Raw genomic sequence first — 42,982 nt, 5'->3', positions numbered from 1 at the left:
TGGACCTGCTCCGGCCGATCTACCGGCAGACCGCCGCGTACGGCCACTTCGGCCGGGACCTACCCGAGTTGACCTGGGAGAACACCGACCGCGCCGCCGACCTCAAGTCAGCCGCAGGAGCCTGACCCCCACCAGGCACACCGACCGGCGACCCGCTGACGGGTCGCCGGTCGCGCGTGTCTGCGTGGACGTGCCCCTGGCACACCTGGACCGGCCCTTCGACTACCTGGTCCCCGCCGAACTGGCCGCGACGGCGGTGCCCGGGACCCGGGTGAAGGTCCGCTTCGCCGGTCAACTCGTCGACGGCTGGCTGCTGGAACGGACCGAGCGGTCCGGGCACGCCGGCCGGCTGGCGTACCTGGAGAAGCTCGTCTCGCCGGAACCGGTGCTGGCGCCCGAGATCGCCCGGCTGGCCCGGGCGGTCGCCGACCGGTACGCCGGCAGCCTCGCCGACGTGCTCCGCCTCGCGGTGCCGCCCCGGCACGCCCGGGTCGAGAAGGAGACCCCCGAGGAGCCCACGCCCGCCGACGTGTCGGCCGACGAGCCCCGGCCCGCGCGCATCCCGCCCGGGACGACCGGCGTGCCGGATCCGCCCGCCGATACGGACGGCTGGGGCGCGTACCCGGCCGGGCCGGGTCTCCTGCGGGCGCTCGCCGACGGTCGGGCCCCCCGCGCGGTCTGGTCCGCGCTGCCGGGGGAGGACTGGCCCGCCCGCGTCGCCGAGGCGGCGGCGGCCACCGTACGCGGTGGACGGGGCGTGGTCGCGGTGGTCGCCGACGCCCGAGACCTGGACCGGCTCGACGCGGCGCTGACCGGGGTGCTCGGCCCGGACCGGCACGTCCGGCTCTCCGCCGCCCTCGGTCCGGCCCGCCGTTACCGGGCCTTCCTCGCCGCCCGCCGGGGTCGGGTGCCGGTGGTCATCGGCACCCGCGCGGCGATGTTCGCCCCGGTGGAGCGACTCGGTCTGGTGGCGATCTGGGACGACGGCGACGACCTGCACGCCGAGCCCCGGTCACCGTACCCGCACGCCCGTGAGGTGCTGCTCACCCGCGCCCAGCTCGGCGGGGCCGCCGCCCTGGTCGGCGGGCACGCCCGGACCGCCGAGGCGCAACTGCTGGTGGAGACCGGCTGGGCGCGGGAGGTGGTCCCGGAGCGGGCCACGGTACGGGCGCGTACCCCGGCCGTCGCGCCGACCGGCGACGACCCGCAACTGGCCCGCGACCCGGGCGCCGCCACCGCCCGGCTGCCCAGCCTGGCCTGGACCACCGCCCGGGACGCGTTGCGCGCCGACGCGCCGGTGCTGGTCCAGGTGCCCCGCCGTGGCTACCTGCCCTCGGTCTCCTGCGCCGACTGCCGGGCCCCGGCCCGGTGCCCGCACTGCGCGGGGCCGCTCGCGCTGCCCTCGGCCCGGGGGACGCCGGTCTGCCGCTGGTGCGGCCGGGTCAGCGCCGCGTACGCCTGCCCGGAGTGCGGCGGCCGACGACTGCGGGCCGCGGTGGTCGGTGCCCGGCGGACCGCCGAGGAACTGGGGCGGGCCTTTCCCGGGGTGCCGGTGCGCACCTCCGGGCGGGAGGAGGTGCTCACCCGGGTACCCGGCGGCGCGGGCCTCGTGGTGGCCACCCCCGGCGCCGAGCCGGTCGCCGACGGTGGCTTCGGCGCGGTGCTGCTGCTGGACTCCTGGGCCCTGCTCACCCGGGCCGACCTGCGGGCCGGCGAGGAGGCGCTGCGGCGGTGGCTGACCGCGGCGGCGCTGGCCCGGCCGGCGACCGCCGGCGGTCGGGTGGTGGTGGTCGCCGACGGCGGGCTCGCCCCGGTGCAGGCGCTGCTGCGCTGGGACCCGGCCTGGTTCGCCGCCCGGGAGCTGGCCGAGCGACGGGAGCTGGGGTTCCCGCCGGCGGTGCGGATGGCGAGCGTCACCGGTACGGCCCCGGCCGTGGCCGAGCTGCTCGCCGAGGCGCGCCTACCCGAGCAGGCCGAGGTGCTCGGTCCGGTCCCGGCCGACGACGACCGGGAACGGATGCTGATCCGGGTGCCCCGGTCGCGGGCCGCCGCGCTCGCGGAGGCGCTGCACGTCGCGGCCGGGGTCCGCGCCGCCCGCAAGGCCGCCGACCCGGTCCGGGTACAGGTGGACCCGCTGGAGCTGTTCTGACCTCCTCCGGTGTGGGGTGTTCGCCGGGAAAGTCCTGGCGGGGCCGTGGTAGCATCGCCCCTCATTGCCTGCGCCGGTGCGGCGCGACGGTGGCCGGAGCGCGGCGGGGCGACGCCGCATCGATGATGTCAACCAGCCGGTGATCAGAGGTGGATCAGTCGTGACCGTCCGTCAATCGATCGTCTTCAACGGTGATCTCGGCAGCGGCAAGAGCACCGTCTCCGTCGAGATCGCCGAGCGGCTCGGCATGCGGCGGGTCAGCGTCGGCGACCTCTACCGGCAGATGGCCCAGGAGCGGCAGATGACCGCGCTCCAGCTCAACCTGCACGCCGAGCTGGACCAGGCCGTCGACGGCTACGTCGACCAGCTCCAGCGGGACATCGCCGCGTCCGGTGAGCCACTGGTGATGGACTCCCGGCTGGCCTGGCACTTCTTCACCGACGCGCTCAAGGTGCACATGATCACCGAGCCGGGGGAGGCGGCCCGACGCGTGCTGCTGCGCCCGTCCGGCCCGGCGGAGAGCTACACCTCCCTGGAGGAGGCGAAGGCCAAGCTCAAGGAGCGCAGCGACAGCGAACGGAACCGGTTCATCGTCCGGTACGGCGTGGACAAGGCCAAGCTGCGCAACTACGACCTGGTCTGCGACACCACCCGGGCCGCCCCGGCCGAGGTGATCACGCACATCGTCGACGCGTACGAGGGACGCCTCGCCGCCGACGTGCTCCGGGACGCCCCGCCGCTGCTGCTGCTCGACCCGGCCCGGGTCTACCCCACCGAGGACGTGCAGAACCTGCGCGGGCTCTGGGAGGGCGACTTCGTCGGCGCGGTCGGCACCGCCGGCGACCGGGCGCTGGAGCCGCTGAGCATCGGGTACTCCGGGGAGTACTTCTTCGTCGTGGACGGCCACCGGCGGCTCAGCGCCGCGCTCCAGAACGGCTTCACGCTGGTGCCCGGCCGGCTGGTCGCCGAGGCCGACGAGCCCGTCGTCGGTGGTCTCACCGCGGCCGAGTACTTCACCCGGCAGTGCCGGGCCGGCACGGTGCACGACTGGGAGGCCGCCCACACGATCGAGCTTCCGCTGCCGGAGCACGCCCTGCGGGCCCCTGACGCGGTGCTGGCCGGCGACCCGGTCGCGGGAGCCTGACCTCCGACTTTCGGCCGACACTCACGGCGCGTCATGTTGCCGGCACCCTCGGTGATCGGGGCATGATGGGGTCCCGGACGCCGTCGATGGAGGTTCGCCGTGGACGTTGCCGAGGCGATGACGCTCCTGCTGTCACCGCAGGGACGCCTCGACCCCTATCCGGCGTACGAGCGGCTCCGTGCCCACGGCCCGGTCGTCGAGGCGTGGCCGGGACTGCACGTGGCCACCGGGTACGCCGTGATCGACGAGGTGGTCCGTGATCCCCGGTACGTGGTGAGTTACGAGCCACTGCCGCAGACCACGGTGGCCGGCTGGGCGGAGAGCCCGGCGGTCGCCTCGATCGCCCGGTCGATGTTGCGGGCCAATCCGCCCGACCACGGCCGGATGCGGCAGATCGTCGCCGGGGCGTTCACCCCGCGCCGGGTCGCCGCCCTGCGGGAGGTGGTCACCGCCCAGGCGACGGCGTTGGTCGCGGCGATGGCGGAGCGGGGCCGCGACGGCACGACCGTCGACGTGCTGGACACGTTCGCCTACCCGCTGCCGATCGGGGTGATCTGTGCCCTGCTCGGCGTGCCCGAGGCGGACCGGGACGCGTTCCGGAAGTGGACCGCCGACCTCACCGTCGTCCTGGAACCGGAGATCTCCGAGTTCGAGCTGGCCGTGGCCGACCGGGGCGCGCGGGCGCTGCGCGACTACTTCCGGGACCTGGTGCAGGCCCGTCGCCGCATCCCGGCCGACGACCTGACCACCGCCCTGGTCCAGGCGCACGACGCCGACGCCGGCCGGCTGGACACCGAGGAACTCCTGGCCAACCTGGTGGTCCTCCTGGTCGCCGGGTTCGAGACCACCACCAACCTGCTCGGTAACGGGCTGGTGGTGCTGCTGCGGCACCCGGCGCACGCCGCCGCGCTGCGCGACGACCCCGACCTCGCCGGGGCGTACGTGGAGGAACTGCTCCGGATCGACTCCCCGGTGCAGGTGACCAGCCGGATCAGCAGCGTCCCGGTCGCGCCGGGCGGGGTGCCGGTGCCGGCCGGCGGTGAGGTCCTGCTGCTGCTCGGCGCGGGCAACCGGGATCCGGAGCGGTTCGCCGACCCGACCCGCTTCGATCCGACCCGGCCCCAGAACCAGCCGCTCTCCTTCGGCGGGGGTCCGCACTACTGCCTCGGCGCGGCGCTGGCCCGACTGGAGGCGCGGATCGCGTTCCCACTGCTGCTGCGGGGGCTGCCCGACCTGGCGTTGGCCGGCGAGCCCCGGCACCGGGCCCGGCTGACCCTGCGCGGTCACGCCACGCTGCCGGTGACCACCGGCCCCCACCAGGCCACCGGCGCCGAACCCCGACGCACGGTGGTGACCACCGGCGCCGAACGCCGGTGGATCACGCGGGTGTCGGCGGGGGAACGTGGTACGCCGACCGGGGCCGGCCCGGGGACTCCGTAGACTGGTACGGCACGAGTTCCGTCCCGTCGACGAAGGAGCCACCCCGCGTGACCGTCCAGCCCATCCGTCTGTTCGGGGATCCGGTGCTGCGCACGCCGGCCGATCCGGTGGTCGACTTCGACGTCGAGCTGCGCAAGCTCGTCGCCGACCTGACCGACACGATGCGGGAGCAGAACGGCGCCGGTCTGGCCGCCCCGCAGCTCGGCGTGGGCCTGCGCGTGTTCACCTTCGAGGTCGACGACGTGCTGGGGCACCTGGTCAACCCGGTGCTCGAGTTCCCCGACGAGGAGGAACAGGACGGCCCGGAGGGCTGCCTGTCCATCCCCGGCCTCTACTTCGACACGAAGCGCCGGCAGAACGTGATCGCCAAGGGCTTCAACGCGTACGGCGACCCGATGCAGATCGTCGGCACCGGCCTGATGTCGCGGTGCGTGCAGCACGAGACCGACCATCTCGACGGGGTCCTCTTCATCGACCGGCTGGACGCCCCCGGCCGCAAGGAGGCGATGAAGGCGATCCGTCAGGCCGAGTGGTACGACGCCGCCGCGCCGCCGGTGGTCAAGGTCAACCCGCACGGCGTCGCCAGCCCCTTCGGTCTGGGGCGGTGACCGTGCGTCTGGTCTTCGCCGGCACACCGGCCGTCGCCGTCCCCGCTCTGGAGGCGGTCGCCGCCTCCGGGCACGAACTGGTCGCCGTGGTCACCCGCCCGGACGCCCCGGCCGGACGCGGACGCGGCCTGTCCCGCTCCCCGGTCGGCGCGTGGGCGGACGCGCACGGCGTCGAGGTGCTCACCCCGGCCCGCCCGCGTGAGCCGGAGTTCCTCGACCGGCTGCGTGCGCTCGCCCCGGACTGCGTCCCGGTGGTCGCGTACGGCGCGCTGGTCCCCCCGGTCGCGCTGGAGATCCCCACCCACGGCTGGATCAACCTGCACTTCTCGCTGCTGCCCGCCTGGCGGGGGGCCGCCCCCGTACAGCACGCCGTCCTGCACGGCGACGAGCTGACCGGGGCGAGCGTCTTCCAACTGGAGGAGGGGCTCGACACCGGTCCGGTCTACGGCACCCTCACCGACCGGATCGCGCCGCAGGACACCTCCGGTGACCTGCTGGAGCGGCTCGCCGTCTCCGGCGCGGGTCTGCTGGTGGCGGTGCTGGACGCGATCGCCGACGGCACCGCCCGGGCCGCCGCGCAACCGGCCGACGGGGTGTCCCTGGCGCCGAAGCTGACCGTCGAGGACGCCCAGGTCCGCTGGACCGAGCCGGCGTTCGCCGTGGACCGGCGGATCCGTGCCTGCACCCCGGCCCCCGGCGCGTGGACGACCTTCCGGGGCGACCGGGTCAAGCTCGGTCCGGTGCGGCTGGCGGCCGACGCTCCGGAGCTGAAGCCCGGCGAGCTGCTCGTGGAGCGTCGGCGGGTGCTGGCCGGCACGGCCACCACCGCGGTGGCGCTCGGCGAGGTCCGCGCCGCCGGCAAGAAGCCGATGCCGGCCACCGACTGGGCGCGGGGCGTCCGGGTCGACACCGGCGAGCAGTTCGCGTGACCGGGCCGGGGGAGCGGCAGCACCCACGTCCGGTCCGGTCCGGTCCGGGCACCGAGCCGGCGCGCGGCGACCGCCGACGTGACCCACGGGACGGTCGGGCCGGTGCCCGGCCGGGCGGCGACCGGCGCACGGGCCGCACCGACGTGGTGGACCGGCCACGCCGGGCCGCGTACGACGCGCTCGCGGCGGTGCACCGCGACGACGCGTACGCCAACCTGGTGTTGCCGGCGATCCTGCGGGACGCGGGACTGCACGGCCGGGACGCGGCCTTCGCCACCGAGCTGACCTACGGCACCCTGCGCGCGGTGGGCACCCTGGACGCCATCCTCACCGACGCCGCCGGCCGGGACGTGGAGCGCATCGACCCGCCGGTGCGCGACGCGCTGCGGCTCGGCGCGTACCAGCTCCTGCACACCCGGGTGCCGGCCCACGCGGCGGTCTCCGCCACGGTGGACCTGGTGAAGACGGTCGGCTACGGCGCGAGCGGGTTCGCCAACGCGGTGCTCCGCGAGGTCGCCGGCCGGGACGCCGACGCCTGGATCGACCGGATCGCCCCGTCGATGGCGGACGACCCGGTCGGGCACCTGGCCCTGGCCCACAGCCACCCGCAGTGGATCGTCCGGGCGTTCCGCGAGGCGCTCGGCGGTGACCTGGGCGAGACGACCCGACTGCTGATCGAGGACAACCAGCCCCCGCCGGTGCACCTGTGCGCCCGGCCGGGGCTGGCCGACCCGGCGGAGCTGGCCGACGAGGTCCGTGGTGCGCCGGGGGCCTTCTCGCCGTACGCGGTGTACCTCTCCGGTGGCGCGCCGGGTGACCTGCCGGCGCTGGCGCAGGGCCGGGCACATGTACAGGACGAGGGCTCGCAGCTCGTGGCGGCGGCGCTGGCCGCCGCGCCGCTGGACGGGCCGGACGGCCGCTGGCTGGATCTCTGCGCCGGCCCCGGCGGCAAGACCGGCCTGCTCGGCGCGCTCGCGGCGCAGCGTGAGGCCCGGGTCACCGCGGTCGAGGTGGCCGAACACCGGGCCCGCCTGGTCGAGCGGGCCACCCGGGGGCTGCCGGTGAACGTGCTGCACACCGACGGGCGGACGGTCGGCTCCGACCCGAAGCTGCCGGAGGAGCACTTCGATCGGGTGCTGGTGGACGCGCCGTGCACCGGCCTCGGCTCGCTGCGTCGCCGGCCGGAGTCGCGCTGGCGTCGCCAGCCGTCGGACCTGCCGCCACTGACCCGGCTCCAGCGGGAACTGCTCACCGCCGGCCTGCGTGCGACCCGCCCCGGCGGGCTGGTCGCCTACGTCACCTGCTCGCCGCACGTGGTGGAGACGCACGTGACGGTCACCGAGGCGGCCCGCCGCTGCGGGGCGCCGGTGGACTTCGTCGACGCCCGCCCGCTGCTGCCGGCGGGGATGCCGGGTCTCGGGGCCGGGCCGACGGTGCAGCTCTGGCCGCACCGGCACGGCACGGACGCGATGTTCCTCGCGGTGCTGCGGCGAGGGTGACCGGAGGGTGGGTGCCGCGTACCACCGGGCGCGGCGCCCACGTCACCGGACGGGCAGCGCCCGGGTGCCGCCGCCCCTGACCGAACGGGTCAGGTCGTGCCTGTCGGACCAGAGGAAGCACTGCACGCCACGGTTGCCGTCCTTCCAGTCCTCCACTGAGGGGTAGTAGTAGAGCCATCCGGTCCGGTTTTCCATGTCGCCGTCGTCGGGCACCTTGACGTATGCGGCGATCAGTGCGAGGCACCGCTCACCGAGCCGTTTCCGCTCGGTGACCATCGCGGTGTGGCTGGTGCTGGTGTCCTGGTACGTGCCGACGAACTCCGCGTTGTGCCTCGTGGTGCAGCCGACCGGATCCATGGTGGTGACCCGACCGCGGGTGAGGGCGCCGACGAAGCAGCGGTGGCGAGGGGCGCTGGACCGGTCAGGCTCCCCTTCAGGCTGGCGGTGCGGGGCTTCGCGGCCGTGTTGTTCAGCCCGTAGATCTCACTGACGTCGCAGCGGAACCAGCGGGCACCGCCGCGCCAGCCGTATCCGGAGGGGAGCACCACGGACAACCGGATCCGTCCGGAGTGCCAGTCCGCGCCGAGCGCCCGGTTCGCCGCCTTCTCGCACTCGGTGTAGGCGACCTGCCGGGCCGGGGAACCGGCCGGTGGGGGTGTGGACCGGTCGGTGTGCTCGGCGGGCAGCGTGCCGACGTGCACCGTCTCCGCGCTGTGCCACTGGTCGCAGGGCACCGGCCCGTACGAGCTGAGGTAGCCGACCGACACCCGTGCCGGATGGCAGACGCCGGACGCGGGTACGAAGGGTGCCGGCGCGGCGACGGCCGGCCAGTCGTCGGTGAGGTCACCGTCACTACCAGCCGGACCACCGCAACCCGTCAGGGCCAGCCCCGCCACCAGCCCCAGGGCAGCCGCCCGCAGCCACCGTCGCACCGATCCGTCCTCCCGGTCGTCGCCCTGCCCGTCCGGGCGCTGTCGGCGCAGGAGACTACGGCACCATGATCGACGTCGGCATCGGCCAATGCGGTGGACGACTCGGGACCGGTGACCGGGCGGCACGGCGACGCCGCGCCGGGGCGATGCCCCGCCGGGTCAGGCGTAGCGGATGGGCAGCGCCTTGGTGCCGCCGCCCTTGACCGAGCGCTTCAGACTGCGGTCACTGAGCCACAGGAAGCACTGGACTCCACGGTTGCCGTCCTTCCACTCCTCCGCCGAGGGGTGGTAGTAGATCGTCCCGGTCCGGTACTTGAGGTTGCCGTCGTCGGGCACCTTCGCGTACGAGGCGACCATGGCCTGGCACCGCCGGTGGACGCGGGTACTGCCCTTGACCAGTTCGTCGTGGTCACCGACGGTGTCCTTGTAGATGCCCACGAACTCGGCGTCGTGCCGGGTCGTGCAGGACACCTCGGCCATGTCGTCGACCTTGTCGTTGGCCAGCTTGACGTTGAAGCAGCGGTGGGCGAGGGGAGCGGTACCGGCCAGGGCGTCCTTCAGGGTGCCCGTCCGGCGCTTGACCTCCGGGCTGTCGAGGCGGTTGACCTCGGCGAGGTCGCAGCGGAACCACCGCGCGCCGCCCTTCCAGCCGTACTCGGACGGGAGGATCGTGTACAGGGTCACCCGCCCGGAGCGCCAGTCCGCGCCGAGCGCCCGGTTCGCCGCCTTCTCGCACTCGGCGTACGCGGCCAGCCGGGCCGGCGAGCCGGCCGCCGGGACCGTGGCGCCGTTGGTGTGCTCGGCGGGCAACGCGCCCACGTGCACCGTCTCCGTCTCGTGCGACTGGTCGCAGGGCACCGGGCCGTACGAGCTGAGGTAGCCGACCTCCGTCTCGTCCGGGTGGCAGGTGTCGGCGGCCGGTTGGAAGATCTTCGGCGTGGCGAGACCGGCCCAGTCGTCGACCAGGTCGCCGTCGGTGCCCTCGGGAACGCCGCAGCCGGCCAGTGCCAGCGCGGCCACCCCACCCAGAGCGCACGCCCTCAACCACCGTCGCATGACCCGACCTCCCCGTGCCGTGGTGTCGACACCGCCCCGTGCGCGGGGCGGGCCACGGCGCAGGAGCATACGGCACCGACACCCGCCGCGCGGGCACCGACCGTCCTGGTGGGACCGTTGGCGGTCCGCCCCGGGTGTCTGGTGGCGAGCGGTACCACCCGGTGCGGCACGGTGGTCGATGGAGCCCCCACCACCGTCGCGTCGTCCGGTCCGCCGTGGCGGCCCTCGGATTCGCTTCGCTGTCCGGGGCGGGCCACGGCGCGGGAGCCTACGGCACGACTGTCGGGGGCGTTCGTACACTGGGCCGGTGACCGTACCGCCCCCGATCGTCGCGCCCAGCATCCTCGCCGCCGATTTCGCCCGCCTCGCCGACGAGGTGCGCGCCGTGGAAGACGCCGCGGACTGGCTGCACGTGGACGTGATGGACAACCACTTCGTGCCCAACCTGACCATCGGGCTGCCCGTGGTGCAGAGCCTGCGGGCGGTGACCACGCTGCCGTTCGACGTGCACCTCATGATCGAGGATCCGCGCCGGTGGGCTCCCGGGTACGCCGACGCCGGGGCGTACAACGTCACGTTCCACGCCGAGGCCTGCGACAACCCGGTGGCGCTCGCGCGGGACCTGCGCTCGGCCGGGGCCAAGGCGGGCCTGGCGATCGACCGGGACACCCCGATCGAGCCGTACCTGGAGATCCTGCCCAGCTTCGACACCCTGCTGATCATGACGATCAAGGCCGGGTTCGGCGGGCAGCGGTTCATCCCGAACCTGCTGGACAAGGTCCGCGCCGCCCGCCGGCACGTCGCCGCCGGCCACCTGGAACTGCGCATCGAGGTGGACGGGGGGATCGCCGCGGACACCATCGCGCAGGCCGCCGAGGCCGGCGCGGACGCCTTCGTCGCCGGCACGGCCGTCTACGGCGCCGACGACCCGGCCGAGGCGGTACGTCACCTGCGTGCCCTGGCGGAACGCGCGGCGGCCGGGGTCTGAGAAGGTGGAGCCCGCCGGTGAGGGTCCCGACGTCATCCTCGTCGTCGACGACGACGAGGACATCGCCCGGTTCGTCGAGTTCAACCTCCGGCTGCACGGCTTCGAGGTGATCCACGCGGCCGACGGGCAGGAGGCGCTCGAGGTGATCGAGCGGCAGCGGCCGGACCTGGCCGTGGTCGACCTGATGATGCCCCGGATCGACGGCCTGGAACTGACCCGTCGGCTGCGCGCGAACCCGCTGACGTCCGCCCTGCCGGTGATCATGCTGACCGCCAAGGGGATGACCGTCGACAAGGTGCACGGGCTCAGCGCCGGGGCGGACGACTACCTGGTCAAGCCCTTCGACACCGCCGAGCTGGTGGCCCGGGTCAGCTCCACCCTGCGCCGCAACAAGGAGTTCCGCGAGGTCTCCCCGCTGACCGGGCTGCCGGGCAACAGCCGGATCCGCCGGGAGATCAGCGACCGGGTCCGCAGCGGCACCGACTACGCCGTCGGCTACATCGACATCGACCGGTTCAAGAGCGTCAACGACCGGTACGGCTTCGTCCGGGGCGACGACTTCATCTCCGCGCTGGCCCGCAGCCTGCACCGGGCGGTGGTGTCGATCGGGCTCCCGCCGGCCTTCCTCGGGCACGTCGGCGGCGACGACTTCGTCATCGTCTGCACCCCCGAGCAGGTGCGCCCGCTCACCTCCCGCGCGGTGGTCGACTTCGAGAACGCCGCCGACAAGCTCTATGACCCCTCGGACGCCGAACGCGGCTACGTCGAGCTGAAGGACCGGCGCGGCAACATCCGCCGGGCCGCCCTGGTCACGCTCTCCATCGGGGTCTCCCTCTCCGACAGCCGGAAGCGCTTCACCGACCCCCTGGAGGCCATCGCGGTGGCCTCCGAGATGAAGACGGTGGCCAAGAGCCAACCCGGCTCGTACGTGGCCGTGGACCGGCGGCGGGGAATTCCCGGAGCGTAGGGGTGCGCCACCCCGCGAAGCTGTGAGGTAGCTCGCCGGGGTGGCGGACCCCCCGGGTCGGCGTGTAAGACTTCCCTCGTACCCACCACGCGCTGGCGGGACTCGGTGTAATTCCGAACCGGCGGTGATCCACGGCCCGAGCCGTGGTCAGCCCGCGACCCGGTCGGCCTCGGCCGCCCGGTGGACCTGGTGAGAATCCGGGGCCGACGGTTGGGGGCGGGAAGGTCCGCGCCCAGACAGTCCGGATGGGAGACAGCGCGCGGGACGGACCGGCCCGGGGGTCGACGTTCGCTGTCGGCTGCCCTCCGGGCCTGCCGGGTCGGCTCCGCCGTTCCCGGCTCCGCCGCCGCATGCCCGCCTTCCGCCCCGCCCGCGCACGGACCGCGCGAGAGAGCAGGGGCAGGCGATGGCCGGCGTCTCCACCGACGAGGCGATGCGACGCGCGATCGCGCTGGCTGCCCGGGGCCTGGGCACCACCAGTCCCAACCCGGTGGTCGGATGCGTGCTGCTCGACCCGGACGGTGAGATCGTCGGGGAGGGCTTCCACGCCTACGCCGGAGGGCCGCACGCCGAGATCGTCGCGCTGGCGCAGGCCGGCAACCGGGCGAAGGGCGGCACCGCCGTGGTCACCCTGGAACCCTGCGACCACACCGGTCGCACCGGCCCCTGCACCCACGCCCTGATCCAGGCCGGCATCGGGCGGGTGGTGGTCGCCGTGCCGGACCCCAACCCGGTCGCCTCCGGTGGCGCGGGCACGCTGCGCGCCGCCGGTGTCGAGGTCGAGCTGGGGGTACGCGCCGACGAGGCCGAGGCCGGCAACATCGCGTGGCTCACCTCGATGCGCCGGGGCCGGCCGTACGTGATCTGGAAGTACGCCGCCACGCTCGACGGCCGGTCGGCGGCCGAGGACGGCACCAGCATGTGGATCACCTCCGAGGCGGCCCGGATGGACGTGCACGCGCTGCGCGGCACGGTGGACGCGATCGTCGTCGGGGTCGGCACCGTGCTCGCCGACGACCCCCGGCTGACCGTGCGCAACCTGCGCGACGGCACGCTCGCGATCCGGCAGCCGCTGCGCGTCGTGGTGGACAGCGCCGGTCGTACCCCGGGTGGCGCCCGGGTCCGCGACGCCGCCGCCGACACCTGGATCGCCACCGCCGCCGAGGTCGGCACGGCCCCGGACGGCCGGGTCGACCTGCCGGCGCTGCTCGCCGCGCTGCACCGGCGCGGGATCCGGGCGGTGCTGCTGGAAGGCGGGCCGCGCCTCGCCGGTGGCTTCCTCGCCGCCGGTCTGGTCGACCGGGTCGTCGGCTACCTCGCGCCCCGGCTGCTCGGAGCCGGGCCGACCGCCCTGCTCGACGCCGGCGTCCACACCATCGGCGAGGCCGTCGACCTGGAGATCGTCGACGTCACGCAGGTCGGACCCGACCTGCGTATCACCGCGCTGCCCCGGAAGAGGGAGAGCTGACATGTTCACCGGCATCGTCGAGGAACTGGGCGAGGTCGTCCGGGTGACCCCGACCGGGGACGACTCGGCGCTGGTCGCCGTACGCGGCCCGCTGGTCGTCTCGGACGCCCGGCACGGCGACTCGATCGCGGTCAACGGTGTGTGCCTGACCGTGGTCGAGGTCGACGGGGAGGCCTTCACCGCCGACGTGATGGGGGAGACCCTGCGTCGTTCCGCGCTGGGCGCGCTGCGCCCCGGGGACCGGGTCAACCTGGAACGGGCCGCCGCCGTGGGCGGCCGGCTCGGCGGGCACGTCGTGCAGGGGCACGTCGACGGGGTCGGCGAGCTGCTCGACCGGGAACCGGCCGAGAAGTGGGAGACGGTCCGCTTCCGCCTCCCCGCCAACCTGTCCCGCTACGTGGTGGAGAAGGGCTCGATCACCGTCGACGGGGTGTCGCTGACCGTCGCCGCGGTCGGCGACGACTGGTTCTCCGTCGGGCTGATCCCGACCACCCTCGCGCTGACCACCCTCGGCGTGCGGCGCCCCGGCGACCCGGTCAACCTGGAGGTCGACGTGCTCGCCAAGTACGTCGAGCGGTTGCTCGGCGACCGGATCCCCGGCGGAGCCCGCTGATGGACCCGCTGGCGTGGCTGCTCACCGCCCAGATCGACGTCGCCGGTTCCCCGGTGCTGGTCCGCGAGATCGTCGGCAACGGCTTCGGGCTGGCGTCGGCCCTGCTCGGGCTGCGCCGGCTGGTCTGGGCCTGGCCGGTCGGCATGGTCGGCAACGCGCTGCTGCTGACCGTCTTCCTCGGCGGGGTCTTCGCCACCCCGCAGGCCCACGACCTGTACGGGCAGGCCGGGCGACAGGTGTTCTTCTTCGCGGTCAGCTGCTACGGCTGGTGGCGCTGGTCGCGGAACCGCCGGCTCGGCACCGCGCCGGACCGGGCGGCGGTCGCCCCCCGCTGGGCCACCGGCCGGGAACGGCTGGGCATGCTCGCGGTCGCCGTGCTCGGCACCGCCGGGGCGTACCCGGTGCTGGCCGCGCTCGGCTCCTGGGGGCCGCTGCCGGACGCCTGGATCCTGGTCGGGAGCCTGCTCGCCACGTACGGCATGGCCCGGGGCTGGGTGGAGTTCTGGCTGGTCTGGATCGCGGTGGACGCGGTCGGCGTGCCCCTGCTGCTGCGCGGCGGCTTCTACCCCTCCGCCGCGATGTACCTGTTCTACGGACTCTTCTGCGCCTGGGGCTTCGCCAGCTGGTGGCGTACCTCGGCGAGGACCGCGCGGGCGGCCCGCACCCCTGTTCCGCACAGCTACCTGGAGGCGGCGGCATGACCACGTTCGGAACCATCGAGCAGGCGGTGGCGGACATCGCCGCCGGCCGGCCGGTCGTCGTGGTGGACGACGCCGACCGGGAGAACGAGGGTGACCTGATCTTCGCGGCCGAGAAGGCCACCCCGGAACTGGTCGCGTTCATGGTGCGGCACACGTCCGGCTACATCTGCGTGCCGCTGACCGAGAGCGAGTGCGACCGGCTGGACCTGCCGCCGATGCACCACACCAACCAGGACCGGCGGGGCACCGCCTACACGGTGACCGTGGACGCCCGGGAGGGGGTCAGCACCGGCATCTCCGCGGCCGACCGCGCGCACACCATCCGCCTGCTCGCCGACGCCGCGACCAGCCCGGCCGACCTGGCCCGCCCCGGGCACGTGGTGCCGCTGCGGGCCCGGGAGGGCGGGGTGCTGCGCCGGTCCGGGCACACCGAGGCCGCCGTCGACCTGACCCGGCTGGCCGGGCTGCGTCCGGCCGGGGTGCTCTGCGAGCTGGTCAACGACGACGGCACCATGATGCGCGTGCCGGACCTGGAGCGGTTCTGCGCGGAGCACTCCCTCACGCTGGTCACGATCGCCGACCTGATCGCCTACCGGCGGCGGACGGAGAAGCAGGTCGAGCGCGTCGCCGAGGCCCGGATGCCCACCGCGCACGGGGTGTTCCGGGCGCTGGGCTACCGCAGCGAGCACGACGCCGCCGAGCACGTCGCCCTGGTCATGGGCGACATCGGCGACGGCCGGGACGTGCTGGTGCGGGTGCACTCGGAGTGCCTGACCGGGGACGTCTTCGGCTCGCTGCGCTGCGACTGCGGACCGCAGCTCGACGCCGCCCTGGCCCGGGTCGCCGCGGAGGGGCGGGGCGTGGTGCTCTACGTCCGGGGGCACGAGGGGCGCGGCATCGGCCTGCTGCACAAGCTCCAGGCGTACCAGCTCCAGGACTCGGGGCGGGACACCGTCGACGCGAACCTCGACCTGGGGCTGCCGGCCGACGCCCGCGACTACGGCACCGGCGCGCAGGTCCTCTACGACCTCGGGGTGCGCTCGATGCGGCTGCTCACCAACAACCCGGCCAAGCGGGCCGGACTGGAGGGCTACGGCCTGACCATCTCCGGTCGGGAGGGACTCCCCATCCGCCCGCACCCGGAGAACGTGCGCTACCTGCGCACCAAGCGGGACCGGATGGGGCACCTCCTCGACGAGCTGGACGAGGTCACCGAGACGCCGCTGCGCCGGGTGGCCGCGGCCGACGAGATCGGAGCGTGAGATGGCGGGATTCGGCGAACCCGGGGCGAGCGCGGTGGACGCGGCCGGCCTGACCGTGGGCGTGGTGGCGGCCCGCTGGCACGGCGACCTCACCGACCACATGTGCGACCGGGCGGTGGCGGCGGCGCAGGCGTGCGGGGCCCGCGCGGTGGTCGCCCGGGTGGCCGGTTCGGTCGAGCTGCCGGTGGTGGCGCAGGCGCTGGCCCGCCGCTGTGACGTGGTGGTCGCCCTCGGCGTCGTGGTGCGCGGGGCCACCGCCCACTTCGACTACGTCTGCCGGTCGGTCACCGACGGGCTGACCCGGGTCGCCCTGGACGAGGGGAAGCCGGTCGCCCACGGTGTGCTCACCGTCGACACCATCGAGCAGGCCCGCGACCGGGCCGGCCTGCCCGGCTCGGCGGAGGACAAGGGCTGGGCGTCCACCGTCGCGGCCCTCGACGCGGCCCTGGCCATCCGGGGACTGGACGCCGCCAACGGTCACCGGCTCGGCTTCGGCGGCTGACGCCCGACCGGGGCGGGCCGGCGGTGACTCCGGTTCCGGGCGACGCGGACGCGGGACGCCCGGGACCCGGGCCACCCGGCCGCCCGACCCGGCTGGAAGAATCGCCTCCCGTGAAGACGTTCGAGGAGTTGTTCGCCGAGCTGCAGGCCAAGGCCGCCGCCGGCACCCCGGGGTCGGGCACGGTCGCCGCGCTCGAACGGGGTGTCCACTTCATCGGCAAGAAGGTCGTCGAGGAGGCGGCCGAGTCGTGGATGGCCGCCGAGCACGAGGGGCCGGAGCGGACCGCCGAGGAGATCTCCCAGCTGCTCTACCAGGTCCAGGTCCTGATGATCGCCAGCGGCCTCGACCTGAAGGACGTCTACCGACATCTGTGAGTGCCCGTCCGACCGGTTGCGACGATCGAGAAAAGGAGCACTCCGTCATGCTGCGTGTCGCCGTTCCCAACAAGGGCACCCTGGCCGAGCCGGCCGCCCAGATGCTGCGCGAGGCGGGCTACCGCCAGCGTACCGACGCCAAGGACCTGGTCTGCCGGGACGAGGGCAACGACGTCGAATTCTTCTACCTGCGTCCGAAGGACATCGCCACCTACGTCGGGTCCGGCGACCTCGACCTGGGCATCACCGGCCGCGATCTGCTGATCGACTCCGGCGCGCCGGCCGAGGAGGTGGTCGACCTGAACTTCGGTCGGGCCACCTTCCGGTTCGCCGCCCGTGGCGAGGACGTCGACTCGGTGCAGAAGCTGGGCGGGCACCGCATCGCCACCGCCTACCCGGGCCTGGTCGAGCGGTACCTCGCCGACCTGGGCGTGCGGGCCGACGTGATCCGCCTCGACGGGGCGGTGGAGAACGCCGTCCGCCTGGGGGTGGCGGACGTGGTCGCCGACGTCGTCTCCACCGGGGCCACCCTGCGCCAGGCCGGCCTGGTGGTCTTCGGCGAGCCGCTGCTGCGGTCCTCGGCGGTGCTGGTGCGCCGGACCGAGGCCCCCGGCTGCGCCCAGGCCGACCAGTTGCTGCACCGGCTGCACGGGGTGCTGGTCGCCCGCCGGTACGTCATGCTCGCCTACGACGTGCCGGCGAACCTGCTGGAGCGGGCCAGCGCGCTCACCCCGGGCATCGAGTCGCCGACCATCTCCCCGCTGCACCGGGAGGGCTGGGTCGCCGTGCAGGCCATGGTGGCCCGGGACGAGGTGCACCGGATCATGGACGAGCTCTACGAGGTGGGCGCGCGGGCCATCCTGGTCACCAACATCCACGCCTGCCGGCTGTGAGACCGCTGCCGTCGACGGCCGCCCTCGCCCTGGTGGCGCTGGGCGGGTTGGCCTCGGCGGCCCAGGGCGTGATCAACGCGGAGTTCGGGACGCGGGCCGGTGACCCGGTGCTCGGCGCGGTCGTCAACAACCTGGTCGGCGGCGGGCTCGTGCTGGTCGCCCTGCTGGCCCTGCCGTCGATGCGGGCCGGGCTGCGTGCCCTGCGGACCGCCCGGCTGCCCTGGTGGTCGTACCTGGGCGGGCTGGGTGGCGCGGTGATCGTGCTGGTCGCCGCGTACGTCGTACCGGTGCTCGGGGTGGCCGCCTTCACCATCGCCCAGGTCGCCGGCGGCAGCCTCGGCGGGCTCGCCGCCGACCGGGCCGGTCTCGCCCCGGTGGGACGGCTGCCGCTGACCGGCCCCCGGATCACCGGCGCGCTGCTCGGCCTGGCGGCGGTCACGCTGGCCCAGCTCGGCCGCCCGGTGGGGGAGTTGGCGGTCGGCCCGCTCCTGCTGGCCGTGGCCGGCGGCCTGGCCGTCGCCCTCCAGTCGGCGTTGAACGGGCGGGTCTCCGCGGCCGTCGGCACCGGCGCCGGCACCGCGGTCAACTTCGTGGTGAGCACGGCGGCGATCTTCGCCGCCGCGGCGGTCGCGGGCACCCTCGCGCGTCCGCCGGCGAGCTGGCCCGGCGACTGGTACCTCTGGACCGGCGGCCTGCTCGGGGTGACCATCGTGGTCACCCTGCTGGTCGGGGTCCGGTCGGTCGGGGTGCTGCGCACCGGTCTGGTGCTGGTCGGCGGGCAGCTCGGTGGCTCCCTGCTGCTCGACGCGCTGCTGCCCGGCGGGGCGGGGCTGCGACCGGCGGTGCTGGCCGGCGCGCTGCTCACCCTGGTCGCCGCCGTGGTGGCCGGCCGTGGTGGCCGGCGGCGCGGGACGCGGGCGGTGGCACCGGTGCCCCGGAGCGGCGGGGCGACCACCGCGGACCGTCCCCCGGTGCCGGACCGGCGGTCCTGACTCCGGACGCCGCGCATGGCGACGCGGAGGGATCCGGGGCCGGATGGCAGACTGGTGGGGTGAGCGATTCCGACCTGGTACGCCTGCGTCCCCGCCGGATCCGGGTGGTCTGCTGGTCCTCCGCCGTCGCGTTGGTGGTGGTCTTCAGCCTGGTGGCCACCTCGCTGCACGGGCCGACCGGCAACGGTTACGGCTCCTTCCAGCGCGGGGACCAACTGGCCATGATCGGCCTGGGCGTGCTCGGCGCGCTTGCTGCCCTGCTCTTCACCCGCCCACGGGTCGAGGCCGACGCGCGCGGCGTCCGGGTGCGCAACATCATCGGCTCGTACGAGCTGCCCTGGGACGTCGTCCGCAACGTGCGGTTCGACCGGGGGGCGCCCTGGGCGAGCCTGGAGCTGTACGACGACGACCTGATGCCGATGGTGGCCCTCCAGGCGGCCGACAAGGAGCTGGCGGTGGACGGGGTCCGCGCGTTGCGCCGGCTGCACCGGGCCCACCAGGCCACCCTGACCCAGAGCTGAACCCCGACCGGGCGGGTCGATTTGGGCGGTGCCCGGCCGGGGTGTAATGTGGCTCTGTCGACCAGGCTGCCCGTGTGCAACCGTGAGCAGCCCTGAAGTGGAGCGCCTGCTCCCACCCGAGTCGCCCGTGACGGCGGCCGGGTCCGGTCACCGGTTCCGGGCACGTCCCGGCGCCGGATGCGCGATCATGTGATCGTGCCGACCGGTCGAGCGGGCCCTGGCATGCGCCGGGGCCTTCTGCTTTCCGGGTCGGTTCCCACCCGGGGAACCGCGGGGTCGGCCACGCAGGAGAACGGACTCGAGGAGGCCCCATCAGCGTCGAACCACGCGTGAACGAGCAGATCCGGGCACGTGAGGTCCGACTGGTCGGCCCTGAGGGTGAGCAGGTGGGCATCGTCCCGCTGGAGCGCGCCCTTCAGCTGGCCGCGGACGTCGACCTGGACCTGGTCGAGGTTGCGCCCATGGCGCGCCCGCCGGTGTGCAAGCTCATGGACTTCGGCAAGTTCAAGTACGAGAGCGCACTCAAGGCGCGCGAAGCGCGGCGTAACCAGCAGCAGACCGTCATCAAGGAGATGAAGCTCCGGCCCAAGATCGACCCGCACGACTACGAGACCAAGAAGGGTCACGTGGTGCGGTTCCTCAAGGCCGGCGACAAGGTCAAGGTGACGATCATGTTCCGTGGTCGCGAGCAGAGCCGTCCGGAGCTGGGTTACCGGCTCCTGCGCCGGCTCGAGTCGGAGATCTCGGAACTGGGGTACGTCGAGGCCGCTCCGAAGCAGGACGGTCGAAACATGATCATGGTTCTCGCTCCGCACCGTGCCACCAAGGCCGCCGCCACGGCAGCCCGGTCCGGCGCACCGCGGGAGCGGGAGGCAGGTGCCGCCGAGGCACCACCGGCCGAGGCGGCCGGGCCCGCCGGCACGACCGGCGAGTAACAGGGGAGAGACGCATGCCGAAGATGAAGAGCCACACGGGTATGGGTAAGCGGGTCAAGGTGACCGGCAAGGGCAAGATCGTTGCCCAGCAGGCCGGGCTGCGCCACAACCTGGAGAAGAAGCCCTCCACCCAGACCCGTCGGCTGACCGGCACGGTCGAGCTGGCCAAGGCTGACGTCAAGCGAATCAAGAAGCTGCTCGGCCGCTGACGCGCGCCACGCGACCACTGAGTAAGGAGTAGTTGAATGGCACGCGTCAAGCGGGCTGTGAACGCCCAGAAGAAGCGTCGTACCCTGCTGGAGACCGCGAGTGGCTACCGCGGCCAGCGCTCCCGCCTGTACCGCAAGGCCAAGGAGCAGGTGCTGCACTCGATGCAGTACGCCTACCGGGACCGTCGCGACCGCAAGGGCGACTTCCGGCAGCTCTGGATCCAGCGGATCAACGCCGGCGCCCGGGCCAACGGGATGACCTACAACCGGCTGATCCAGGGCCTCCGGCTCGCCGGCGTCGAGGTCGACCGCAAGATCCTGGCCGACCTGGCCGTCAACGACGCGACGGCGTTCGCCGCCATCGTCGAGGTCGCCCGCGCCGCCGTGACGGCCGAGGGCACCGGTGGCGCGGCGGCCCAGGCCGCCTGATCCACCGCATCCGGTCATCGAGGCGTCTCCCATGCCGTCACCAGCGCACGGGAGGCGCCTCGACGCCGTCCCGGGTCCGTTCACCCCGCGTACCCCCAGGGTCGTCGCCGCCCGCCGGCTGCACCGCCGACGCGACCGGGACGCCACCGGCCGCTTCCTCGCCGAGGGACCGCAGGCCGTCCGGGAGGCCCTGACCCGTCCCGGTCTGGTGGTCGAACTCTTCGGCCTCCCGGCCGCCCTCGACCGGCACTGCGACCTCGCGGCCCGCGCCGCCGCCGCCGACGTGCCGGTCTCCGAGGTCACCGACGAGGCGCTCGCCGCGCTCGCCGAGACCGTAGCCCCGCAGGGGCTGGTCGCGGTCTGCCGGCACCTCGACGTCCCCCTGGACCGGGCGCTCGCCGCCGCCCCCCGCCTCGTCGCGGTGCTCGCCGGCATCCGTGATCCGGGCAACGCCGGCACCGTGCTGCGCACCGCCGACGCCGCCGGCGCCCAGGTGGTGGTCTTCGCCGGGGACACCGTCGACCCGTACAACGGCAAGTGCGTGCGGGCCTCCGCCGGCAGTCTCTTCCACGTCGACGTGGTCCGCGCCGCCGACCCCGGCGAGGTGGTCGCCGCGTCCCGCGCCGCCGGGCTCACCGTCCTGGCCACCACCGGGTACGGCGACAGCGACCTCGACGACCTCGCCGACACCGACCGGCTGGCCGCCCCCACCGCCTGGCTCTTCGGCGCCGAGGCGCACGGCCTCTCCGCCGAGCTGACCGACGCCGCCGACGCCCGGGTGCGGGTGCCGCTGCACGGGCGGGCGGAGAGCCTGAACCTGGCTGCGGCCGCCGCCGTCTGCCTGTACGCTTCAGCCAGAGCACAGCGGTCCCCCGCGCGGGGACCCTCCCCGAAGGAGAGCGTCCGCCCGTGAACGCGTCTCGGCGTTCCTTTAGCCAGCCCGCCGGTTCCGGCGGGCGGCGGGCCTGACCTGCTCCGCGCGTCCCTCCCACCGGCGGGCTGCGGCACAGCCGCGCGTCCGTAGACTCGCCTGGCCGTCCCGTGAGGGCGGCGCCGCCGTGAGGGAGTGCCCGTACGCCATGACCTATCGCAACGATCCGTACGACCCGAAGCAGGTCGCCCTGCTCGACCCGGCCGCCCTGGCCTCGGCCGTGGCCGACGCCGAGAAGGCGTTCGCCGACGCCGCCGACCCGGACGCGCTGACCGCGCTGCGCCCCGCGCACCTGGGTGACCGGTCCCCGGTCTCCCTCGCGCGCCGGGAGATCGGCGCGCTGCCGCCGGCCGCGAAGTCCGACGCCGGCAAGCGGGTCAACGAGGCCCGCCGCGGCATCGAGACGGCCTACGCCGCCCGGCTGGAGATCCTGGAGCGGGAGCGGGCCGCGCGGGTGCTCGTCGAGGAGCGGGTGGACGTCACCCTGCCGTACGACCGGCGGCCCCGGGGCGCGCGTCACCCGATCAGCACCCTGATGGAGCAGATCAGCGACCTGTTCATCGGGATGGGCTACGAGGTGGCCGAGGGCCCCGAGGTCGAGCTGGAGTGGACCAACTTCGACGCGCTCAACATCGGCCCCGACCACCCGGCCCGGGGGTTGATGGACACCTTCCACGTCGCGCCCACCGGCGGCGCGGCGGGTTCCGGGCAGGTGCTGCGTACGCACACCTCGCCGGTGCAGGCCCGGTCCATGCTCACCCGCAAGCCCCCGATCTACGTGGTGGTGCCCGGCCGGGTGTACCGCACCGACGAACTCGACGCCACCCACTCGCCGGTCTTCCACCAGGTCGAGGGGCTCGTGGTCGACCGGGGCATCACCATGGCCCACCTGCGCGGCACCCTCGACCACTTCGCCCGGGCGATGTTCGGCGAGGGCGCGAAGACCCGTTTCCGGCCGCACTACTTCCCGTTCACCGAGCCGTCCGCCGAGTTCGACGTCTGGTTCCCGGAGCACCGGGACGGACCGCGCTGGGTGGAGTGGGGCGGCTGCGGCATGGTCAACCCACGGGTCCTGCGGGCCTGTGGCATCGACCCGGAGGTCTACTCCGGATTCGCGTTCGGCATGGGCATCGACCGGACCGTCATGTTCCGGCACGGGGTCAGCGATCTGCGGGACATGGCCGAGGGCGACGTGCGGTTCACCCGCGCGTTCGGCACCGGGGCGTGACGGGAATGCGGGAACGAGACACGGAGACGGTGGTCTAGAGGCATGCGAGTTTCAGTCAGTTGGCTGCGGGAGTACGTCGACCTGCCCGCCGACCTCGACCCGGCCGACCTGGAGCGGGCCCTGGTCGACCTCGGCATCGAGGTCGAGTCCCTGGTGGACCTGCGGGCCACCGTCACCGGGCCGCTGGTCGTCGGTGAGGTCCGCGAGATCGAGGAGCTCACCGGTTTCAAGAAGCCGATCCGGTTCTGCCGGGTGGACGTGGGCGACGCCAACGGCACCGGCGAGTTGCAGGAGATCGTCTGCGGGGCGCGCAACTTCGCGCCCGGCGACCGGGTCGTGGTGATCCTCCCCGGCGGGGTGCTGCCCGGGAACTTCGCCATCGGCGCCCGCAAGACGTACGGGCGCAACTCCCACGGCATGATCTGCTCGGCGAAGGAACTCGGCCTCGGTGACGACCACTCGGGCATCATCGTGCTCGGCGGCGACGACCCGGCCAAGCCCGGTGACGACGCGCGCCCGGTGGTCGGGCTCGACGACGTGGTGGTCGAGGTGGAGATCACCCCCGACCGGGGCTACCAGATGTCGGTCCGGGGCATCGCCCGTGAGCTGGCGCACGCCTTCGGGGCGTCGTTCCGCGACCCGGGTCTGGTGCCCGCGCCCGGCGGGACGTCGCGTCCGGCGTACCCGGTGGAGGTGCGTGACCCGGTGGGCTGCGACCGGTTCGTCGCCCGGATGGTGCGGGGCGTCGACCCGACCGCCCGGACCCCGGAGTGGATGAGCCGCCGACTCACCGTCGCCGGCATCCGGAGCATCTCGCTGCCGGTCGACATCACCAACTACGTGATGATCGAGATGGGCCAGCCGATGCACGCCTTCGACGCCGACCGGCTGGTCGGTGGTCTGGTGGTGCGCCGGGCCGAGGCGGGGGAGAAGCTCACCACCCTGGACGGGTCCACCCGCAGCCTGGCCGCCGAGGACATGGTCATCTGCGACGAGACCGGTCCGATCTCCCTCGCCGCGGTGATGGGGGGCGAGACCAGCGAGGTGGTCGCCGGCACCACCACCGTGCTCTTCGAGGCGGCGCACTGGGACGCGGTGATGGTCGGGCGCACCGCCCGCCGGCACAAGCTGTTCAGCGAGGCGGCGAAGCGGTGGGAACGCGGCGTCGACCCGGCCCTGCCACTGGTCGCCATCGAGCGGGCGGTGCGGCTGCTCGCCGAGTACGGCGGTGGCGTCGCCGACGCGGAGATCCTCGACATCGACCACGTCCGGCCGTCCGCTCCGGTGAGTCTGCCGGCCGACCTGCCGGGTCGGCGGGTCGGCGTGGACTACCCGCCGGCCCGGGTGGTCGCCCTGCTGGAGCAGGTCGGCTGCACGGTGAGCCAGGGCGTCGACCGGCTCACCGAGGACCCGGGCGCGGTCGGGGTGGCCACCGGTGGCCAGGCGGTGCTGACCGTCGTCCCGCCGTCCTGGCGACCGGACCTGACCGACCCGGCCGACCTGGTCGAGGAGGTGGTCCGCCTCGACGGGTACGACCGGGTCCCGTCGGTGCTGCCGACCGCGCCGCCCGGCCGGGGGCTCACCGTGACCCAGCGGCGGCACCGGGCCGTCGCCCGGGCGCTGGCCGAGCAGGGGTACGTCGAGGTCCTCGCGCACCCGTTCGTCGCTCCCGGCCTCGCCGACCAGCTCGGCCTGCCCGCCGACGACCCACGTCGGGTCGCGGTACGGCTGGCGAACCCGCTGTCCGAGGAGGAGCCGCTGCTGCGTACCACGCTGCTCGGCCCGCTGCTGGGCATCCTGAAGCGCAACATCGGCCGGGGGCACCGCGACCTCGCCCTCTACGAGACCGGCCTGGTGTTCCACCCGCGTCCGGACGCCGGGCCGGCCCCGACGATGGGGGTCGAGCAGCGGCCCTCCGACGCCGACTTCGCCGCGGCCGACGCGACCCTGCCGGCCCAGCCCCGGCACGTGGCCGTCGTGCTGGCCGGGGACGTCGAACCGACCGGATGGTGGGGGGCCGGCCGCCCGGCGAGCTGGGCGGACGCCGTCGAGGCCGGCCGTACGGTGCTCGCCGCCGCCGGGGTCGACGAGCACCGGATCGTCGTCCGGGCCGCCGAGCACGCCCCCTGGCACCCGGGGCGCTGCGCGCAGCTGCTGGTCGACGACACCGTCGTCGGGTACGCCGGTGAACTGCACCCGTCGGTGCTGGCCACGCTGGAGCTGCCCCGGCGGACCGCCGCGATGGAACTGGACCTGGACGCGGTGCCGGCGGCCGGGATCGTCCCGGCGCCGTCCGTCTCCGGGTTCCCGCCCGCGCTGATCGACGTGGCGCTGGTGGTCGACGACACCGTCCCGGCCGCCGAGGTGCGCCGGGCCCTCGTCGACGGGGCCGGCGAGCTGCTGGAGTCGGTCCGGCTCTTCGACGTGTACGCCTCCGCGCAGCTCGGCGAGGGACGCAAGTCCCTGGCGTACAAGCTCACCTTCCGTGCCCCGGACCGCACCCTGACCGTCGAGGAGGCGGTGGCCGCCCGCGATGCGGCGGTCGCCACCGCGGCGTCCCGCTTCGGCGCGACCCTGCGCGGCGCCTGAGGTGACAGCAGGGGTCCCCTGTTACCGCTTTTTGCGGAGCAGGGGGCCCCTCCAGGCACCCGAGCGGGCCGGGCGAGGGTTCTGCTGACGCCCGCCTCCCACCTGCGCCTTATCAAGTTCATGCAGTGCGCTGTATGAATTTGCATCGTGCCGGGTCGGTCGCTACGATCTCCGTATAGTCATGCGGAGGTGGGTATGGGTATCCGAATCGCGGTCGCGGGAGCGAGCGGCTACGCCGGCGGCGAGCTGCTGCGCCTGGTCGCCGGGCACCCGGAGTTCGACCTGGTCGCCGCCACCGCGCACTCCCAGGCGGGCCAGCCGGTCAGCGCCGTGCACCCGCAGCTCGCCGGGCTGGACCTGACGCTCGCCGCCACCGATCCGGCCGCCCTGGCCGACGCGGACCTGGTCTTCCTGGCCCTGCCGCACGGTCAGTCGGCGGCCTTGGCCGCCAGCCTGCCCCCGGGGGTGAAGGTGGTCGACCTCGGGGCCGACCACCGGCTCGCCGACGCCGCCGCCTGGCAGCGGTACTACGGCGGCCCGCACGCCGGGACGTGGACCTACGGCCTGCCGGAACTGCCCGGCCAGCGTGCGGTGATCGCCGCCGCCGACCGGGTCGCCGCCACCGGCTGCTACGCGGTGGCCACCACCCTCGCGCTCGCGCCGCTGGTGGCCGCCGGCGCGGTCGCACCCGCCGACGTGGTGGTGGTCGCCGCCTCCGGCACCTCCGGCGCCGGCCGGGTCGCCAAGGCGCACCTGTTGGGCAGCGAGGTGATGGGCGACCTCTCGCCCTACAAGGTCGGCGCGCACCAGCACGTACCCGAGATCAAGCAGGCCACCGGCGCGACCGGCCTGAGCTTCACCCCGGTCCTCGCGCCGATGCCGCGCGGCATCCTCGCCACCGTCACCGCCGTGCCGGCCGGTGCCGACGTCGACCCGCGCGCGGTGCTCGCCGAGGCGTACGCGGACGCGCCCTTCGTGCACGTGCTGCCCGAGGGGAGCTGGCCGCACACCGCCGCCACGCTCGGTGCGAACTCCTGCCACCTCCAGGCCACCCGCGACGTCGACACCGGCCGGGTGATCGTGGTCAGCGCGATCGACAACCTCGGCAAGGGCGCCGCCGGCCAGGCGGTCCAGTGCGCCAACCTGATGCTCGGCCTGCCCGAGACCACCGGCCTCTCCACCTGGGGGATCGCCCCGTGAGCGTGAGGAGTGCAGCGCAGCGGAGCCCCGCAGTCGCGAACGAAAGGAAGGCACGGTGACCGTGAGGAGTGCAGCGCAGCGGAGCCCCGCAGTCGCGAACGAAAGGAAGGCACGGTGACCGTCACCGCCCCCCGGGGTTTCCGGGCGTCCGGCGTCGCCGCCGGACTGAAGAGCGGCGGCGCCTCCGACGTCGCCCTGGTCGTCAACGACGGCCCCGACGCCACCGTGGCCGGGGTCTTCACCGCCAACCGGGTCAAGGCCGCCCCCGTGCTCTGGACCCAGCAGGTCGTCCGGGGCGGCGTGGTCCGCGCGGTGGTGCTCAACTCCGGCGGCGCGAACGCCTGCACCGGCCCGGCCGGCTTTCAGGACACCCACGCCACCGCCGAGCACACCGCCGCCGCACTGACCTCGGCCAGCCCCCGGCTGCGCCTCGGTGCGGGCGACGTGGCGGTCTGCTCCACCGGGCTGATCGGCGAGCGGCTGCCCATGCCGAAGCTGCTGCCCGGCGTCCGGGCCGCGATCCGGGGACTCTCCCGCGAGGGCGGGGCCGACGCCGCCGAGGCGATCATGACCACCGACACCCGACCGAAGACCACGGTCACCCGGGGCACCGGCTGGACCGTCGGCGGGATGGCCAAGGGCGCGGGCATGCTCGCCCCGGCCATGGCGACCATGCTCTGCGTGCTCACCACCGACGCGGTCGCCGGCCCCGCCGCGCTCGACGCCGCGCTGCGTGCCGCCTGCCGGGTCACCTTCGACCGGATCGACTCCGACGGTTGCATGTCCACCAACGACACGGTGCTCCTGCTGGCCAGCGGCGCCTCCGGCATCGAACCGACCGGGGCGGAGCTGACCGACGCGGTCACCGCCGCCTGTCACGACCTGGCCCAGCAGCTCCTCGCCGACGCCGAGGGCGCGACCAAGCAGATCGCCATCGAGGTCGTCGGCGCGGCCGACGAGGACGACGCGGTCGAGGTGGGCCGCGCGGTGGCCCGCAACAACCTGGTCAAGACCGCACTGTTCGGCAACGACCCGAACTGGGGACGCATCCTCGCCGCCGTCGGCACCACCACCGCCGCCTTCGATCCGGACGGCATCGACGTCGCCGTCAACGGCGTCTGGGTGTGCCGGGGCGGGGCCGCCGCCGAGGACCGCGCGAAGGTCGACCTGACCGGCCGCGACGTCACCATCCGGATCGACCTGCACACCGGATCCGACCGGGCCACCGTCTGGACCAACGACCTCTCCCACGCGTACGTCCACGAGAACTCGGCCTACTCCTCATGAGCCTCACCACCGACCTCGCCCACGCCCAGGCCAAGGCCGCCACGCTGATCGAGGCGCTGCCCTGGCTGGCCCGCTTCGCCGGGGCCACCGTGGTGGTCAAGTACGGCGGCAACGCCATGGTCGACCCGGCGCTGAAGCGGGCCTTCGCCACCGACATGGTCTTCCTGCGGCACGCCGGCCTGAAGCCGGTGGTGGTGCACGGCGGCGGACCGCAGATCTCCGCGATGCTCGGCCGGCTCGGCATCACCAGCGAGTTCCGGGGCGGCCTGCGGGTCACCACCCCGGAGGCGATGGACGTCGTCCGGATGGTCCTGGTCGGGCAGGTCGGCCGGGAAATCGTCGGTCTGATCAACGCGCACGGCCCGTTCGCGGTGGGTCTCTCCGGCGAGGACGCCCGGCTCTTCACCGCCGTACGCCGCCCGGCGTGGGTGGACGGGGAACCGGTCGACGTCGGCCTGGTCGGGGACGTGGCGTCGGTCGACGTCTCCGCGGTGACCGACCTGATCGCCGCCGGCCGGATCCCGGTCATCTCGACCGTCGCCCCGGACGTCGACGGGGTGCTGCACAACCTGAACGCCGACACCGCCGCCGCCGCGCTCGCCGTCGCGTTGCGGGCCCGCAAGCTGGTCGTCCTGACCGACGTGCCCGGCCTCTACACGGACTGGCCGGACACCACCAGCCTGGTCAGCGAGATCACCGTCGACGACCTGGCGGAGCTGCTGCCCCGGCTGGAGTCCGGCATGGCGCCGAAGATGGAGGCCTGCCTGCGGGCGGTGCGCGGTGGCGTCCCCGCCGCGCACGTGGTGGACGGCCGGGTCGCCCACTCCACGCTGCTGGAGGTGTTCACCTCCGAGGGCTTCGGAACGATGGTCGTGAGCGGGGCGGGCGGAGCCCCCGGGTCCGCGCTCGGGCACCAGGAAGGAACAACCACGCCATGAGCACGCTCGTCGAACGCTGGACCCAGACCATGATGGACAACTACGGCACCCCACCGCTGGCGCTGGTCGCCGGCAGCGGCGCCGTCGTGGTCGACGAGGCGGGCCGGGAGTACGTCGACCTGGTCGGCGGGATCGCGGTCAACGCGCTCGGACACGCCCACCCGGCGGTGGTGGCGGCGGTGTCCAAGCAGGTCGCCACGCTGGGCCACGTCTCCAACCTGTTCGTCGCCGAACCACCGGTGGCCCTGGCCGAACTGCTGCTCGCCCTCGCCGGTCGGCCCGGCCGGGTCTTCTTCGCCAATTCCGGCGCGGAGGCCAACGAGGCCGCGTTCAAGCTCTCCCGGCTCACCGGCCGCACCCACGTGGTCGCCACCGAGGGCGGCTTCCACGGTCGCACCATGGGCGCGCTGGCGCTCACCGGCCAACCGGCCAAGGCCGACCCGTTCCGCCCGCTGCCCGGCGACGTCACCCACGTCCCGTACGGCGACCCGGCGGCCCTGGCGGCGGCGGTAACCGACGCCACCGCGATGGTGATCCTGGAGCCGGTCCAGGGGGAGAACGGCGTGGTCGTGCCGCCCGCCGGTTACCTCGCCGAGGCCCGGCGGATCACCGCCCGGCACGGCGCGCTGCTGGTGCTCGACGAGGTGCAGACCGGCATCGGTCGGACCGGCCACTGGTTCGCCCACCAGGCCGAGGGGATCGAACCCGACCTGGTCACCCTGGCCAAGGGGCTCGGCGGCGGGTTGCCCCTCGGCGCCTGCCTGGCCTTCGGCCGGGCCGCCGAACTGCTCGGCCCCGGCTCCCACGGCACCACGTTCGGCGGCAACCCGGTCAGCTGCGCCGCCGCGCTCGCGGTGGTCTCCACCATCGCCAGCGAGGGGCTGCTCGACCACGTGAAGCGGGTCGGCGAGCGGCTCCGCCGGGGCGTCGAGGCGCTCGGCCATCCCCTGGTCACCGAGGTACGCGGCGCGGGCCTGCTGCTCGGCGTGGTGCTCGCGGCACCGGTGTCGAAGCCGGTCACCGAGGCGCTGCGGGCCGCCGGGTTCCTGGTCAACCCGGTGCAACCGGACGTGGTCCGGTTGGCCCCTCCGCTCATCCTCACCGCAGACCAGGCGGACGCCTTCCTCGCCGCCCTCCCCGCAGCCCTCGACGCGGCGGCGGTCCCGGCCGCCGCGTCGAGCCCCGCCCCCGCCCCGACCACCTCCCCGGAGACGCTCACATGACCCGGCACCTGTTGCGGGACGACGACCTGACCCCCGCCGAGCAGTCGGCCGTGCTGGACCTGGCCGCCCGGATGAAGGCCGACCGGTTCGGGTTCCGCCCGCTGGCCGGGCCGCGCTCGGTGGCGGTGCTCTTCGACAAGCAGAGCCTGCGTACCCGGTTCTCCTTCGACGTCGGCATCGCCGAGCTGGGCGGCCATCCGCTGGTGGTGGACACCCAGGTCACCCACTTCGGCCGGGGCGAGACCCTCGGCGACGCGGGCCGGGTGCTCTCCCGGTACGTGGCCGCGATCGTGCTGCGTACCCACGGCGACGACCGGATCGCCGAGGTCGCCGACGGGGCCACCGTGCCGGTGGTCAACGCGCTCACCGACGGCTTCCACCCCTGCCAGCTCCTGGCCGACCTGCTGACCGTGCGGGAGCGGTGCGGCGGCACCGCCGGGCGGACCCTGGCGTACGTGGGGGACGCGGCGAACAACGTCGCGCAGTCGTACCTGCTGGCCGGCGCGACCGCCGGGATGCACGTCCGGGTCGCCGGGCCGGACGGGTTCGCCCCGGATCCGGCGGTGCTGGCCCGGGCCGCCGAGATCGCCGCCGGCACCGGCGGTTCGGTACGGGCGCTCACCGACCCGGTCGCCGCGGTCCGGGACGCCGACGTGGTCGCCACCGACACCTGGACCTCGATGGGGCAGGAGGAGGACGGGCTGGACCGGATCACCCCGTTCCTGCCGTACCAGGTCAACAAGGAACTGCTCGGGCACGCCGCGCCGGACGCGGTCGTGCTGCACTGCCTGCCGGCGCACCGGGGCGAGGAGATCACCGACGAGGTGCTCGACGGCCCGCAGAGCGCGGTCTTCGACCAGGCGGAGAATCGCCTGCACGCCCAGAAGGCGCTGCTGACGTTTCTCCTGGAGGCATCCCCGTCATGACCGCCCCGCTGACCCGTACCGCCCGGCACGCCCGCATCGTCGAGCTGATCCGCGACACGGCCGTCCACTCGCAGACCGAACTGGCCGACCGGCTCGCCGCCGACGGCGTCCAGGTCACCCAGGCCACCCTCTCCCGGGACCTGAAGGAACTGGGCGCGGTGACCGTGCGCGGCGGTGACGGCCGGGGCGTCTACCTGATCCCCGAGGACGGCCACCGGCCGCTGCGCGACGCCGAGAACGCGCCGGCCCGGCTGGTCCGGCTGCTGCGCGAACTGCTCAACGGGGTGGACGCCAGCGGCAACATCGCCGTCCTGCGCACCCCGCCGGGCGCGGCGCACTACCTGGCCAGCGCGTTGGACCGAGCGGGCCTGCCCGAGGTCGTCGGCACCATCGCCGGCGACGACACCATCCTCGTCGTGGCCCGCGAGGGCGTCGGCGGGGCCGCGCTGGGCGAGAAGCTCAGCGCCTGGTCCCGCCGGGAAGAGAACGTTGAAGGGAGCACCACATCATGACCGAGCGGGTCGTCCTGGCGTACTCCGGAGGGCTGGACACCTCCGTCGCCATTCCCTACCTGGCCGAGCAGACCGGCGCCGAGGTGATCGCGGTCGCGGTCGACGTCGGACAGGGCGGCGAGGACCTCGACGCCATCCGGCAGCGGGCCCTGGACTGCGGCGCGGTGGAGTCCGAGGTGGTCGACGCGCGCGACGAGTTCGCCGCCGAGTACTGCCTGCCCGCGATGCGGGCCAACGCCCTCTACATGGACCGCTACCCGCTGGTGTCGGCGCTGAGCCGGCCGCTGATCGTCAAGCACCTGGTCGCGGCGGCCCGCCAGCACGGCGGCACGATCGTCTCGCACGGCTGCACCGGCAAGGGCAACGACCAGGTCCGCTTCGAGGTCGGCCTGGCCGCGCTCGCCCCCGACCTGAAGATCATCGCCCCGGCCCGGGACTTCGCCTGGACCCGGGACAAGGCGATCGCCTTCGCCGAGGAGAAGGGGCTGCCGATCGACGTGTCGGCGAAGTCGCCGTACTCGATCGACCAGAACCTCTGGGGTCGGGCGGTGGAGACCGGCTTCCTGGAGGACATCTGGAACGGTCCGATCGAGGACCTCTACTCGTACACCGCCGACCCGGCCGAGCCGCGCGACGCCGACGAGGTGGTCATCACCTTCGACGCGGGCGTACCGGTGGCGATCGACGGTGAGACGGTCACCCCGTACCAGGCGATCAGCGAGCTGAACCGGCGGGCCGGCGCGCAGGGGGTCGGCCGGCTGGACATGGTCGAGGACCGGCTGGTCGGCATCAAGAGCCGCGAGGTGTACGAGGCTCCCGGCGCGATCGCCCTGATCGCCGCCCACCAGGAGCTGGAGGCGGTCACCGTCGAGCGGGACCTGGCCCGGTTCAAGCGCGGCGTCGACCAGCGCTGGGGCGAGCTGGTCTACGACGGCCTCTGGTTCTCGCCGCTCAAGCGGGCGCTGGACGCCTTCATCGACGACGCTCAGCAGCAGGTCTCCGGCGAGGTGCGGCTGACCCTGCACGGTGGTCGGGCCACCGTCACCGGCCGGCGTTCCGAGGCCAGCCTCTACGACTTCGGCCTGGCGACCTACGACACCGGGGACACCTTCGACCAGTCGCTGGCCAAGGGCTTCGTGCAGCTCTGGGGCCTGCCGAGCAAGATGGCCGCGGCCCGGGACGCCCGGCTGGGCGGCTGACGACAGTGGCCACCACAATGGGCGGGGTGGACGACAAGAGTCTGACCGAGAACAGCGCCGCGACCAATCGGACGAGCCTCTGGGGCGGCCGGTTCGCCGGTGGCCCGTCGGAGGCACTGGCCCGGCTGTCGGTGAGCGTGCAGTTCGACTGGCGCCTGGCCCCGTACGACATCGCCGGCTCCCGGGCGCACGCCCGGGTCCTGGCCGGCGCCGGCCTGCTCGACCCGGACGAGCTGGGCCGGATCCTCGCCGCCCTGGACGACCTGGAGGCCGCCTGCGCCTCCGGGGCGTTCCGCCCCACCGTCGACGACGAGGACGTGCACACCGCCCTGGAGCGGGGCCTGCTGGAACGCCTGGGCACCCTGGGCGGCAAGCTGCGCGCCGGGCGGTCCCGCAACGACCAGGTCGCCACCGACCTGCGCCTCTACCTGCGCGACCACGCCCGGGGGGTGGCCGCGCGGCTGGTCGAGCTGGCCGAGGCCCTGGTGGAGCAGGCCGGGCGGCACGTGGACACCGCCGCGCCGGGGATGACCCACCTCCAGCACGCCCAGCCGGTCACGTTCGGCCACTGGCTGCTGGCCCACGTGCACCCGCTGCTGCGGGACCTGGAGCGGCTGCGCGACTGGGACCACCGGACGGCGGTGAGCCCGCTCGGCGCGGGCGCGCTCGCCGGTTCCGGCCTGCCGCTGGACCCGGTGGCCGTCTCCAAGGAGCTGGGTTTCCGCACCTCGTTCGCGAACTCGATGGACGCGGTCGCCGACCGGGACTTCGTGGCCGAGTTCCTCTTCGTCACCGCGATGGTCGGGGTGCACCTGTCCCGCCTCGGCGAGGAGGTGGTGCTCTGGACGTCGCACGAGTTCGGCTGGGTCGAGCTGGACGACGCCTTCGCCACCGGGTCGTCGATCATGCCGCAGAAGAAGAACGCGGACGTCGCCGAGCTGGCCCGGGGCAAGTCGGGTCGGCTGGTCGGCGGGCTGATGAGCGTGCTGACCATGCTCAAGGGCCTGCCGATGACCTACGACCGGGACATGCAGGAGGACAAGGAGCCGGCCTTCGACGCGGTCGACACCCTGGAGCTGCTGCTGCCCGCCCTGGCCGGGATGGTCTCCACCATGACGGTGCGGGTGGACCGGCTGGTCGCCGCCGCCCCGGTGGGCTTCTCGCTGGCCACCGAGGTCGCCGACTGGCTGGTCCGGCGCAACGTGCCGTTCCGCGAGGCACACGAGATCACCGGCCGGCTCGTCGCGCTCTGCGTGGCCCGGGACTGTGCCCTCGACGAGGTCTCCGACGCCGACCTGGCGGCGGTCAGCGAACACCTCGACCCCTCCGTGCGGGACGTGCTCTCCGTCCGCTCGGCCCTGGCGGCCCGGACCACGCCCGGCTCGACCGGTCCGGGCCCGGTCGCCGACCAGCTCGCCGCCGCCGCCGACCAGCTCGTCGGCTGGCGGGAGTGGGCCGCGGAGACGGTCGTCCCGCGCTGAGCGCGGCCGTCGCGGCGCGTGGTGATCCCACGCGCCGCGACGCCGTGGGCGGGCGGTCAGGACGCCGCCGGACGCTCGCGTCTCGGCAGCCTGGCCACGATCGCGTCGTACGACGCGTCGACCACCTCGCGCAGTTCGTCGTCGTCGATCGCGCCGTCGAGGCGCAGCGTGTTCCACCCGGACCGGCCGATGTAGGCGGCGGGACGGGCGTCGTCCGGGTACCGGTGCAGCCACTCGTCGGCGACGTCCCGGTCCGGACCGCACTTCACCCCGACGGTCGCGGCGTCCGGGCGGCCGAGAAAGGCGAAGATCCGGCTGCCGACCTTGACCACCACGTCGTCCTCCCAGGGGCGGTCCTCCCAGGCGCCCGGCTTCGCCAGGCAGTACGCCAGCATCGCGTCGCGGGTCATCGCGTCACTCCCTTCCGACCCGTCCCTCGTCGGCACGGGCGTGCGGTCATGCGTACCACCCGGGGCCGACGGGTCGGGGCCGACCGCACCGGGCCGGCGCACGGCGGTCAGTCGGCGGCGGGCGCGGTCCGGCCGGAGACCCGCTCGAAGCGCTGCCGGGCGGCCTGCGCGCTGCCCAGGCCGAGTCCGAAGGCGATCTCCTGCCAGGTCATCCCCCGGTCACGGGCCAGCGAGAGCAGTCCGGCCTCCAGGGTGTCGACGTCGGCGCGGACCCGGGGCACGAGGGTCAGCGCGGCCATCAGGTCGGCGTGGTCGACCGGTTCCTCGCCGGGTGTCGGCTCGGCCGCGCCGACGGCCAGCGCGAGCACCAGACTGACCGCCTCGTAGGGCTCGGGCACGTACGCGTTGCCGTGCCGCCGTCGCCGCTCGTCGGTGTCGGCGTGCCGCTCGGTGATCCGGAACAGCGCGGTGTGGTCGCGGCGGGCGCGTTCGGCGCCGGGGTGCGGGGGAGTGAACGCGGAGGGCGTGTCGGTCATGCCACCATCCCAGCAGTGCATCAGTTCGTTGTCAACGAACTGTTTAAAATCATGGAGCTTGACCTGTACCAGGCCCGGCCGAAAACTGGTGCGGGACAACGCGGGGCGGAAGTGCCGGCGGGCCGTGGTCAGTCTCCACCGACCGGCCGACGGACCACCCGGTAACGTCTTCCCGCCGTACCGGAGGTGGAGGAGCCGTGCACGCGTTCGACGTCCTCGGCGACCCGGTCCGCCGCCGGATCCTGGAGCTGCTCGCCGACGGCGAGCGCCCGGCGGGCGAGGTCGGCGCGGTCGTCCAGGCGGAGTTCGGCATCTCCCAGCCGGCGGTCTCCCAGCACCTGCGCGTGCTGCGGGAGAACGGCTTCGCCACCGTCCGCGTCCAGGGTGCCCGCCGGCTCTACGCGGTCGACCCGACCCCGTTGGTCGAGGTCGACCGGTGGCTGGCGCGTTACCGGCGGTTCTGGGAGCAGCGGCTGGACGCCCTCGGCACCGAGCTGGCCCGGGGCCGGCGCGAGCGCAGGTCGGCCCCGCCCGCTTGCGAGGGCGGGGCCGGGGGCCCGGTCGGCACCGGCGGTTGAGGGCAGCGCCGGGATCAGGTCGGCGGCGGTGGAGAGGACCGTGGGCATGAGGACGTGCTGGCTCGCCAACCCTGAGCGGCCCCGCACCCGTCGGGCCCGGCTTGCCGATCGCCGTCCGGCGGCGTTTCCTGGTCCGGTGGACTACTCGTGGCTGCACGCCCCCGCCGCCGAGGTACCCGGGACCGCGCGGGCACTGCTCGGCTGGGAGCTCTCGGCCGGCGGCGTCCGACTCCGGCTGACCGAGGTCGAGGCGTACGCCGGGACGGGGGAGGACCCGGCGTCCCACGCCCACCGGGGCCCCACCCCCCGGACGAGGGTCATGTTCGGTCCGGCCGGCCGCGCCTACACGTACTTCGTGTTCGGCGTGCACTGGTGCCTGAACGTCGTCTGCGGCGCCGACGGGGAGGCGGCGGCGGTCCTGCTGCGGGCGGGCGAGGTGGTCGACGGGCTGGACCTGGCCCGTGAACGCCGGGGCGAGGTTCCCGACCGGGACCTCGCGCGGGGACCGGCCCGACTCGTGGTCGCCCTCGGGGTCACCGCCGAGGCGAACGGCACGTCGATGGTCGACGGGAACGGGCCGCTGCGGCTGACCCCACCCACCCGTCCGGTCGCGCCGGCGGCGGTCTCCGCCGGCCCACGGGTCGGCGTGGCCGCCGCCCACGACGTCCCGTGGCGCTACTGGGTCACCGGCGACCCGACGGTCAGCGCCTACCGCCGGCACGTCCGCCGGCGGGGCGGGTCGCCCCGGCAGTCCCCCGTGGGCTGACCCACCGCTCGGCTCAGCCCGTGTGGGCGTGCGGCCGGGCGACCAGCACCGGGCAGCGCGCGTGCTGCACCAGCGCCTGGCTGACCGAGCCGAGCAGCAGCCCGGCGAAGCCGCCCCGACCCCGGGAACCGACCACCACCAGCGCCGCGTCCGCGCTCGCCTCGACCAGCGCCGACGCGGGTTCGGCCGCCCGGAGGACCCGTTCGGCGACGGCCAGGTCCGGATGCCGCTGCCGTACCGTCGCGACGGCCGTCGCCAGCAGCCGGTCGGCCCCCTGCTCGTCCCCGGCGGAGTCCTCCGGACGCCCGTCGGGAGCGACGACGTGCGCCAGCACCAGCGGAACACCCTGGCGCGCGGCCTCCTCGGCGGCCTGTCCGACGGCCAGCTCGGCCAGTTCCGAGCCGTCCAGGCCGACCAGCACCGGCCCGTCGGTCGCGACCTGCCGGTCGGCGGGGCGGACCACCAGCACCGGGCCGTGCGCGTGCCCGGCGACCTGGGCGCTGACCGAGCCGAGCAGCAGTCCGGCGAAGCCGCCGAGCCCTCGACTGCCGACCACCACCAGCTCGGCGCGGCGGGACTCCTCGACCAGCGTGGCACCCGGACCGCCGGCCACCTGGCGGACCTCGACCGTCAGCTCCGGCCAGCGTCCCCGCAGGTCGGCGGCGGTCTTCTCGAGCATCGTCCGGGCTTCGTCGGTCGGCTCCGGCAGCCCCAGGTCGTACGGGTTGACCGGCACGCCGTAGCCGAGCGGGTGCAGGTAGCCGTGCACCAGGTGCAGCGGGCGGGACCGCAGCGCCGCGGCCCGCGCGCCGTGTTCGGCGGCGACCAGACTCTCCGGCGATCCGTCCACGCCCACCACGACAGGTCGGTTCATCGGTCCTCCCGTTCCGGGTCCGTCACCACGTCCTGGACGTACCCTCTCCTACCCGGCGGGCGGTTTCCCGTCACGCCACGCGACAGTCCGTCCGGTGTCGCCGGGCGGCAGTCCGGCCGGGGCCCGGTCACGAAGCGCGGTGGTGCCGGACGACGGCCACCGGGCACCGGCCGTGGTGCAGCACGGCGTGACTGACCGAGCCGAGCAGCAGGCCGGCCAGCCCGCTCCGGCCCCGTGCCCCGACCACCACCAGCTGCGCCGACCCCGACTCCTCCACCAGCGCCCGCGCCGGGGCGCCCCGGACCAGCCGCCGCCGGATCGGCACGTCCGGATACCGCTCCGCCCAGCCGGCGACCGCCTGGGCCAGCACCCGCTCCTCCTCGGCGGCCAGCGCGTCCAGGTCGTACACCAGCGGCAGGACGTCGCCGGGACCCAGCGGCGCCGGGTGCAGCCAGGCGTGCACCGCCACCAGCTCCACCCCGCGTCGCGCGGCCTCCTCCACGGCGAACCCGACCGCCAGGTCGGACAGCTCGGAGCCGTCGACGCCCACCACCACCGGGCCGTCCGCCCGGGGTTCGCCCCGGACCACCAGCACCGGGCCGGTGGCGTGCGCGCTGACCTGCACGGCCGACGAGCCGATCAGCAGGCCGGCGAACCCGCCGAGACCACGGCTGCCGAGCACCACCAGGGCGGCGTCCCGGCTCTCGGCCAGCAGCACCGCCGTCGGGGCGCCGTCGACCACCACCCCGGACACCGGCACCTCCGGGTCCGCCTTGCCGGCCTCCGCCACCGCCTCGGTGACGATCCGCGCCGCCTGGTTCCGCAGCCCGCCCTCCGGCGGCCCGTCCGGCGACGGACCCAGCGGTACGCCCAGCAGCGGCCAGACGAACGCGTGCACCACCCGCAGCGGCCGGTTCCGTGCCGCCGCCTCGCGGACCGCCACCCGGACCGCGTCCAGCGCCGAGGCCGACCCGTCGACGCCCACCACCACCGGGGCACCTGGCCTGTGGTTCATGCTCTCCTCCTCCGTACGCTGTCCAGTCTGGCTGTTCGCGCAGGTCAACGGGGAGAGGCCGACGTCCCGGCCCGAGGGCCGTTGGTCCCGCCCGCCGCCGTCGGGCCGGCCTTCGGCCCGGACCGCAGGCGCACCGAGCGTCACCACCCGTGTCCGGCCGGCCCCGCACGGTACGGCCGGCCGCGCGGCCGCCCCGGGTACCGCGCGACAGCGCCGTCCCGCCCGACTACCCTCGCGGCGTGAACTGGCTGGACATGATCGGCTGGACCGGATCGGCGCTGCTGGTGTGGTCCCTACTCCAGGCGCGCATCCTGCGGCTGCGCGCGCTCAACCTCGTCGGCTGCCTGGTCCTGATCTGGTACAACGCCGCGCTGTCGGTCTGGCCCATGGTCGGGCTCAACGTCGTGCTCGCCGTGATCAACATCTGGTACCTGCGGAAACTCCTCGCCACCCGGCACGACGAGCAGACCTACCAGGTGGTGCAGGTCGGCGTCCGGGACGAGTTCCTCGCCCACACGCTGCGGGTGCACGCCCGGGACATCGCCAAGTTCAACCCGGACTTCCACTGGGACGACCGCACCGCCCACGGCGACGCGTTCCTGGTGCTCCGCGCCGACGAGGTGGTCGGGGTGGTGCTCGCCCACGCCGAGGCGAACCACGTCGCCCAGATCGACCTGGACTACGTCACCCAGCGATTCCGTGACCTGACGCCGGGCGAGTTCGTCTTCCGGCGCAGCACCCTCTTCACCGACCGCGGGTACCAGCAGGTGGTCAGCCCACCGGGCATGGTCGCCCCGTACTACCACCGGCTCGGCTTCCGCCCCGAGGGCGACTCGTACGTCCTCGACCTCCCGGCGCCGAGCGACGCCGGGCGATGATTCGCCGCCCCGGAGACGGGGCAAAGACACGCGTACGCGGGCCGGGACCACCGGTCCGCGGCCCCGCCGCGTCGGCGCGGGCTGCGTGAGGGGAATCTGGGCGTGCAGAGCTACTGGAGCCAACTGGCCCTGGTCGGAGTCCTGGTCGTGCTGAACGCGCTCTTCGCCGGCAGCGAGATGGCGCTGGTCTCGTTGCGGGAGAGCCAGGTGCAACGCCTGGAGCGCAGCAGCCGCTCCGGCCGGGTGCTGGCGAAGCTCGCCCGGGACCCGAACCGGTTCCTGGCCACCATCCAGATCGGCATCACCCTGGCCGGCTTCCTCGCCTCCGCGGCGGCGGCCGTCTCGCTGGCCCGCCCCCTGGTGCCACTGCTCGGTTTCCTCGGCGGCGCCGCCGAGACGGTGGCGATCGTGCTGGTCACCCTGGCGTTGACCTTCTTCACCCTGGTCTTCGGCGAACTGGCTCCGAAGCGGGTGGCGATGCAGCGGGCGGAACGGTGGGCACTGCTGGTGGCCCGCCCGCTGGACCTCGTGGCCAGCTTCTCCCGCCCGGCGGTCTGGGCGCTCGGCGCCACCAGCGACCTGGTCGTCCGCCTCTTCGGCGTGGACCCGAAGCCGCAGCGCGACGAGATCAGCCCGGACGAGCTGCGCGACATCGTCGCCGGCAACCACGGCTTCACCAAGGAGCAGCAGACCATCATCGCCGGCGCGGTGGAGATCGCCGACCGGCGGCTGCGGGCCGTGCTCGTCCCCCGGTTGCAGGTCTTCTGCCTGGACAGCGGCACCACCGCGGAGGCCGCGCGGCTGGTGCTGGCGGCCTCCGGGCACTCCCGGGCGCCGGTGGTCCGGCACGGCGGCCTGGACGACGCGGTCGGCGTCATCCACCTGCGTGACCTGGTGGGAGTGCCGGACGACCGGTCGGTCGACGAGTGCGTCCGCCCCCCGATGCTGTTGCCGGACTCGCTGCCGGTGGTCGACGCGCTGCGTCAGTTCAAGGCGGAACGCCAGCACATCGCGCTGGTGGTGGACGAGCGGGGCGCGGTCGACGGGATCGTCACCCTGGAGGACATCCTGGAGGAGATCGTCGGCGAGATCTACGACGAGACCGACCGGGACGTGCGCGCCGTGCGTCCCGAACCGGACGGCACCCTCGTGCTCCCCGGGACCTTCCCGGTGCACGACCTGACGGACGTGGGGATCGAGCTGCCCGGTCGACCCGACGGGGACTACACCACGGTCGCCGGGCTGGTGCTGGCCTGCCTCGGGCACATCCCCACCGAGGCCGGGGAGCACGTCACCATCGACGGCTGGCGGCTGGAGGTCGCCGGCATCGACGGCCACGCGATCTCCCGGGTGCGGGTACGCCCGGGCGAGCGGCCGAGCCGGCCCGCCGACGCCGAGCCGGCCCTGGAGCCGGTCGAGGGCTGAGCCGCGTCCGTCCACGTGTTCCCCGACCGACGTCGGCGTCGGCGCGGTCGGTCCGGGGGTGTTCGGCGCGGGCCTCGTGCGGGTGCTGCGTCCTCAGGCCGCGGCGAGGTTCTGCAACCGGACCTGCCCCCGGGCCACCAGACGCCCGGCGTCGTCGGTGACCTCCACCTGCCACAGCTGCTGGCTGCGACCCCGGTGCACCGGCGTGGCCACCGCCGTCAACTCGCCCTCGCGCACCGCGCGCAGGAAGTCCGTCTGGTTGGACACCCCGACCACCCGGCCCCGGTCACCGAACCACAACGAGCCGCCGACGCTCGCCGCCGTCTCCACCGCCGCGCAGTAGACCCCGCCGTGCTGGATGCCGTACGGCTGGTGCAGGTCCGGCCGGACCCGCCAGCGGATCACCACCCGGTCCCCGCTCATCTCGTCGAACTCCAGTCCGAGCAGGCCGACGAGCCCACCGTTCATGTCCAGCTGTTCCACGCCTGAATCCTCCTCGATCGACGCGACGGCCAGCCTAGCCGGGCCGGGCGCGGAGGAATCCCGCTACGTGCCGGCCCCGGTGATGGGGGAGAATCGGTGACCGTGACCGATAGCAGCCTCCCGTCGTCCAGCCGGGAATCCCTGACCGAGGACCTGCGGTGGCGGGGCATCATCCAGGACTCCACCGACCCCGACGAGCTGCGCGCTCTGCTCGACGGCGGGGCCGCCACGTACTATGTCGGTTTCGATCCGACCGCGCCGAGCCTGCACGTCGGCCACCTGATGCAGGTCGTCACCGCACGCCGGCTGCAACTCGCCGGGCACCGGCCGTTGCTGCTGGTCGGTGGCGCGACCGGGCAGATCGGTGACCCGAAGGAGAGCGCCGAGCGGACCCTCAACCCACCCGAGGTGGTCTCCGGTTGGGTGCGCCGCATCCACGAACAGCTCGCGCCGTTCGTCTCCTACACCGGTGCGAACGCGGCCCGCCTGGTGAACAACCTGGACTGGACCGGCGAGATGTCGGTGGTCGAGTTCCTCCGTGACGTCGGCAAGCACTTCCCGGTCAACCGGATGCTCGCCCGCGAGGTGGTCAAGGCCCGGTTGGAGACCGGGATCAGCTTCACCGAGTTCAGCTACCAGCTCCTCCAGGCCAACGACTTCTTCGAGCTGCACCGCCGGCACGGCTGCCAGTTGCAGTTCGGCGGCTCCGACCAGTGGGGCAACATCGCCGCCGGCGTCGACTACGTCCGGCGACGCGGCGCCGGACCGGTGCAGGCCTTCACCACCCCGCTGGTGACCAGGTCCGACGGCACCAAGTTCGGCAAGACCGAGGGCGGCGCGGTCTGGCTCGACCCCGCCATGACCAGCCCGTACGCCTTCTACCAGTTCTGGGTCAACGTCGACGACAAGGACGTCGACCGTTACCTGCGCTACTTCAGCTTCCGCTCCCGGGCGGAGATCGAGGCGCTGGAGCGGGCGACGGCCGAGCGTCCAGCGGCCCGCGAGGCCCAGCGGGCACTGGCCGAGGAACTGACCACGCTGGTGCACGGGGAGAACGAGACCGCTCAGGCGGTCGCCGCCAGTCAGGCGCTCTTCGGCCGTGGCTCCCTGGGGGAGTTGGCCGAGGGGACGCTGCATGCGGCCCTCACCGAGGCGGGACTGGTCCAGCTCACCGAGCTGCCCGACGTTGCCGGCCTGCTCCGGGAGTCCGGGCTGGTCACGAGCATGAAGGAAGCCCGGCGGGTGATCGCCGAGGGTGGCGCGTACGTCAACAACGAGCGGGTCACCGAGACCGACGCGGTCGTCGACCCGGCGGCCCTTCTGCACGGCCGGTTCCTGGTCCTGCGCCGGGGCAAGCGGTCGTTCGCCGGTGTTGAGCTGCGTAAATAGCCGTACGGCGATGATGTGACGTGGGACGCGTCCAGCGGATTTGACGTCCAAACCGCTGGACGCGTAACTTTCTCTCTGCCAGCGCGGAACGGACGAAACAGGCAAAACGCCTGAGAGTTCGGTTCGGGAATGGTGCCGGGTCAGACGGGGAAACTTCCCTGAGGTCCGGTCCGGGTGGTGCTTCACCGGTCGACCGAGGGGTCGATTTGGCGGGGCGGAACCGACCGGGTAAGGTTGACGACCGGCAGGGCACCGGGCGAGCGAGCGGGAGACCGCAGCGGCCGGCCTGTCAAAAACCACGGCAACGGACGGCGGAAACGCCGAACGGATTCGTGGTGCCTCAAACCGGATAGAAGCACGACAAAGCGCCACAGAGCGGTTTGACACGGCGGAAACGGTGAGGTAACGTAGTAGAAGTGCTCGACGCGGAAGCGGCGGGTGCGAGGACGAGATGCCCCGGATGGGGCCCCTGAGGGGGTTGCCGGATGGTGTGTGGTTGTTCT

General features: G+C 74.2%; 42 protein-coding genes and 2 pseudogenes. 36 read left to right on the top strand and 8 right to left on the bottom strand.

Annotated elements, in window-relative coordinates; translation table 11 throughout:
• Positions 1 to 121 precede the first annotated feature (121 nt).
• From QSK20_RS31020 to QSK20_RS30995, 6 genes are all read left to right on the top strand, one after another.
• Positions 122 to 2,149, top strand: coding sequence for a primosomal protein N' (locus QSK20_RS31020; protein ID WP_285792175.1), 2,028 nt, complete (start codon positions 122 to 124; stop codon positions 2,147 to 2,149).
• A gap of 160 nt (positions 2,150 to 2,309) precedes the next feature.
• Positions 2,310 to 3,293 carry an AAA family ATPase gene (locus QSK20_RS31015; RefSeq protein ID WP_285792171.1) on the top strand — a complete coding sequence of 328 codons (984 nt, stop codon included), beginning with the start codon at positions 2,310 to 2,312 and terminating at the stop codon, positions 3,291 to 3,293.
• A gap of 99 nt (positions 3,294 to 3,392) precedes the next feature.
• Positions 3,393 to 4,733, top strand: coding sequence for a cytochrome P450 (locus QSK20_RS31010; protein ID WP_285792170.1), 1,341 nt, complete (start codon positions 3,393 to 3,395; stop codon positions 4,731 to 4,733).
• Between the two features lie 47 nt (positions 4,734 to 4,780).
• Positions 4,781 to 5,341, top strand: a complete 561-nt coding sequence (def, locus tag QSK20_RS31005; protein WP_285792169.1) for a peptide deformylase — start codon at positions 4,781 to 4,783, stop codon at positions 5,339 to 5,341.
• A 2-nt stretch (positions 5,342 to 5,343) separates the two neighbouring features.
• Complete coding sequence (fmt, locus tag QSK20_RS31000; RefSeq protein WP_285792174.1) at positions 5,344 to 6,270, top strand: methionyl-tRNA formyltransferase; 927 nt, start codon at positions 5,344 to 5,346, stop codon at positions 6,268 to 6,270.
• The gene (locus tag QSK20_RS30995) at positions 6,267 to 7,769 is read left to right on the top strand and encodes an RsmB/NOP family class I SAM-dependent RNA methyltransferase (RefSeq protein ID WP_285792168.1); all 1,503 of its coding nucleotides are present in this window, start codon (positions 6,267 to 6,269) and stop codon (positions 7,767 to 7,769) included. The genes fmt and QSK20_RS30995 overlap by 4 nt, the downstream gene beginning before the upstream one ends.
• A gap of 42 nt (positions 7,770 to 7,811) precedes the next feature.
• On the opposite strand, the pseudogene QSK20_RS32325 reads toward QSK20_RS30995, so the two are convergent.
• From QSK20_RS32325 to QSK20_RS30985, 3 genes and pseudogenes are all read right to left on the bottom strand, one after another.
• A pseudogene (locus tag QSK20_RS32325) lies at positions 7,812 to 8,129 on the bottom strand (septum formation family protein); the annotation flags it as partial.
• A 128-nt stretch (positions 8,130 to 8,257) separates the two neighbouring features.
• A pseudogene (locus QSK20_RS32320) lies at positions 8,258 to 8,503 on the bottom strand (septum formation family protein); the annotation flags it as partial.
• Between the two features lie 357 nt (positions 8,504 to 8,860).
• Positions 8,861 to 9,757 (bottom strand): septum formation family protein, encoded by an 897-nt coding sequence (locus QSK20_RS30985; RefSeq protein ID WP_285792167.1) that lies wholly within the window; start codon positions 9,755 to 9,757, stop codon positions 8,861 to 8,863.
• A gap of 307 nt (positions 9,758 to 10,064) precedes the next feature.
• On the opposite strand from QSK20_RS30985, the gene rpe reads away from it, so the two are divergent.
• From rpe to argH, 25 genes are all read left to right on the top strand, one after another.
• Positions 10,065 to 10,745 (top strand): ribulose-phosphate 3-epimerase, encoded by a 681-nt coding sequence (gene rpe / locus QSK20_RS30980; RefSeq protein WP_285792166.1) that lies wholly within the window; start codon positions 10,065 to 10,067, stop codon positions 10,743 to 10,745.
• Positions 10,711 to 11,712 (top strand): response regulator, encoded by a 1,002-nt coding sequence (locus tag QSK20_RS30975; protein ID WP_285792165.1) that lies wholly within the window; start codon positions 10,711 to 10,713, stop codon positions 11,710 to 11,712. Before rpe ends, QSK20_RS30975 begins: the two co-directional genes overlap by 35 nt.
• A gap of 406 nt (positions 11,713 to 12,118) precedes the next feature.
• A complete protein-coding gene (gene ribD / locus QSK20_RS30970) occupies positions 12,119 to 13,180 on the top strand; it encodes a bifunctional diaminohydroxyphosphoribosylaminopyrimidine deaminase/5-amino-6-(5-phosphoribosylamino)uracil reductase RibD (protein WP_285792164.1) in 1,062 nt (353 codons plus the stop codon).
• A 1-nt stretch (position 13,181) separates the two neighbouring features.
• On the top strand, positions 13,182 to 13,793 hold the full coding sequence (locus QSK20_RS30965; RefSeq protein WP_285792163.1) for a riboflavin synthase: 612 nt from the start codon (positions 13,182 to 13,184) through the stop codon (positions 13,791 to 13,793).
• The gene (gene pnuC, locus QSK20_RS30960) at positions 13,793 to 14,494 is read left to right on the top strand and encodes a nicotinamide riboside transporter PnuC (RefSeq protein WP_285792162.1); all 702 of its coding nucleotides are present in this window, start codon (positions 13,793 to 13,795) and stop codon (positions 14,492 to 14,494) included. Before QSK20_RS30965 ends, pnuC begins: the two co-directional genes overlap by 1 nt.
• On the top strand, positions 14,491 to 15,756 hold the full coding sequence (locus QSK20_RS30955; protein WP_285792161.1) for a bifunctional 3,4-dihydroxy-2-butanone-4-phosphate synthase/GTP cyclohydrolase II: 1,266 nt from the start codon (positions 14,491 to 14,493) through the stop codon (positions 15,754 to 15,756). Before pnuC ends, QSK20_RS30955 begins: the two co-directional genes overlap by 4 nt.
• Before the next feature lies 1 nt (position 15,757).
• Positions 15,758 to 16,258 carry a 6,7-dimethyl-8-ribityllumazine synthase gene (ribH, locus tag QSK20_RS30950; protein ID WP_285792160.1) on the top strand — a complete coding sequence of 167 codons (501 nt, stop codon included), beginning with the start codon at positions 15,758 to 15,760 and terminating at the stop codon, positions 16,256 to 16,258.
• Between the two features lie 110 nt (positions 16,259 to 16,368).
• Entirely contained in the window at positions 16,369 to 16,632 is a 264-nt protein-coding gene (locus QSK20_RS30945) for a phosphoribosyl-ATP diphosphatase (RefSeq protein WP_088984924.1), read from the top strand.
• 47 nt (positions 16,633 to 16,679) lie between these two features.
• Positions 16,680 to 17,525, top strand: coding sequence for an ATP phosphoribosyltransferase (gene hisG / locus QSK20_RS30940; RefSeq protein WP_285792159.1), 846 nt, complete (start codon positions 16,680 to 16,682; stop codon positions 17,523 to 17,525).
• Positions 17,522 to 18,517 (top strand): DMT family transporter, encoded by a 996-nt coding sequence (locus QSK20_RS30935; protein WP_285792158.1) that lies wholly within the window; start codon positions 17,522 to 17,524, stop codon positions 18,515 to 18,517. Before hisG ends, QSK20_RS30935 begins: the two co-directional genes overlap by 4 nt.
• Before the next feature lie 59 nt (positions 18,518 to 18,576).
• Positions 18,577 to 19,038 carry a PH domain-containing protein gene (locus QSK20_RS30930; protein WP_285792157.1) on the top strand — a complete coding sequence of 154 codons (462 nt, stop codon included), beginning with the start codon at positions 18,577 to 18,579 and terminating at the stop codon, positions 19,036 to 19,038.
• Between the two features lie 329 nt (positions 19,039 to 19,367).
• On the top strand, positions 19,368 to 19,973 hold the full coding sequence (gene infC, locus QSK20_RS30925) for a translation initiation factor IF-3 (protein WP_285792156.1): 606 nt from the start codon (positions 19,368 to 19,370) through the stop codon (positions 19,971 to 19,973).
• Positions 19,974 to 19,987: 14 nt separating this feature from the next.
• Positions 19,988 to 20,182, top strand: a complete 195-nt coding sequence (gene rpmI / locus QSK20_RS30920; protein WP_026267805.1) for a 50S ribosomal protein L35 — start codon at positions 19,988 to 19,990, stop codon at positions 20,180 to 20,182.
• A gap of 36 nt (positions 20,183 to 20,218) precedes the next feature.
• On the top strand, positions 20,219 to 20,611 hold the full coding sequence (rplT, locus tag QSK20_RS30915) for a 50S ribosomal protein L20 (RefSeq protein ID WP_285792155.1): 393 nt from the start codon (positions 20,219 to 20,221) through the stop codon (positions 20,609 to 20,611).
• A 31-nt stretch (positions 20,612 to 20,642) separates the two neighbouring features.
• Positions 20,643 to 21,524 (top strand): TrmH family RNA methyltransferase, encoded by an 882-nt coding sequence (locus tag QSK20_RS30910; RefSeq protein WP_285792154.1) that lies wholly within the window; start codon positions 20,643 to 20,645, stop codon positions 21,522 to 21,524.
• 166 nt (positions 21,525 to 21,690) lie between these two features.
• Positions 21,691 to 22,770, top strand: a complete 1,080-nt coding sequence (gene pheS, locus QSK20_RS30905; RefSeq protein WP_285792153.1) for a phenylalanine--tRNA ligase subunit alpha — start codon at positions 21,691 to 21,693, stop codon at positions 22,768 to 22,770.
• Positions 22,771 to 22,812: 42 nt separating this feature from the next.
• Positions 22,813 to 25,359, top strand: coding sequence for a phenylalanine--tRNA ligase subunit beta (pheT, locus tag QSK20_RS30900; RefSeq protein WP_285792152.1), 2,547 nt, complete (start codon positions 22,813 to 22,815; stop codon positions 25,357 to 25,359).
• 195 nt (positions 25,360 to 25,554) lie between these two features.
• The gene (gene argC / locus QSK20_RS30895; protein WP_285792151.1) at positions 25,555 to 26,559 is read left to right on the top strand and encodes an N-acetyl-gamma-glutamyl-phosphate reductase; all 1,005 of its coding nucleotides are present in this window, start codon (positions 25,555 to 25,557) and stop codon (positions 26,557 to 26,559) included.
• Positions 26,560 to 26,673: 114 nt separating this feature from the next.
• Entirely contained in the window at positions 26,674 to 27,846 is a 1,173-nt protein-coding gene (gene argJ, locus QSK20_RS30890; protein WP_285792150.1) for a bifunctional glutamate N-acetyltransferase/amino-acid acetyltransferase ArgJ, read from the top strand.
• Positions 27,843 to 28,784, top strand: a complete 942-nt coding sequence (argB, locus tag QSK20_RS30885; RefSeq protein WP_285792149.1) for an acetylglutamate kinase — start codon at positions 27,843 to 27,845, stop codon at positions 28,782 to 28,784. Before argJ ends, argB begins: the two co-directional genes overlap by 4 nt.
• The gene (locus QSK20_RS30880) at positions 28,781 to 30,007 is read left to right on the top strand and encodes an acetylornithine transaminase (protein WP_285792148.1); all 1,227 of its coding nucleotides are present in this window, start codon (positions 28,781 to 28,783) and stop codon (positions 30,005 to 30,007) included. Before argB ends, QSK20_RS30880 begins: the two co-directional genes overlap by 4 nt.
• Positions 30,004 to 30,933, top strand: a complete 930-nt coding sequence (gene argF, locus QSK20_RS30875) for an ornithine carbamoyltransferase (protein ID WP_285792147.1) — start codon at positions 30,004 to 30,006, stop codon at positions 30,931 to 30,933. The genes QSK20_RS30880 and argF overlap by 4 nt, the downstream gene beginning before the upstream one ends.
• Positions 30,930 to 31,445, top strand: coding sequence for an arginine repressor (locus QSK20_RS30870; RefSeq protein ID WP_285792146.1), 516 nt, complete (start codon positions 30,930 to 30,932; stop codon positions 31,443 to 31,445). Before argF ends, QSK20_RS30870 begins: the two co-directional genes overlap by 4 nt.
• Positions 31,442 to 32,644 carry an argininosuccinate synthase gene (locus tag QSK20_RS30865; RefSeq protein ID WP_285792145.1) on the top strand — a complete coding sequence of 401 codons (1,203 nt, stop codon included), beginning with the start codon at positions 31,442 to 31,444 and terminating at the stop codon, positions 32,642 to 32,644. Before QSK20_RS30870 ends, QSK20_RS30865 begins: the two co-directional genes overlap by 4 nt.
• Positions 32,645 to 32,661: 17 nt before the next feature.
• On the top strand, positions 32,662 to 34,125 hold the full coding sequence (gene argH, locus QSK20_RS30860; protein WP_285792173.1) for an argininosuccinate lyase: 1,464 nt from the start codon (positions 32,662 to 32,664) through the stop codon (positions 34,123 to 34,125).
• 56 nt (positions 34,126 to 34,181) lie between these two features.
• Here argH and QSK20_RS30855 read toward each other — a convergent pair whose 3' ends face one another.
• Both QSK20_RS30855 and QSK20_RS30850 read right to left on the bottom strand, forming a co-directional pair.
• Positions 34,182 to 34,535, bottom strand: a complete 354-nt coding sequence (locus tag QSK20_RS30855) for an MmcQ/YjbR family DNA-binding protein (RefSeq protein WP_285792144.1) — start codon at positions 34,533 to 34,535, stop codon at positions 34,182 to 34,184.
• Positions 34,536 to 34,642: 107 nt separating this feature from the next.
• The gene (locus QSK20_RS30850) at positions 34,643 to 35,071 is read right to left on the bottom strand and encodes a DNA-binding protein (RefSeq protein WP_285792143.1); all 429 of its coding nucleotides are present in this window, start codon (positions 35,069 to 35,071) and stop codon (positions 34,643 to 34,645) included.
• 197 nt (positions 35,072 to 35,268) lie between these two features.
• On the opposite strand from QSK20_RS30850, the gene QSK20_RS30845 reads away from it, so the two are divergent.
• Positions 35,269 to 35,649, top strand: coding sequence for an ArsR/SmtB family transcription factor (locus QSK20_RS30845; RefSeq protein WP_285792142.1), 381 nt, complete (start codon positions 35,269 to 35,271; stop codon positions 35,647 to 35,649).
• A 136-nt stretch (positions 35,650 to 35,785) separates the two neighbouring features.
• Positions 35,786 to 36,415 (top strand): DNA-3-methyladenine glycosylase, encoded by a 630-nt coding sequence (locus QSK20_RS30840; RefSeq protein ID WP_285792141.1) that lies wholly within the window; start codon positions 35,786 to 35,788, stop codon positions 36,413 to 36,415.
• 13 nt (positions 36,416 to 36,428) lie between these two features.
• On the opposite strand, the gene QSK20_RS30835 is transcribed toward QSK20_RS30840, so the two are convergent.
• Together QSK20_RS30835 and QSK20_RS30830 are read right to left on the bottom strand one after the other, a co-directional pair.
• The gene (locus QSK20_RS30835; protein WP_285792140.1) at positions 36,429 to 37,289 is read right to left on the bottom strand and encodes a universal stress protein; all 861 of its coding nucleotides are present in this window, start codon (positions 37,287 to 37,289) and stop codon (positions 36,429 to 36,431) included.
• Between the two features lie 127 nt (positions 37,290 to 37,416).
• Positions 37,417 to 38,304, bottom strand: a complete 888-nt coding sequence (locus tag QSK20_RS30830; protein WP_285792139.1) for a universal stress protein — start codon at positions 38,302 to 38,304, stop codon at positions 37,417 to 37,419.
• A gap of 239 nt (positions 38,305 to 38,543) precedes the next feature.
• Between QSK20_RS30830 and QSK20_RS30825 the strand changes: the two genes are divergently transcribed.
• Complete coding sequence (locus QSK20_RS30825) at positions 38,544 to 39,182, top strand: hypothetical protein (protein WP_285792138.1); 639 nt, start codon at positions 38,544 to 38,546, stop codon at positions 39,180 to 39,182.
• Positions 39,183 to 39,284: 102 nt separating this feature from the next.
• Positions 39,285 to 40,607 (top strand): hemolysin family protein, encoded by a 1,323-nt coding sequence (locus tag QSK20_RS30820; RefSeq protein WP_285792137.1) that lies wholly within the window; start codon positions 39,285 to 39,287, stop codon positions 40,605 to 40,607.
• A gap of 93 nt (positions 40,608 to 40,700) precedes the next feature.
• On the opposite strand, the gene QSK20_RS30815 is transcribed toward QSK20_RS30820, so the two are convergent.
• Positions 40,701 to 41,075 carry a PaaI family thioesterase gene (locus tag QSK20_RS30815; RefSeq protein WP_377662609.1) on the bottom strand — a complete coding sequence of 125 codons (375 nt, stop codon included), beginning with the start codon at positions 41,073 to 41,075 and terminating at the stop codon, positions 40,701 to 40,703.
• A gap of 117 nt (positions 41,076 to 41,192) precedes the next feature.
• On the opposite strand from QSK20_RS30815, the gene tyrS reads away from it, so the two are divergent.
• Positions 41,193 to 42,479, top strand: coding sequence for a tyrosine--tRNA ligase (gene tyrS / locus QSK20_RS30810; protein ID WP_285792172.1), 1,287 nt, complete (start codon positions 41,193 to 41,195; stop codon positions 42,477 to 42,479).
• Positions 42,480 to 42,982 lie beyond the last annotated feature (503 nt).

Source organism: Micromonospora sp. NBRC 101691 (genome assembly GCF_030269285.1).
GTDB classification, from domain to species: Bacteria; Actinomycetota; Actinomycetes; order Mycobacteriales; family Micromonosporaceae; genus Micromonospora; species Micromonospora echinospora.
The sequence above is the reverse complement of the archived record's forward strand: the minus strand, read 5'-3'. Positions and strand labels throughout refer to the sequence as shown.

What these genes read in the sequence shown, in the direction of transcription:
- ribD (WP_285792164.1), top strand. Translation starts at nt 12,119, where the DNA reads ATGGCCGGCGTCTCCACCGACGAGGCGATGCGACGCGCGATCGCGCTG.
- argC (WP_285792151.1), top strand. Translation starts at nt 25,555, where the DNA reads ATGGGTATCCGAATCGCGGTCGCGGGAGCGAGCGGCTACGCCGGCGGC.
- hisG (WP_285792159.1), top strand. Translation starts at nt 16,680, where the DNA reads ATGCTGCGTGTCGCCGTTCCCAACAAGGGCACCCTGGCCGAGCCGGCC.
- QSK20_RS30880 (WP_285792148.1), top strand. Translation starts at nt 28,781, where the DNA reads ATGAGCACGCTCGTCGAACGCTGGACCCAGACCATGATGGACAACTAC.
- QSK20_RS30815 (WP_377662609.1), bottom strand. Translation starts at nt 41,075, where the DNA reads ATGAACGGTGGGCTCGTCGGCCTGCTCGGACTGGAGTTCGACGAGATG.
- ribH (WP_285792160.1), top strand. Translation starts at nt 15,758, where the DNA reads ATGGCGGGATTCGGCGAACCCGGGGCGAGCGCGGTGGACGCGGCCGGC.
- pheS (WP_285792153.1), top strand. Translation starts at nt 21,691, where the DNA reads ATGACCTATCGCAACGATCCGTACGACCCGAAGCAGGTCGCCCTGCTC.
- argB (WP_285792149.1), top strand. Translation starts at nt 27,843, where the DNA reads ATGAGCCTCACCACCGACCTCGCCCACGCCCAGGCCAAGGCCGCCACG.
- QSK20_RS30850 (WP_285792143.1), bottom strand. Translation starts at nt 35,071, where the DNA reads ATGACCGACACGCCCTCCGCGTTCACTCCCCCGCACCCCGGCGCCGAA.
- QSK20_RS30865 (WP_285792145.1), top strand. Translation starts at nt 31,442, where the DNA reads ATGACCGAGCGGGTCGTCCTGGCGTACTCCGGAGGGCTGGACACCTCC.
- QSK20_RS30835 (WP_285792140.1), bottom strand. Translation starts at nt 37,289, where the DNA reads ATGAACCGACCTGTCGTGGTGGGCGTGGACGGATCGCCGGAGAGTCTG.
- QSK20_RS30870 (WP_285792146.1), top strand. Translation starts at nt 30,930, where the DNA reads ATGACCGCCCCGCTGACCCGTACCGCCCGGCACGCCCGCATCGTCGAG.
- QSK20_RS30985 (WP_285792167.1), bottom strand. Translation starts at nt 9,757, where the DNA reads ATGCGACGGTGGTTGAGGGCGTGCGCTCTGGGTGGGGTGGCCGCGCTG.
- QSK20_RS30965 (WP_285792163.1), top strand. Translation starts at nt 13,182, where the DNA reads ATGTTCACCGGCATCGTCGAGGAACTGGGCGAGGTCGTCCGGGTGACC.
- QSK20_RS30955 (WP_285792161.1), top strand. Translation starts at nt 14,491, where the DNA reads ATGACCACGTTCGGAACCATCGAGCAGGCGGTGGCGGACATCGCCGCC.
- argF (WP_285792147.1), top strand. Translation starts at nt 30,004, where the DNA reads ATGACCCGGCACCTGTTGCGGGACGACGACCTGACCCCCGCCGAGCAG.
- pnuC (WP_285792162.1), top strand. Translation starts at nt 13,793, where the DNA reads ATGGACCCGCTGGCGTGGCTGCTCACCGCCCAGATCGACGTCGCCGGT.
- QSK20_RS30855 (WP_285792144.1), bottom strand. Translation starts at nt 34,535, where the DNA reads ATGACCCGCGACGCGATGCTGGCGTACTGCCTGGCGAAGCCGGGCGCC.
- QSK20_RS30910 (WP_285792154.1), top strand. Translation starts at nt 20,643, where the DNA reads ATGCCGTCACCAGCGCACGGGAGGCGCCTCGACGCCGTCCCGGGTCCG.
- rplT (WP_285792155.1), top strand. Translation starts at nt 20,219, where the DNA reads ATGGCACGCGTCAAGCGGGCTGTGAACGCCCAGAAGAAGCGTCGTACC.
- rpmI (WP_026267805.1), top strand. Translation starts at nt 19,988, where the DNA reads ATGCCGAAGATGAAGAGCCACACGGGTATGGGTAAGCGGGTCAAGGTG.
- argH (WP_285792173.1), top strand. Translation starts at nt 32,662, where the DNA reads ATGGGCGGGGTGGACGACAAGAGTCTGACCGAGAACAGCGCCGCGACC.
- pheT (WP_285792152.1), top strand. Translation starts at nt 22,813, where the DNA reads ATGCGAGTTTCAGTCAGTTGGCTGCGGGAGTACGTCGACCTGCCCGCC.
- QSK20_RS30830 (WP_285792139.1), bottom strand. Translation starts at nt 38,304, where the DNA reads ATGAACCACAGGCCAGGTGCCCCGGTGGTGGTGGGCGTCGACGGGTCG.